This is a genomic window from Fructilactobacillus florum DSM 22689 = JCM 16035, from assembly GCF_001436645.1.
Lineage (GTDB): Bacteria > Bacillota > Bacilli > Lactobacillales > Lactobacillaceae > Fructilactobacillus > Fructilactobacillus florum.
In genome coordinates this window covers 1-57,671 of record NZ_AYZI01000008.1, presented here as the reverse complement: position 1 = coordinate 57,671, position 57,671 = coordinate 1, and the positions used below count along the sequence as shown (strand labels likewise).

Sequence of the window (57,671 nt, the reverse complement as noted above, 5' to 3'; positions counted from 1 at the left end):
ACGCCACCTTCAAACTGCGGTAGAATAGACTATAAGATGTTGTGGTCGGCTTGCATTGTCGCTAAAACAACTGGGTCACTAAAGTAAACGGCATGGAGATGACGATTGTGAAGCAGCTCATTGTTTTGACCGGCGCTGCCGGAACGGGGAAAACAACGGTTCAAGATTACCTAACGGAAACCTATGGGATTCCAGCGATTGTGACCCACACGACTAGATTGCCTCGACGAGGCGAACAAGCGGGTCGAGATTACTATTTTGAAACGCCAGCGAGTTTTGCTAAATTACATTTGTTAGAGCAAGTTCACTATGCTGGACATCAGTATGGGTCTTCGTATGAGGGGTTGCAACGAGCGTGGCAAAAGGGATCAATTTGTTCCATTGTGCTAGATACAGCGGGGGCGCAAACTTATGTAAAGGCACTGGGTCGGCAGGTGATCGTGCTGGTGTTGCAACTACCCAGTAGGACTGTCCAACAGCACCGGATGCAAGTTCGCGGTGATCAGCTGGTAGCGATTCAAAACCGTTTGGATAGTCCTGAAAATCAGCGCGACTGGACTTTTTCGTTACCTCCAAGCGGTAATTTTTATCAAATAACAAACCAAGATTGGAAGACGACGGTCAAACGTTTGGACGAAATTATGGAAAAATTAAGCTAACATTAAACTATCTTTAACGTTTCTTTGAGATAGTTAAGGCTGACGATTTTGAAGGAGATGAGCTTATGAATCGCATACCGCCCTTTTTAACTCCATTTGCGATTTTCGCGATTTCATTGGGGTTGGGAGCCACTAATGTGGTTACGAACCAGGTAACGCATACTCGGGAAGGGGCTAAAGTTACCAATCAATCGACCCCCAACAAGTCAAATGATCAGACCAATCAGACTAATGATCAACAAAATGATTTTGATGGAAATAAGAACCAACCTAAGCAGCAACCCGATGATAATCAGAACCAGCCTACCAAGCAGTCCGATAAGCAGACAGAAGACCAAAACCAGGACAATAACCAAACTACTGGGACTAACGAGAATAATAACTCACAGCAGTCTAATGATTCGGAAAATAAAAATACCGACTCATCCAAGAGTAATGATGACAACCAAACTCCAAATAACTCGCAACAATCCAATAAAACAACTAATTCGACGACCACGGGAGGTGGTAGTCAAGGAACTAGCACATCAAATCAGAAGAGTGGGGGTCAATAACCATGTTTAGTTTTCTTGATGGAATCAATTCTTGGTTATCTTACATTAACATTGAACCAAAAACGAAGTCCCGACTGTACGTTATTTTAGGCTTTTTGGGCGAGTTATATCTGATTTACATTAGTTATCGGTTTCTTACAAATGGGGTGATAGTTCGCGGCAGTTTGTTTTTGTTAGTGACCATCGTCTTAGCTTATTTTCTCTATCTTAATGCCATTTATTATTTTCTGAATCGTAATTCAAAGATTGATTTAACCCCTAAGCTCTATCAACTGCTGCATATTAACCCCAAAAGCGCTACTGATACGCCACCAACGCAGTATCGTAATATTCCTGCGAACGGTTTATTCGATGATCGCGAGACCATGCCAGCAACGCTAGTTAGTAATCCCGCCCAACAAGCATTTATAAACCAGTTGGCAATTGCGCTTGAAAATGAACAATTGCTTCAGAAAAATTATGGGGGGACAACTGATCGAGAGTTAACTCGGCAGCTGAAACATGGCACTACCAAAACAGTTTCGGCGATTGGAAAAGGGGTTTTGATTCCCTATTTTTCATTGGAAAATCAACCAGACGGTTACCAGGTCCGAGCTGGGATCAACGCTGCGCAGGCCGATGTGATCGGTAAAATTGAAACGGTGGGTTTGCAATCGGTTACGCAATTAGATCGGCAACGAGGCAAGTTATATTTAGCGGGAGCTTATTTAACCGGTGGTAAATATAAGATGCTGGGTCGCAACGGTTTGATGGAAAATAACGATGATTATCATGTGGAGCTCCAGGTAGCATATCAACAGCCAAGTTCTTCGCCAATGAAATAGTTTGATCAGAGTAGCTAGTTAACCTAACTTATTAGGCGCTAGCTACTTTTTTTGGTTGGGCTACGGCTCTTTTTTTACTATAATTAAACCAAGTAACCAATATAAAATCAGTAGCCGAGCGTAGCTCAGGAGGATGACGAATGACCACCAAGTGTGTTTTAGGAGTAGATTTAGGAACAAGTGCCGTAAAGGTCTCTGCAGTAACGCGAGCCGGAACCATTCTAGCCCAGCAATCGTTTGACTATCCACTAAATCAACCGCAACCAGGTTATAGTGAGCAGAACCCCAATGACTGGGTGATGTCCACGACCGTTGCGATTGTTCGTTTAATTCTTGATGATCAAATCCGTCCTGAAGATATCGAAGGGATTAGTTATTCTGGTCAAATGCACGGTTTGGTGCTTTTGGATAAGCAATACCAAGTGCTGCGACCCGCTATTTTGTGGAATGATACTCGAACCACCAAACAGTGTGCCGAAATTGATCAGCTGTTAGGCGATCAATTTGTTAAGATTACAGGAAATCGTCCCCTTGAAGGGTTTACGTTACCCAAGTTAATGTGGGTTAAAGAAAATGAACCGGAAATTTGGAAGCAAGCAGAACTCTTTTTGACGCCAAAGGATTATGTTCGGTATCGAATGACGGGAACGTTGGGGATTGATTATTCGGATGCAACCGGGACGACGCTGCTCGACTTGCATACTAACCAATGGAGTGATGTTATTTGTGATGCCTGTGGTATCTCCAAGCGGATTTTGCCACCATTGGTACTGTCGGGAGAAAAAGTTGGCACAATTACTGCTCAGTACGCAGAATTTTCGGGACTTTCACAACAGACGGTCGTTTTTGCAGGTGGAGCTGATAATGCTTGTGGAGCTTTAGGAGCCGGCATCTTGACCCCGAATAAGGTTCTTTCCAGCATTGGAACATCGGGAGTAATTTTAAAATATGAAGCACAACCAAATGACGAGTATCAGGGACAAGTCCAGTTGGAGGACCACGTGATCCCGAATGCATATTATTCGATGGGCGTTACCTTGGCAGCCGGATACTCATTGAGTTGGTATCATCGAACCTTTTGCGAGGATCAATCCTTTGATGAGATGATTGAGACAGCGGCTCAAGCACCGAAAGGAGCTCATGGGTTGTTGTTCACGCCTTACATTGTTGGGGAACGAGCACCGTATGCAGATGCCAACATTCGGGGAAGCTTCATTGGTGTCGATGCTCGCCAGCAACGCGCAGACTTTACCCGTGCGGTGATTGAAGGCATTACTTTTAGTTTTCGGGATCTGTTAAATATCTATCGTAGCCAGCAATCAGATTTTGATACGGTGGTTGCCATTGGTGGCGGTGCCAAAAGTGATTTCTGGCTGCAACTGCAAGCAGATATTTTTAATACCCCGGTCACTAAGCTCGCAAATGAACAAGGCCCCGGTTTAGGAGCAGCGATGTTAGCTGCGGTTGGTCTCGGTTGGTTCCCTGATTTTCAAGCTTGTGCTGAGGTGTTTGTAACCACGCAGCGAGTTTATCAACCTAATCCACTCAACGTGGCTAAATATGATGAACTATATCAGAGCTATCAAGCAATCTATCCAGCGACAAAAGATATTTCACGGGCACTACAACGGTTTCAAGCCTAATTAAGATTGCAAACAAAAAGTCACGCTCACTGGCAGTTACCAGTGGGCGTGACTTTTATTTTGGTTAATTTAATTTAGCAATTTCACTTCGAATCCGATTACTTTCAGATCGGTGCGGGCTAGCTGTTGAAAAAATGATCCGATCATTAAGCTGTAGAGTCGTATCGCCCGTGGGCTGGACAATTTTGCCTTTGCGAAAAATCCGATTGATCGTAATTTGATCGATAAATGGGAGCTGACGCAGGGGAATTCCAATGTAGTTTTGGTTCTTCAGCGTAACTTCATGGATTACCGTTTCGTTTGATTTAATCATGTTAAAGGTCGAAGGAACTTCAATCAGTTCGCGCAGCATGGCAATACTAATCGAGAAGGTGTTATAAACCTCGACGCCAAGACTGGTTAATTCCTTTTCATGTGAATTCTTAACATTACGATCTTCAAAGCGAGCAATTACCCGTTTCACGCCGTAACGTTTAGCTGCTTTAGCTAGTTGGTAGTTTTTTTCAGCATCAAGATAAGCAAAAAGTGCAATATCACAATCAAAATAGCCGTGGGCACTCAAGTAATCAGCATCGAGCGTTGGTAATAAGCTGACGTTGGCTTCACTATTAAAGGATTCATAGCTTTGGGGATTGGCGGTGTAAACCATGACATCATACCAGCTACGACTTAGTTGTTGATCTAAGGGAATCGTTACGATGTTTACGCCAAAAATATTGAGTTTGATGTTGTGATAGATATCCTTGGCAGGGTTGAAAAAGTGATTGAAGGTTAGGGGACCCACAACACAAGTAATAATCGCTGCCAACAAAAAATCACCGGATTGTTGGGGAGTGATTACCTTGAGTTCTGCTGCCACGTTTAGGATGGCTAGCACCATTGTAATGGTGGCCATGGGAAGGGCGGTTCCGGCTAAAGCGTTTTTACGATTAAATCGCAGGCGTAGAATGGGATACAACATTAGTTTAGCAATGAGATAGCCGGCTAGAATCAATGGAATCAACAGGAGCGTACTTGGTGTGCTGAGTAACTGGCGGAGATTAAGTCCGACACCACTCATAATGAAGAAAATGGGGATAAAGAATCCATAACCAATCGAATCTAATTTTTCACGTGTGCTCTCAGATGGCTGGAGTAATTTATAAACCATTCCCCCAACAAAGGCTCCAAGAACGGCTTCAGAACCGACACTTACCGCGATAAGTGACAGGAGGGCAATCATGAAAAAGGCGAGGCGAACGTCGACTTGAGTGGTGGATTTGTTGATTTGGTCGAGATGTTTGAAGAAATTGCGAAACCGGTACAAGAGTAAGCCGGCAACTGCAAAGACAATTAGGGTCAGCCACAGTGATTTGGAATTGGTACCAAATAAAGAAGCATAGATGGTCAGACCAATAATAGGAACAATTTCTCCTAACGCCGATATCAGCAAAATTATTTGACCAAAACTGGTTCCAAGCGTGTCTCTTTCTTTTAGTGCGGAGATAACTACCCCAAGAGAAACCGTCATAAAGAGAATGGCGGCGAGCCAAAGATCGTTAAACAGTCCGGTTAATTTCATGATGAAGCCTAGCAGTAGGGAGAGAACCATAATTGAGAAATAACCAGCTCCCGCAAGTTTGAGGGGAGAGTATTTGGAAGCAGCGGCTCGTTGTTTTTGTTCAAGTTGGGAAGGATTTTTGGACCCGGGTCGAAAAATGCCGAAGTCAATTTCTAAGCCACTCAAAAATAGTAAAACAATCACGCCAATTCCAGAGAGTGCTTTTAAAATCCCATCATTTTGAATTAGATTTAATAAACTAGGACCCAAAGCAATTCCAACCAAAATTTCAACGACAGAGGTTGGGAGGGCTGAAATCTGAAAACGGTTTAATAATAGCGGTGTAATTAGGGCTGCCAATAAGATGATAACGATTGATAACTGTTGCATATAAGCCTCCTCTAGGTGCATAACGGTTGTTATCATAACCGTTTTTTCGGGGTTTGTCGATGGAACGCAGTCGTTATTACTAAAAAAACAAGCGCTGCTTTTCGCAGTGCTTGTTTTTTGTTTAATGGAAAGTTATAGCTGGACTTCTTTATCAGAAGCGCCAGTTGTCAGAATTGATAGATTGGCATCTAAAGCATATTGAACCATATTTTTAACAGCCACTTTTGTGTAAAAAGCCACGTGGGGCGTCACTAATACATTATCTCGTTGCATAAGATTTTTTAAGCGATCATCAGGAATTGCGTCAAAGTTAGCAAATTTAGTATTGAAAATGCCAACCTCGTCCTCGTAAACATCCAGAGCGGCACCACTAACCTGACCACTGTCAAGTCCACGGATCAGAGCATCCGTATCAATGAGGCTCCCGCGGGCAGCGTTAATAATCTTGATCCCGGGTTTCATCTTGGCAATGGCTTCGTCGTTAATGAGATGATCATTTGCAGCTAAGGCAGGTGCGTGTAACGTCAAGATATCAGATTGAGCAAACAACTCGTCAGGGGTCTCAACATAGATTCCCGCCTTTTGTAGTTCAGCATTAGGATAAGGATCGTAGGCGATGACCCGCGCCCCAAATCCTTGAACAATCTGGACAACGGTCCGTCCAATCCGACCGGTGGCGTAAATTCCCACCGTTTGCTGATTCATTTCTTCAGCAATGTCTGGTGCCCACGTTAAGTCTCCTTGGCGTTGTTTACTTTCAAATCGTTTGGAATGACGTAAGAGACGCATCATATCAGTAACAGCTAGCTCAGCGATGGCAGCTGGTGAGTAGGCTGGGACATTTGTTACCCGTAAATGATTTCGTTTAACGGCTTGTCGATCGATATTATCGACCCCCACGTTTCGCAATGATAGAACTTTGACTCCGTTGCTAGCAAGTCGGTCGAGAACCGCTGCTGTATATGGCTTTTGTTGATAAGCAACGACCCCATCATAACCGGCAGTTTTAGCGACACTGGTTTCATCTAAAAGTTCCGTTTCTTTAGCAACTGATACTTCTGGATGACGGGTGGCCCATTCTTCTAGATAAGGTGTTTCATCGTCTCTGATTCCGTAAGCAATGATTTTCATAATAAACTCCCCCTTCAAAACTAATTATACCATTTTAAAAATAAATCTTTTTCGGCATTTTTGAAAATGATAGCACTGTTATCCTGGCTGTTTGATTTGTAACCAGGTAAGCCATCCGGGATAAAAAAATTGGTAGAGTCCCCGACAGAGCGCCTTGGTTTCTGCTTCCTGATAGTTATGTTTGAGGATGTCACAGACAGTTGCAAAAAAAGCAAAGACTCGGAAGTGGAGTTCTTGGTAATTGAACTGAAATTCAAAGGAAATCACGTGCTGTTGCTGCATAACATTGATCAGTTCAATAAATTGTTGGGTGAAGTACCGGGTGGTCAGTTCGGCTAAATCACTGTACTGGGAACCGGCTGCATCAAATAAGAGTAATGCTCGTTTTTGTGGGTGGGCATAGATGATTGTAATCAGAGGGTCAAGATTCAACAAATACTCCTGCCAGATTTGACCGATCTTGACTTTGTTAATAGCGGCAAGTCCCTGCTGAAGCTGCTGCTTGTAGCTGTTAGTAAGGGCTGTGAACAGTGGGCTCAGGATAATTTTCAGGAGTTCGTTTTTGGATTGAAAATGCTGATAAAAGGCTCCAGTGGTGCGATTTGCCTTGCGACAAATTTCGCGAATAGTGGCATTGTCAAAGCCCTTTGTTAAAAAAACCGTCGTGGCGGCTTCAAGTAGGACCTGTTTGGTGGCTAGTTGCTCATGATGATTAGTGATAAGCGACTCCTTTCAAAGAAATAGTTGTCAAGAGTTACATAACAGTGTTATGCTTTGATAGTTGAATTCAACGCTGGTTTAATACTTTCGACAATTTTAAGTTAGCACGGATTAGGAGGAAACGCAATGAAACAAACACGACGCTGGGTTTTGATCGGGACACTTTTACTCATTCCCCTGTTATTAGCTGGTTGTAAAAAAAAGCAACCAGCTAGTAGCCAGCACCACCAATTAAAAGTGGTTGCTTCGACGAATGTTTATGCCCAATTAGCACAAGGAGTATTGGGTCAGGAGGGAAAAGCGACGGCCATCGTGCAAGGAACGACTGATCCTCACGATTTTGAACCAGGAACCCAAACGGCGCATACGGTTGAACAGGCCGATCTGTTGATTTGGAATGGGATTGGTTACGATGATTGGATGGCGAAGCTTGCTCAAAAACAGCCCCAAGTGGTGGCAGCCCATGTTTTAGATCGCCACGATGGTGAGAACGAGCACTTGTTTTTTGATCCAAGAATGCCACGAAAAATGATTACACAGATTGAACAGCAGGCGCGCAATTTGCGTCCCAAACAACAAAAGCAGTTTCAAAAGAATGCAGCGGCTCAACAAAAGAAGTATGCTGCGGTGACGAACCTAGCTGACCAAGCGCGGACTAATCTGGCTACTAAGCAGCTGAATCAGAAAGTGGCAGTGAGTGAGCCGGTATTTAATGACGCTTTAAAATATATGGGTTATCAAGTCGCAAATGCTAGTTTTGCGAACGCAATCGATAAAGAAGTCGATCCGAGTCCTAAAGCAGTGCGTGATTTGCGTGCGTCGTTGGAAAAACGGGAGGTCGCGTTTTTTGTAGACAATACTCAAAATGATAGTAAAGTGGTTCGCCAAATGGGATCTCTAGCGAAAAAGCACCAGGTTCCGGTGATCAAAATTACGGAGACCGTGCCCCCAAAGCAAACTTATGCTGATTGGATGACGGGAATTTACCAACAAGTTTTGGCGGTGCAAAAACAGGAACAAGGCTAATTGATCAAAGACTTCGCAGGACTGCGAAGTCTTTTTTTTTAATTAATTGTTGACTGTTGGTAAATTGTTGTGGGTAATTCTTGTATAATAGCGATAGAAATTAAATCAGTAAGCTTCAAACGAAGTAGGATGGAAAGGATTTAAATCATGGAAAACAATGCGATTCAAGTCAACTCAGAAATTGGACGCTTACAATCGGTGTTATTACATCGACCAGGGCAAGAGGTTGAGAACATTACACCACAGACTATGGAGCGCATGCTTTTTGATGATGTTCCTTACCAAAAGATTGCGGCCGCAGAACATGATTATTTTGCACAGACTCTCCGCAAACACGGGGTTGAGACGGTTTATGTTGAGCAATTATTGGAAGATATTTTTCAAGATGAGCAGGTTTTAGATGCATTTCTAACCGATTATTTGCGAGAACATTATTATACTGGGGCAGCAGCGCATGATTTGATGACTTACTTTCATACTTTGGCACCGGCAGATCTGGTGGCGACGATTTATGCAGGCGTCCGGCGCAACCAAGTAAGTTTTAAGCGGCCTTCTTTACATGATGTGGCTGGTTCCGACGCTGCCAATCCCTTTATCCTTGACCCACTTCCGAATGCCTACTTTACAAGAGATCCTCAGGCAATGATGGGAACTGGTTTGACGATTAATCGCATGAGTTTTGCTGCTCGGCAACCAGAATCTTTGATTTCACAATACATTATTCAATATCATCCCCGGTTTGCTGGAAAAGTCGATCTCTGGCAGGGACGGACGGGCGATGCTCGCCTAGAGGGGGGCGATGAGTTAGTGTTGAGTGATCATGTTTTAGCCATTGGAGTCTCACAAAGAACCTCAACGCGGTCAATTGAAAAGTTAGCGCGAGAATTATTTACGAATCCTCATTCACACTTTGACCGAGTGGTAGCCGTTGAAATTCCGCATAATCATGCCATGATGCATCTTGATACGGTTTTTACAATGGTAAATTATGATCAATTTACCGTCTATCCAGGAATCATGAATGAGGCAGGTGAGCTGAACATTAATATTTTGGAACCAGGAGCACATGGAGAATTGCGGCTGTTGCATCGAACTGACCTGGCGGCGACGTTGAAAGAAGTGTTGGATTTGTCAGAAATTGATGTGATGGAAACCGGAAATGGTGATCCAGTAGTGGCAGCACGAGAACAATGGAACGATGGTTCTAACAATTTAGCGATTGCCCCTGGAGAAGTAATTACGTACGATCGCAATCACGTTTCAGTGGAATTGATGCGGCAGCATGGACTCCAAGTGTATGAAATTCACTCATCAGAATTATCAAGAGGACGTGGCGGAGCGCGGTGCATGTCACAACCGATTCGCCGAGCTCCGCTAGCAAACTAACAGGAGACAAATTGATGACAGTGCTAAATGAATTAAAAGGTTTGCAGGGTCGCTCTTTTTTAAAGGAAGTGGATTTTACACCCGCTCAACTGGAAGCTTTAATTGAATTTGCTAGCCAGTTGAAGCAAGAAAAGCAACAACACGGAAAGGTGCCTCAATACCTGCATGATAAGTCGCTGATTTTACTGTTTCAAAAAACTTCCACTAGAACGCGGTTATCATTTGAACTTGGTGGCGCTGAAATGGGGGCCCACGTGGCTTACATCGATCCAACCTCCAGCCAGTTTGGAACGAAGGAATCGATTGAAGACAGTGGTCGAGTTTTTGGTGAATTGGCAGACGGGATCGAGTATCGCGGGTTTGCCCAGCAAGATTTAGAAACGTTGGCCACTGCCGCCCAAGTTCCGGTTTGGAACGGTTTGTCAAACGAGTGGCATCCAACGCAGATGATCGCTGATTTTTTGACGATTAAGGAAAATTTTGGGCATTTGCGTGGAATTAATCTGGCTTACGTTGGTGACGGGCGGAATAATGTGGCGAACTCGTTGTTGGTAACTGGTTCGATGCTGGGGGTTAACGTTCACATCGTCGCGCCTCCCGCATTGCAGCCGAGCGCGGCTGTGCAGCAACAAGCACAGACATGGGCGCAACAAAGCGGAGCCCGACCACTAGTAACCGCAGATATTGAGCAAGGGGTGCGAGCAGCCAACGTCATCTACACTGATGTGTGGGTTTCCATGGGTGAACATAATTGGCAAGCACGGATTGATTTGTTGCGTCCCTATCAGGTTAACGTGGCCTTACTTGAAAAAACCAAGACACCCGCTGACCAGTTGATCTTCATGCATTGTTTGCCGGCTTTTCATGATGGCAATACGACTACGGCTGCCCAGGTTGCCAGTCAATGTCATGGTTTAGATGGTCCGGCTTTGGAGGTTACCGATACGGTTTTTCGTAGTAAGTACGCCCGGCAGTTTCAAGAAGCGGGCAACCGGAAACCGGCAATTATGGCGATCATGGCGGCAACGCTCGGCGATTTAACCTTATTTTGAACCGAAGCGCTTATTTGGGAAGGATTTTTAACTAATGAATAGAAAAGGCGGCGTTTCTTTGGTGGGACTAATCATGTTAGTGATTAGTTCGAGCATTGGCGCTGGGATTTACAACGCTAGTCAGCAATTGGCAGCGGTTGCTACGCCGGGGCCAGCATTATTAGCCTGGTTGATTGTCGGGATTGGAATCTTGGGATTAGCCCTCAGCTTAAAGTCATTGAGTGAAACCCATCCAGAACTAACGGGAATTTCTGACTATGCCAAAGCAGGATTTGGTAATTTTGCGGGCTTCTTATCTGGTTGGGGTTACTGGCTGTCAGCTTGGATTGGAAACATTGCCTTTGCTACGATGATGATGTCAGCTCTCGGCTACTTTTTGCCGGTATTTAAATCAGGGAATTCTGGACCAGCCATCATTACCGCATCGATTATTTCATGGCTATTGACCTGGCTGGTAGTTAACGGGGTTGAAAATGCGGCTTTTATTAATTCCATTGTGACGATCGTAAAGTTAGTTCCCTTGGTGGCTTTCATTCTTTTGGGGCTCGTTACCTTTAATGCCGGTATTTTCACTGCTCATTTTTGGCAAAATTTTAGCAGCAATTTTACCTATTCGGTCGCCACCCCCAGTGGGATTTTCGAGCAAATTAAGCACTGTATTATGATCATGATGTGGATTTTCATTGGAATTGAGGGTGCTACGATGATGGCTAATCGTGCGCGCCGTCGCACGGATGCTAGTCGAGCAACTATTATTGGGTTTATCTCCTTATTGATTTTGAACGTGGTCATTTCGATGTTACCGTATGGATATCTGACGCAAGCCCAATTGGCACACGTTGGCAATCCAGCCCTAACCTATGTGGTGGAGCAAATGCTTGGTCCTGTGGGTGGAGCGTTTGTCAGCATTTCTCTGATTTTGACAGTAATGGGAACGTGGCTATCTTGGACGCTATTACCGGTGGAGGCAACCAGTCAGATGGCCAACGAACACCTTTTGCCCCAGTGGTTTGGTCGTTTAAATCGGCATAGAGCGCCCGCTAATTCCCTGTGGTTAACCCAAGTGTTACTACAGTTGTTTTTAGTCTCGCTCCTTTTTACTAATCAAGCTTACCAAGTGGCGATTTCCTTTTGTACGGCTGCCATTGTAGTTTGTTACGCCTTGGTCGGAGCTTACCAAATCAAAGTTGGCTGGGCCCAACATTCGCTGAAGCTCATGGCTCCCGGAATAGTGGCACTGGGATTTGAAGTGCTTGGGATTATCTTTGCCGGGCTCCAGTACCTCTGGCTGTGTTCAATTGCATATGTCTTGGGTTTTGTCTTTTATTGGTGGGCAGCTCATGAGCAACATCGGCAGCTGACAAGCTTTGAATGGTTAGTTATGATAATCATTACACTAGCGGCGTTACTGGCAATGGTGGCATTAGTAATCGGAAGAATTGTGCTAAATTAATAAAAAAAGTTTAAGAAAATAACACCGGGTATGCAAACAATTCCAAAGGTGTTATTATTATTCTTGTAAATGTGAATGTTTTAACAAGTGAAATTTTATTTTGAAACTAGCTTTAGGAGGAACGATAATGGTAAAAGCAGCAGTTGTGCGGGAAAATTCAGATGGATATGTGGACATCAAGGATGTCTCGTTACGACCAATCAAGCCCTATGAAGCCCTTGTGAAGGTTGAATATTGTGGTCTTTGTCACACCGATTTGCACGTGGCTGCCGGTGATTTTGGGGCAGTTCCTGGTCGAATTATCGGTCATGAAGGGGTTGGTAAGGTGACCCAGATTGGTGAGGAAGTTACAAATCTAAAGGTTGGCGATCGCGTTTCAATTGCATGGTTTTACTCTGCAGATGGAACTTGTAAATATTGTGTTACCGGTAATGAAACCCTGTGTCGGCAGGTTAAAAATGCTGGCTTTAGCGTGGATGGGGCGATGGCGGAAGCCTGCATTGTTGATGCTAAGTACGCGGTAAAAGTTCCCGCAGAGCTGGATCCCGTTCAGGCAACGTCACTTACTTGTGCAGGCGTGACAACTTATAAAGCGCTCAAGGAAGGACACACTAAACCAGGTGACTGGGTTGAAATTGTTGGCGCCGGTGGTCTAGGCAATTTGGCAGTTCAACTAGCCAAAAATGTGTTTAAGGCCCGAGTAGTGGTAACGGATGGTGACCCAGAAAAACTGGCTGCTGCCAAGAAACATGGGGCTGATGTTCTCATTAATCGCCATGATGATGATGCAACTGAGCAGTTGCTTGCCCAGACAAATGGGGGCGTTCAAGTGGCTGTGGTCACTGCAGTTAGTTCACAGGCATTTACAAATGCCGTAAAAGCCTTGGCTCCAGCGGGAACTCTGGTGGCGGTAGCCTTACCCAAGGGGGAAATGGGGCTTAATATTACCAGTGCGGTTCTTGATGGAATCAAAGTAGCGGGTTCGCTAGTCGGGACGCGCGAAGATTTACGTGAAACCTTTTTATTTGGCGCCGAGCACGCCGTGGAACCGATCGTTCGAACGGATAAATTGGAGCATATTAATCAGGTAATTGACAAGATGAAGGCTGGTAAAATTGTTGGACGGGTCGTCTTCGACTTTACGCATTAATCTTTGCGGAGCGGTCAGGAACCGCTTTTATTTTTAACACATATGTGAATTGTTGAACAAAATCTATTTAAAGGAGCTACACTATGAAACGTGAAACTCAAACTAATCAGGTCGCACAAACGATCGATGAACTAGTTAAAAAATCACAGGCAGCGTTGGATACAATGAGTCAATTTGATCAAGCGAAGGTTGACAAAATCACTCAAGCCATGGTTATGGCAGGGGTGGATGCCCATCAAATGCTTGGTCAGTTGGCATATGAAGAAACTGGCCGCGGAGTTGCAGAAGATAAGGCTATCAAAAATTTGTTTGCAACAGAAGAAATTTGGCATAGTATTCGCAATGATAAAACCGTGGGCGTAATCAATGATAATCCTGAGGAAGATTATCAGCAGGTCGCTGAACCACTGGGAGTGATTGCTGGAATCACGCCGGTTACTAATCCAACTTCGACGACCCTCTTTAAGGCAATTATTGCCATGAAAACCAGAAACACCATTATTTTTTCGTTTCATCCGCAAGCTTTGCAGTCGTCAATCAAGGCAGCAAAAATTGTTCGTGATGCAGCAGTGGCAGCTGGAGCACCTGCAGATGCCATTCAGTGGATTACTAAACCCAGCCGGGAAGCAACGAATTATCTGATCAATCATCCCCACGTCGCTTGTACCTTGGCGACCGGGGGACCAGGATTGGTGAAGGCCGCTTACTCGACGGGGAAACCAGCCTTAGGAGTCGGTCCTGGAAATGGTCCGGTGTATATTGAAAAAACCGCTAACATTTTGCGAGCAGTTAATGATTTGGTTTTGTCAAAAACCTTTGATAATGGAATGATCTGTGCCACTGAGAACAGTGCGGTAATTGATCAGCAGATTTATTCGGCAGTTAAAGCCGAATTAGAAAAAAATCGAGTTTATTTTGTTCCGCAGGCTGAACAACAGCAACTAACGGAAGCGATGTTTGATCCGGAGCGGCTGAGTGTCAAGGGTCCCATTGCCGGAGCCACAGCACAGCAGATTGCTGAATTAGCTAATCTCAAGATTCCCGTGGATACTCAGGTATTAGCGGTTGAAATGACTGGTATTGGACCAGATTATCCGATGTCTGGAGAAAAGTTGTCACCAGTGATTTCGGTTTATACGGCAACTGATCAAAACGATGCCATTGCGAAAGTAGAAAAGTTATTGGAATACGGTGGTTTAGGGCATACCGCTGCTATTCAGACTAGCGATGATGAGCTGGCCACCAAATTTGGGGTAGCAGTCAAAGCTTCGCGAGTAATCGTGAACTCGCCCTCGGGGTTAGGAGGTATCGGAAATCTTTACAATAATATGACTCCGTCACTAACCCTTGGGACTGGTTCATGGGGCGAAAATTCGATTTCGCATAATGTAACCGACATGGATTTGTTGAACATCAAAACAATTGCTAAGCGAAGGAATAATATGCAGTGGATTAAACTACCACGAATCTATTTTGAAAAAAACTCGGTTCGTTATCTTAAAGACATGCCTAATATCACTAAAGCGTTTATTGTTACCAGTCCTTCAATGGTTAAGTATCATTATGTTGACAAGGTTTTAGATGAACTAAATGCCCGGCAAAATCAGGTTCAGTACTACATTTTTGATGATATTCACGGCGAACCTAACCTAGAAATGGTACAGGCCGGGGTTACGCAAATGCAGGCCTTTCAGCCGGACACGATCATTGCGCTTGGAGGTGGGTCACCACTTGATGCGGCTAAAATGATGTGGTTGATCTATGAACAACCAGACACCGATTTCTTTGGCGCCCGCCAAAAATTTCTTGATATCAGAAAACGGGTTTATCGGTTTGAAAAACCGCGTAAATCGCAGATGGTTGCTATTCCTAGTACTTCGGGAACCGGATCAGAAGTTACGCCGTTTTCGGTTATTACTGACGAGCAACACCATGTCAAATACCCATTAGCTGATTATGCATTGACACCAGATGTTGCCATTGTCGATCCACAATTTGTAATGAGTGTACCGCAGGGCACCGTCGCGGCTTCGGGACTCGATGCCCTAACTCATGCCATTGAATCCTATGTTTCAACGATGGCTTCTGACTATACTAGACCGTTGTCGTTACAAGCCATCAAACTGATTTTTGACAATTTAACGGCTGCCTACCATGGGGATCAACATGCCCGTGCTGAAATGCATACGGCGTCAACAATTGCTGGGATGGCATTTGCCAATGCCTTTTTGGGAATCACCCATTCGATTGCCCATAAAATTGGCGGAGAATTTGGGATTACCCATGGAATTGCGATTGCCATCACGTTGCCGCACGTAATTCGCTACAATTTTAAACAACCAAAGAAAATTGCAACTTGGCCTAAATATGAATCGTTTCGAGCAGATCAAGATTACGCCATGATTGCTCGCTATCTAGGGTTACCGGGGCAAACTAATGAAGAATTAAAAGAAGCGCTTGTGCATCGCTTTATCGAATTGGCACATTCAGTTGGGGTAACGCTGAGTCTTGAGGCGCAGGGAGTTAACGAAGCAGAGCTTGAAAAACGCTCCCAACGACTGGCAGAACTAGCGTATGGTGATCAATGTACAACGGCAAATCCGAAAGAGCCATTGATCGAAGACTTGCGACAAATAATTCAAGCTGAATATCATGGTACGGGTGTCGAGTCATCCGCTGATAATGCCGATTAATTGTCATTGCGCCTGATGATTGATTGTGTTACATTTAACTTAATTAAATTATAGGAGGTTTTACCATGAAAAATTTATTACTAGGTTTTAGCTTAGCTGCCAATGTTATCTTAGGATACGCGCTCGTGAAAGATTCTGACGGGATTGACTATTTAGTTGACAAACTGGACGGTTTGGGTGATCAGTTCAAAGGTAAAGCTGAACAGGTTGAAGGGACGCTGAAGGATGATCCAGCTCAGAAACTAGCTGGTGATTTCGATGAAGAAAAAGGAAATGTCAAAGATAAGATTAATGATATTAAATCCGATTTAACTGACTAAGATCAATAAGTCACTTTGTTAAATAAGATCTTTAAATTAAAAATTAAAGCGCTAATCATAGGATGATTAGCGCTTTTTTATGATTTTTTGTTAACCGTGGTTGGTAAATTTAATATTAAGGTTCTAATTATTTCGTGATTAGGCCTTTTTGGTTTGAACTCGAAAGACATAGAGGACGATGCTTCTAAATCTAAAGAAAATTCGCTGACCAAAGTGAATAATTAATCATTAGTAATGATTCTGCAATGTGAACAAGCTTGTGACCTGTAATCTAAGGAACCAGCCCAACAAACAAGGCCAGCGGAACTGCTTTAAGTTTTTTCCTGTAAAGTAAGCTGAATTTTATCAAGTAAGAAAGCTGTTAAAATAACAACAAGTATGGTTAGCAGTAGGGAAGTTATTATTGTAGTAATATCAGGGATTCGATATATAATCGATCGCAAAGCACGTAACTGGTAGGTCATTGGATTTATATTTGCTAGTATTTTTAGATATAGGGGTTCATGACCGTCAAGATAAAAAGAAGGGGCAGTAAATGCGATGGGGGTGAATACTAATTGAATGAAGATATCCCGTTGTTGATAATTTTTAAACAGGCAACTACAAATTATTCCCAAGGAACTCCAAAATAACAACATTATAATTCCCACCAAGATGGCTATCGGGAATAAGACTACCAATCCCTTTATCTTAAATACGATTAACAATAAATAAAGGATCAAACATTGATATAAATAACCAAATATTGGGAAAACACTCATCCCTAAAATATATTGAAATGGTCTAACCCCATTCATAAATTTAATGGCCATTAATCCAAATTGTTTGTCCACAGTGCTTCGATAAACAGCTTGCGACATCTGAGTTGTCATAATTAAACCGACTACACCAATAGAAGCGTATGATGCATATGAAATAATTATGCCATGGTAATTAAAATTATTAGTCGTTGAATTTAATCCCATAACCAGAAATGCAAAAAAAAGGATTGGTTGCATCGTCATTGAAATTAATCCACCAAGATTAGAGAAGAAAGCATTAATTTCATTGTACATAACAATAAATGCTCCCCTAAAACCAATGGATTGTTTTCTAAAATTTAATGGATCCATCGCTTACTTCTCCAAACTCATATCTAGATAAATATCGCGTAGACTTTTTTGCTGCATACTAATATAATCAATAACTTCATTATTTTTTTCAGCTACATTCATAAATTTTTCAAATTCACTAAAGTTAATAATTAGGTTACCATTGTCAGATTCTTTAAAAGTACTAACTGATTGTTTAACCACCTGACTAAAATTACCAGACTTAGGTGTGATTTCTACCAACTTATTGCGAGCACCTTTTTGAATAAACTCGCTCATTAACCCATTAAATTTTACTTTATTATTTCCAATTAAAACGATTTTATCAGCATATTCTTCAACAATTGTTAGGTCATGACTTGAAATTATTACGATTGATCCTGCAATCGATTTTGTTTTTAAAAATTTAAATAGTTTTTCCGATGAATAAACATCTAACCCCGTAGTTGGTTCATCTAATATAAAGACGTCGGGATTTTTAGCCAACTCTCTTGCAATCTGCACTCTTTGCTGTTGACCTCCGGAAATATGATCCATTGGTCGATTCCTTAAATCATAAATCTGCATTTGTTTCATAGCACTAATACTTAATTTATGGCTTTTTTTAAGGGTTTTTCCGGATAGGAGCGGTCCAAGAATAACGTTGTTTTTAACACTAGTAAACCAATCAATTAGTGGTACTTGAGGACAAAACCCTACTTTATTAAAATTTGGCTGATTTAAATCATTTGTAACCTTAAATTCAATTTTTCCAGATAGGGGTGGTAAAACTCCAACAATGGAATTTATAAGAGTAGATTTTCCAGCGCCATTAGGACCAACAATTGCTGTGATTGTTCCAGGTAAAAAATCAATATTGATATCATTTAAAACGATATGTTTTTCATCATGACCATAACCCAAGTTTGCTTTTTTTAGCTTAATAAAATTTTCATTCATCGAAACATCTCCTAAATAAATTACTATACCATAATTATAATAAATAAAGGAGATGATAAATATGACGAATGGATTTTAAAAATAATTGGTAGTTTACAATACGCTCTCTAAATACAATTTAAAAGCTTTTGAAAAGAATGCTTTACTTGCTAAAGAGGCTGAAGGTCTAAATAAATTAGCAAGGTTTAAGGGTAATAGCAACCGACAATGAACAGGATCCAGTTTTCCATGATTTATAAACATGGTAACCCTGTGAAAATTTTTATCGATAAAAGAGCAGTCGAAAGACTGCTCTTTTGGGTTGGGTCTTAAGCTATCCGGGTTGGTTACAAACCAGTGTAGTAGTAGCCAGCCAATTTCCTGTTACTTGAGGGTGTCGCTGCTTTGAGTACATCGAAAGTGCGGTCATACAGATCAAAATTAAAATAAATGCGGTAATCAATAGAATTGTTCTTAGTTTATGCACATGGGCACCTCCCTAGTCATATTCTAGCAGTTACACTAGGTTTTGTCTGTTTGACTAGATTTTTATAAATTGATAAGATTACCGCTATACTTATTTTACGAAAATCATTAGTTTGTTAAAGAAAGGTGATGGAAATGGTGGCAAAACAGCAGCAGGACTTAAAGCGCGGTTTAACCTCGCGACACGTACAAATGATTGCAATTGGAGGGGCGATCGGAACCGGACTTTTTTTGGGTTCTGGGACGGCGATTAAATCAGCTGGTCCGGCGCTGATTGTGGCTTATCTGATTACCGGGATCTTCTCATACTTAATGATGCGGGCAGTCGGAGAATTACTCTTGTCAGATCTGCACTTACATTCTTTTATTGATTTTGTGCGCGAATACTTAGGTGATCGCTGGGAATTTGCGATTGGTTGGGCGTACTGGCTGAGCTGGGCTAGTTTGGCAATGGCCGATTTAACGGCTTCTGGGATCTATCTCCGTTTCTGGTTTCCAGCACTTCCGCAGTGGGTAACACCGCTGATTGTTGTGGCAATTTTAGTGACTTTTAACTTGATCAACGTGGCGTGGTTTGGTGAGCTCGAGTCGGCCTTTTCTAGTATTAAGATTTTTGCAATTTTGGCGCTAATTGTAGCGGGAGTCTGGATGATTGCTGTCGGTTTTCATACCCAAGGGAATACCGCTTCATTGACTAATTTAGTGAGTCACGGGGGCTTTTTTGCGACCGGCGTTTGGGGATTCATTCTGGCCTTTCCCATGGTGATTTTTGCCTTTACGGGGATTGAAATGGTCGGATTAACGGCCGGAGAAACCCGAGATCCACAAACTGACATTCCCAAAGCAATTAATTCGGTTCCCGTTCGAATTCTACTTTTTTACGTCGGGTCAATGATTGTAATCATGTCGGTCTATCCATGGAATGAAATTAATCCCAATCAGTCGCCGTTTGTTCAAATTTTTTCGGGATTGGGGATTAAATTTGCAGCTAATTTGATTAATTTTGTGGTTTTAACGGCAGCATTGTCGGCAGCTAATTCGGCGATCTTTTCCACGTCGCGGACGTTGTATATTTTAGGCCGTAACGGTCAGGCTCCCAAAGTATTTAGCAAATTATCGCGTGCCAACGTTCCATACGTGGGTATTTTGGTTTCTTCTGTGGTCTTTTTGGGCATTGTCTTATTAAACTACTTTTTCCCTAGCAAGATTTTTGTGTTAATTACGGGAGTCGCAACAATTAGTTTTATTTTTGTGTGGTTGATTATTATGTTGACCCACATTAAATTTAAACAAGCGACGGTCGGACAACCGGCAACGTTTGCAATGCCTTGGTTTCCAATTACCAGTTATGTCACCATTGCCTTCTACGTGGCAATCTTAATCGTGCTCCTCTTTGATCAAGCTACGCGGATCTCAGTAATTGCGACAGTGATTTTCTTTATGGCGTTGGTCGTTGGTTACCGATACTGGAATAAAAAGAAACAAACAGAGAAAATCAGCTAAATAATCCGAGATGGGTAAGTTAAATTTTAAATCCCAACATTAATTTAGAAAAATGCCACTCCAAAAGGGATAAAAGTGGTAAGCACTAGCTGGTTGTTGTTATAACAACGTTGATTAACCAACGGGTTGATTCACAACCAGCGTAAACCGTACTAAAACAACTGAATTCAAATTAAAAAGCATCCGTTCATGATTGAACGGATGCTTTTTAGTATGGAGAGGGTGGTTGGTAGCTGGTCATGCAATCAGCTGGTTTTAATTACCAACAAGTTAGCTCAGCGATTTGGTAAAGACAAGAAGGGGACCATTTGGACCAGAAATGACTTGACCTGTTTTTGTAAAACCAGCCTTTTGATAAAGATGTTGTGCGGCTTGGTTACGCTGATTTACCCCTAATACCAACTCAGTAATGGTCGGATAATTAGTGCTAAGATAGCCTGGCAATAAATCTAAGGTGGCTTGGGCGTATCCGTGTCTTAAAAAACGTTCGTTTGTGGAAAAGCTTTTTAATAAAATACTATGTGGATTTTCTGTGTACTTATCTTTAGTGGAGTCAGTATCGAGCATTAAAAAAGTGCAGACTTCGTTGGCATCGTTAATTAATAGCACCGGATGTTGGTTTTGATCGCGATGTGCCCTTTCAATCGCAGTAATTGGTGGAGTAGTGAATTCAGGATTGGTGATGCGATAGGCTTGAAGTTGTGAGCTGAAAGGGGCAGTATATGTCACTAATTTCATAAAATCCTCCTAGTGGGCGAATATTTAAGTAGTTTAACAGAATTTAAAATTTAAACAAGCTCACGCCCAGCTTTAGACGAGGTCGCTACGAACTAAAAAGCCCTCGCTCCTTAATTGTTCTAAGGATTGAGGACTTAGCATTAGTTATGGTGCTTGCGCATCACTTTAAAGTAATAGACGGGACAGCCAACTGCCACGATGCTGAGCGATACGATGACACCGATCGGATCAGATAAAATCTCTGAGCCAATCACAAACAACGACCCAGCAATTGCTAATAGGGGAGTAAGTGGGAATAACGGAACCGAGAAGACCCGTGGCTGGTTTGGATTTCGGCGTCGCAAGAGAAAGAGCCCTACAAACGCCATGACATAGAAACAATAGATGGTGAAAATGCAAAGTTCTGAGATGCGGTCCGGATTAGTCAAAACAATCATGAGCCCAGCAATCACGATGACCGCAATGATTGAAAAAATTGGGGTGCGCGTTTTGCGGTTGAGATAGGCCAACTTTTTCGACCATGGAAGCTGATCCTGTTTGGCCATTGCATACATAATGCGGGGGAAAGTCATAATTTTACCATTCATACAACCAATAATAGAGATGATAATCCCAATACTAAGGATTTTACCACCGATTTGCCCGAAGTCTTTTTGCGCAATGTAAGGAATGGCAGCCGTTCCTAGGTCGTGAACTTTTTGGGCACCGATACTTTTTAATACCCCATAAGAAACCAAAAGGTAGATTCCCATGACAGTTAAGATTCCAAGCGTAATGGCTCGTGGCAACATTTTTCTGGGATTTTTAATTTCTCCGCCAAGGTTGGCAACTAAAATCCAACCATCGAAAGCAAATAAAGTGGCGAGCATTGCCACCCCAAAGCCCCCGGCCGTGGTCTGAAGCCCCTGGATACTGCTAGAAAAGGCATCTGCGCGACCAAAAAAGAGACCAAAAATGATGAGGGCGGCAACGGGAACTAGTTTACAAATCGTGGTGATGATGGCAAATGCCCCCCCATAACGATTAGGGAACATATTGAGGATACCTACCAGACAAACAGATCCAAGTGCAATTGGCAGGTGCCAGATGGGAGCAGTATTGAAAAAATCACCCACTAGGACGGCTAGATAAGAACCAAGGGCGGCAATCATGGCTGGTCCATAGACAATGATCTGCATCCAGCCAGAGAGAAAGCCCCAAAACTGGTTGTAGATTTGTTCCATGTACGCATAGAGTCCTCCGGTACTTGGATTTTGCGAAGCAATTTCTGCAATCGTAAGCCCAGCAGCTAGGGTTAGTAACCCACCAGCAAGCCATGCCAATAAGGCAGCTTTGGCGGAACCAGCTTCATTAATAACCGCAGCTTGGCGGACAAAGATTCCAACTCCAATAATAGTTCCAATCACTAGTGACAATGCTGACCACAGTCCAAGGGAACGATTTAGTTCAACCTGTTCTGAATTTTCTGGTGATTTCATGATAATTCCTCCTAAATAAAAAAGTCCCTGACAAATTACTGCCAGGGACGCAAGCGCGCGGTTCCACCCAAATTCTTTGGAAAAGTTTCAAAGCACCTTGATAGCTAATTATGACTAAAGAAAGTTAATCCCGATAAAAAATTTAAAAAGTCCCTGACAAATCAATGTCAGGGACGCGAGTGCGCGGTTCCACCCAGTTTCTTCCAGCTGCAGTCTGGAAGCACTTTTATCGGTATTAAGCTAAACCCTGAAGCGGCTAACTAAGCAACAACATCTGAATTACAGAATACATCAGACTCTCTTTGAAGCAACGCTTAGATTTCTTCTTCAAGTAGTAATTGTATTCTAATCACTTTAAATTGAAATGTCAAACGTTAATTTTAATTATTGGTTAAATATTTTTGGTAACGACCTACTGCTGCCTGGGGGAGTCGGACGGTTAGAACTGTTCCAGCTTCAGTGTAGTCCGTTTGTTGGACGGCGAATTGACGGTTGAGGGATTCAACGACGGCTCCATCAGCAAACGGAATGGTAAATGATTTAACCACTTCGTCGGCAAATAATTGAGTGATGATGGTCTCCACCAAGAGATCGATAGAATGCTCATCTTTAGCGGAAATGATGATCTCATGCCCCGTCCGAATGGGGTAAGCAGCCCCAGCGAGATCGGCTTTATTAAAGACGGTAATCATAGGAAGTTCTGGGACGCCAATTTCTTGCAGTGTGGCATTCGTAGTTTCCATCATCAGGGCTTGATTAGGATCTGAATAATCAACGACTTGGAGGAGCAGGTCTGCTTGAGCTGCTTCTGAAAGAGTGCTTTGAAAAGCGGCGACCAGTTGGTGCGGTAGTTTACTAACAAACCCAACTGTGTCACTGAGCAAGCAACTACGGTGTCCAGGAAGCTCTAACTTACGAACGCTAGTATCTAAAGTCGCAAATAACATATTTTTAACAAAGACTTGTTTGTCTTCATTTTCGCCAAAACGTTGCACGAGTTGATTCATGATGGTTGATTTACCAGCATTAGTATAACCAACTAACGCGACGGTTTTGAGATGACTTTCGGCGCGGCGCTTTCGTTGAGTGGCGTGGGATTGTTCGCTCTCCTTGAGTTCATGGCGAACGTGGTTAATCTGATGTTCGATCGTTCGCCGGTTTAATTCTAATTTTGTTTCTCCGGTACCCCGGTTGGCGAGCCCGCCCCCAGCCGATTGCTGGTCAAGGTGTTGACTGGCTCCGGTTCGCAGACGTGGTAACTGGTATTTTAATTTAGCCAACTCTACTTGTAATTTTGCTTCCCGAGTGTGAGCCCTGGTAGCGAAGATTTCCAAGATCAGTCCTGTTCGATCCATAACAGTTGCATTAGTAGCTTTTTCAAGGTTGCGAATCTGACTAGGACTGAGTTCGTCGTTAGCGATAATGGTGCTGGCGTTGGTGGTAACTACTAGTTGAGCCACTTCTTCGACTTTCCCCTTGCCAAAGTAGGTTGCCGCTTCTGGATGGGGAAGTTTTTGCGTTACCTTACCCACGGTTTTTAAATGATTAGCGGTGGTAAGCTGCTCCAGTTCTTCCATTGAATAATTAAAATCGGCTTGATCCAGATTAAGTCCGATAATAATCGTATTGATATTTTGTTCCAAGGAGGCTCCCTTCTAGTCAGTCGGCAAGCTGCTCTGGTTATACCAAGCAACTTGGTACTGACGGTCAGTAACAGTGATTTTTGTGAGACTACCGTTGCGAATGGGAGCGGTAATATCATGATCGCTATATTTGCTAACAAGGCTACGAATTAAAGTTCCATGTGAGGCTACCAGAATGTTACTATTAGCCGGTGCGTGTTCACTAATGTGATCAAGGATTGGTTGTAAGCGATCCCAGAATTGTTGATCAGTTTCTGCGTCACCATAAGGGTCTGCTGCTGCAATCATGTCACGGGTTTTTTCAATTGAAAATTGACGAATTAGTTCGCCATAGGTTACCGCATTATGCGGACCACCGATGATGTTCCAAGTTTGACCGGCATCATTGCCTTCAAAGAAACCAAAATTTTCTTCTCTTAGTGCGGCTTGGGGTTCAGCCACAGTGATGGATGATACTTGATTGGCTGCTAGAATCAAGTTAGCGGTGTGTTGAGCTCTGATGGTATCACTGCTAAAAGCTTGGGTAAAATTGATTTGAGCAAGTTCTAGCCCAGCTTGATTTGCATCCGCGATTCCCTGGGAGGTTAAATCGGAATCGGCCCACCCTTGGAGGCGATGATATCGATTTAACTGGGTTTGTCCGTGTCGGACGAAATAGAGATTGGTAGTTGCCACTGCGATAATCCTCCTGGAGATAAACTAGTTTGATTCTATCATACTACGTCTCTGTCCTGGAAAGGTCGTTATTGCGAGTTATTTATGGTAAAATTACTAGTCAAGTTTAGTTATTGGGAGGGAAGCTACATAATGGATCAGAGAACCGCGAATCAATACAAAATAGAACAAAAACGGCTTGATTTTGTCAGAGGACAATTGGCAGTTGCCCAAGAACAGCTTGGTGATACGATTAAAAAGTCTAAGGCAAAACAAAAAGACCTTGAAAGTAACTTTTATGATGATGTGCGGGTAAAAACCAGTACTTATGAAGGTCAGATGGAAACGGGAGTATCAGTTCGCCAACAGCAACAGTTACTGACCCAGCATCAAAACCGTTGGCAGACCGCCACTCGGGATTTGAAGACCTTGCAACGACTGGAACAAAATGCCTATTTTGCTAGGGTTGACTTAACCGAGGGGAAGGATGCTGCTCTAGAAAAGATCTACATCGGGTTAGCTTCGTTTGCCGCATTGGATAATTCAGATAATTATTTAATCTATGATTGGCGCGCTCCCATTTGTAGTGTTTACTACGATAGCGGAATGGGCACGATGACTTATGAAGCCCCGATGGGGTCGCGAAAGGTTAACGTGCAACTCAAACGAGAATTGCAGGTAGTTGGTTCTCAGGTCAAACTGGTCTTTGATACTGAAGAAGCGGTGGGAGATCGCGTGCTCCTTGAGAACCTACAACAACAATCAAACCCAAAGATGAAGAGCATTGTTGCTACCATTCAGCAGGAACAAAACACGATTATTCGGGATACGAAGTCGGATCTCTTAATTGTTCAAGGAGCGGCGGGCTCTGGAAAAACAGCAGCGGTGCTTCAGCGGGTTGCTTTCTTATTGTATCGTTATCGAGGCAATTTAACGCCCGGTCAGCTAATCCTATTTTCACCTAATCAACTGTTCAACGACTACATTAGCCAGGTTCTCCCAGAACTGGGGGAACAAAATATGGTGCAGATGACTTATTATCAGTTTTTAAGTCGGCGAGTTCCACGTTTGACAATCGAAACATTAGAAGCAAGATTCCTGAACAATTTGAACCCACAACGAGCAGCAGTGACAGATTTTAAGAATAGTCTCAACTTTTTTAAGTTATTGCAACAGTATGCAGAGCAGCTCAATCAAGCTGGAATGGATTTTAAAAATATTCTCTTCCGGGGTCAGGTTTTGATCAGTAAGGAGCAAATTACAGAAATTTATTATCAGTTTAACCAAAACTATAACCTGCACAATCGGCTGGAAGCCACCAAATCAGAGCTATTAAAAATTGTTAATCGCCACATTCAAAGTGAGATGAAGAAGCGGTGGGTTGATGAAAAAATTCAAAACTTTTCACGCGAAGAAATCGAGCAGCTCACTGCCACGGCGCAAACCCCCTTACAAACAGAGCAGCAACAGTATCAATTTTTAGCCCGAAAACTGGTACGAGAGACTTTTCAAAAGGTCCGTAATCAGATTAAACGCAACCGGTTCTTCAATATTAATCAGCAATTCATTGATTTTTTGCAGGCGGTGCCAAAACTAGTTTCTCTCGCAACGGTGGGGTTAGATGCGCCTAGGTGGCAGCAAGCTGTAACGACAACGGTTCGCGATTTTAAAGCTGGTAAGATTAGTTTGAGTGATGTTTCCATTTATTTGGCGCTGTTTGATTTAGCCCTTGGAAAACATCCAGATCCTCAGATGCGGTTTCTGTTTATTGATGAGGCACAAGATTATACCGGGTTCCAGTTAGCCTATTTACAATGGAATTTTCCACGGGCTAAGTTTACGCTTTTGGGTGACCTCAATCAGGCTATTTTTACGCATGAAAGTGCCCCTGCCTGGAGCCGAGAATTGAGCCAACTTTTTGATCCCGCCACCACTCGAATGATCAACCTGCAAAAATCATATCGTTCTACCACAGAAATTACCAACTTTAGCAAACAATTACTAACAACGGGAGCGACGATCGAATCGTTTGCTCGTCGCGGACCCCTTCCCGTTATCCAGCAAGTTAAATCGGCGACAGCGGCCTACCAATTTTTGGCTGATGAGTTACAAACTAAGTCACAGGGGACCACAGCAATTATCACTAAGACACTTGAGGAAGCGCACGTGGTCCGTGATCAGCTTGAAGCTTGCGGGCAAACCGTCCGACTGATTCAAACGGAAAATCAACGACTGACGCGGGGGGTACTGGTAATTCCAGCTTACCTCGCTAAGGGATTAGAATTTGATCAGGTTATGTTATGGAACGTATCGCAAGAAAACTATCCTAACCAGAGCACTAATGAACTAGTCTATACGATGTGCACGCGAGCCATGCACCAACTGACCATTATCTCTGTAGGGACTCCAGCGCCCGCTTTTTCCCAAGTTAATCCAGATGATTATCAGCTAGTAAGGGAGTAATTGATGCAAAATTTTAATAGTTACACTAAACAAAAATGGAATAGTTTGTATCCAGCAGATATTAATCCGATTAGTAGTGAGCAGTTAGATCGCTTAAAAGCTTTTAACGACCAGATCGATGTGACTGATGTGCAACAGGTCTACTTACCGTTGGTATACTTACTAAATTTAACGGTTAATAGTCAACGTCAAGCAGAGATTACGCGTGCTGAGTTTTTGCAGGAACAACCACTCCATATCCCTTTTATTGTGGGAATTTCTGGGAGCGTGGCGGTTGGAAAATCAACAACGGCACGCTTATTGCAGTATCTCTGTGAGACGCTGTTACCAAATCGGAAAACCCAGTCACTAACTACTGATGGATTTTTGTACCCCAATCAAGTCTTGAAACAGCGCGGCTTGCTTGCTAGTAAAGGCTTTCCAGCTAGTTATGATATGCCCGCGTTAATCGAATTTTTAAAGCAGGTTAAAAGTGGCGCTCAGCAGGTGCAGGCCCCGGTTTATTCTCATCAAAGTTATGACATCATTCCTGATCAGCACGTGACAATTAATAATCCAGATATTTTGATTTTGGAAGGGATTAATACGCTCCAATTACCAGCAGATCAAAATGTCTTTATTAGTGATTTTACTGATTTTTCAATTTATATTGATGCTGATACGAGCTTGATAAAACAGTGGTACTTAAATCGATTCCAACAATTACGGAAAACGGCCTTTACTGATCCGAATAACTATTTTAATCAATATGCTAAGTATGATTTAGAGACGGCTTTGATGATGGCAGTTAAGACTTGGAAAACCATCAATTTACCGAACCTAGAACGCTATATTCTTCCGACTCGTCCCCGTGCTAATTTGATTATTCATAAAGGGGAACAACATCGAATCGATCGCTTGTACCTACGTCAATACTAAATTTAGAAGGTTAAAAACGCTTGAATTGCAATTTGATTCTGGCGTTTTTTTTATAAAAAGCTAGCAGTCATTTTACTTGTATAGTTTACAAATGTAAACTATACTAAGCATTGTTGATTACAATTGTAGACGAAAAATGGGGCGGATAAATGACCGAAAAAACAGTTTCTGGAGCAGAATGGAGCGTGTTACGGATTGTGTGGACGCTAGGATCTTGTACAACCCGGGAAGTGATTGACACGTTACAAAACGAATCTGACTGGAAGGATTCGACCATTAAAACATTATTAAAACGTCTTTGCGATAAAGAATTTTTAACAACAACCAAGCAGGGACGACAGTTTACCTATCAGGCAGTGGTGAATGAGCAAACGGCGATGAATCAAACTGCTGTGACTATGTTTAGTCATTTTTGTGCTATGAAACAAGGACAAACTTTGATTGAATTAATCGAACAGGAAAAGTTGAGTCGCTCTGATTTACAAAAGATTGAAAAATTGGCGCATGTCAGAGCCATGACGGCACCGGAACAAGTCGATTGCAATTGTTTACCAGATGGAACTTGTGATTAATTTAACTAGAATGGAGTGAAAACAATGGATATGCAAAATAATCAAAATCAACCTAGTATGGGTCAGATGGACATGGATCACAGCAAGATGCAGATGGATCATGGATCGATGGATGGTAGCATGATGATGGGTGGACACATGATGCACATGGGAAATTTAAAACGACGGTTTTGGATTTCTTTGCTGCTTTCATTACCAATTCTGCTATTATCACCATTTATGGGAATAGTATTGCCGTTTCAAACTAGTTTTCCGGGCTCAGAATGGGTGGTTCTAATTTTTGCGACGCTGTTGTTCTTCTACGGTGGGCAGCCGTTTTTTGCGGGTGCTAAAGGAGAACTTCGTGGGCATGAACCGGCGATGATGACCCTGATTACGATGGGAATTAGCGTGGCATATTTATATAGTCTATATTCATTTGTTATGCAGCAGTTTGTGAATCCTCAGGGACACTATATGAATTTCTTTTGGGAATTGGCCAGCTTGATTGTCATCATGCTGTTAGGACATTGGATTGAAATGAATTCGGTGATGAACGCCGGGAATGCATTACAAAAAATGGCAGCCTTGCTCCCAGACGAAGCCCAGGTCGTTGACTCTGCTGGACAGGTGCAAACGATCAAACTTAGTGATCTGAAAGACGGTCAAATTGTCTTAGTCCAAGCTGGAGCTAAAATTCCAACCGATGGGGTCGTGATTGCTGGGGAAAGTTCGGTCAACGAATCCTTGGTCACTGGAGAAGCAAAAGTCGTCGAGAAAAAGACCACCGATCAAGTAATTGGCGGGTCAATTAATGGCGACGGAACCCTCCGAGTGAAAGTTACCGCTACTGGTGAGAATGGCTACCTAGCCCAGGTAATTAAATTGGTCCAACAAGCGCAACAAGAGAAGTCAAAGGCAGAAACTAAGGCCGCACTGGTGGCACGTTGGCTGTTCTATGCTGCTTTAGTGATTGGTATTCTAGCATTGGTGGTCTGGACACTGATTGCGGGATTTAGTTATGGCTTGGAACGAATGGTAACGGTGTTAGTAATCGCTTGTCCTCATGCTTTGGGGCTGGCGATTCCGCTTGTCGTAGCACGGAGTACCTCGATTGCTGCTCAAAATGGTTTGCTAATCAGAAATCGCGAGTCACTAGAGGCCGTGCGCCAGCTTGATTACGTCTTTATGGATAAAACGGGAACCTTGACTCAAGGAGTTTTTCAGGTCAACCAAGTTGTTGCTAATCAAAAGCTGAAGCAAACGGAGTTGTTAAAAAAGTTTGCATCTTTGGAAGCTAATTCCAGCCATCCTTTGGCAACTGGAATTTTGCGAGAAGTTCAAAATCAAGAATTGAGCTATCAACCAGCCAATCACGTTCAAACGATCCAAGGGGTTGGACTGCAAGGTGAGATCGGAAATGAAACTTATCAGATTGTGAATGCTAAGTATTTAGATCAGCACCAAATCACTTATCAGCGGGATCAGTTTAAGCAGCTGGCCGCAGCTGGAAATTCGATTAGTTATTTAATTAAAAATCGTCAAGTTTTAGGCTTAGTTGCCCAGGGTGATGTCTTACGGCCAGAAGCCACTCAACTAATCAAAACGCTACAAACAATGCACATTACACCAGTGATGCTTACGGGTGATAATGAATTAACTGCGCAACGGGTGGCAAAACAACTTGGTGGGATTGCCTATCAGTCACAATTGCTACCTGATGATAAAGAACAAATCGTCAAGAGTTATCAGCAACAGGGGCACCACGTGATGATGGTGGGTGACGGAATTAACGATGCGCCAAGCTTAACGCGTGCTGATATCGGAGTCGCCATTGGAGCCGGAACAGAAGTGGCCATCGATTCTGCCGATGTAGTCTTGGTGCACAGTAATCCAGATGATATTGTAAACTTTCTTAATCTAGCAACGGCTACCAATCGAAAGATGGTGCAAAATCTGTGGTGGGGAGCAGGCTACAATATTATTGCGATGCCACTCGCTGCTGGCGTGTTAGCCCCAATTGGAATTGTTTTGTCACCAGCAATTGGAGCCATTATCATGTCACTATCGACGGTGGTAGTTTCTATCAATGCCTTCTTGCTCCGGCTTAATAAAATTGATTAGGATAAAAAAGCATTCGCAGTTGCGAATGCTTTTTTATTTCGCTCATGGGATGTGGTGCGGTAATTGCAGGAAGTACTGACATGCGTTACCATGAAGACATTCAATTTGTGAGGTGACGACGATGGCTAATTTTAGACTACGATCCAAGGTGAAAAACAAATCTAAATATCCGTTAATGATGAGATTTTCTTTGTTATCGGTTTCACTGGTATTAGCTAGTTCCCTCTCAGTTTCTGCTGCCGTTCCAGAGTGGCAGCGGGCCTTTCCAGGTCATTCATATGCTGCAATCGAACTAATTGCCACGATGCCTTCGCTGGCAGTTATTATCTTTTTGTTACTGAGTGGTTGGATTGCCAAACAGCTCTCCCCCAAAAAGACAGTGATTTTAGGTCTAATTATCAGTGGCTTATTTGGAATTTTGCCACTAATAGTCACGAATTACTATTTGATGTTGCTCTCCCGGTTTGGTTTTGGGGTCGGGTTGGGGCTAATTAATGGACTGGCAGTTAGTCTGATTGGAACTTTTTTTGCTGGCAATGAAAAAAACATTTTGATGGGGATTCGAAGTGGTTTTGAAATGTTTGGGGATGCCGTATGTGCTTATATTGCGGGAGCATTGCTAGTTGATTACGGGTGGCACAGCTCTTTTCTAGTGTATGGGCTGGCTTTTCCCGTCGCAATTCTTTTTTATCTCTACGTTCCAGAACCAACCACCCCAACATCGACTCCAACAGCGGTTAAAAAGGAGCGTCGGCGGCGTTTAAATCCTGATGTACTTTTTTGGACAATTTTATTAGCGGTTTACCAGATTACTTACGTGGGAGCGACTGTCCGACTGGCGGAGTTCATTGAGGATAGTAAGATTGGCTCGGTGCAACAGGCGGCCATGATTATTAGTATTGCTCCCTTTTTTGGATTAATGGGCGGAATTATTTTTGGGCGAGCCTTGCAGTATTTGCGGAAATATTTGTTACCACTTGCGATTATTGCAAGCGGAGTGAGTCAGATAATTGTTTCTTTTGCCCACTCGTTTTTTACAGCAGCCTTAGGGATGTTTTTGGTGACGATGCTTGACACAATTGTGGTCTCTTATATCTTAAATATTGCGACTGAGATTTCAGAACCCCAAAATTTAAATGTTGTTACATCAATTTTATTAATCGGAAGTAACTGTGGGATTTTCCTAGCTCCTGTGGCGCTAGGAAGTGTCAACAATCTATTTAATACGAACTCTCCAGGACTATCTTTCTTAATCTCTGGCATCGGTTTGTTATTAATTGGGGGAATCGGGATTTACGATCTGCGATTTATTGGTCATCGGATTTTTCGTGATTGATGAATGACAGCTTCTGTCATTGGGAGCTGTTTTTTTTATGAATAAATTCAATGAGGAGGCGATACCCATGAAAATTAGCTGGATGAATCGAACTGATACGACCTTGGGAGTAAAGCAGTTTTTGTTGCTTAAAGGGGTAAGCCAGCGTCTCTACTCAGAAGTAAAACAACAGCCACAAGCTTTTTATCGTAATCAGCAACCGATTACGCCGGCTGCTCAAGTTGCTCCAGGTGATCAAATTACGGTAGTGTTTCCACCGGAACGCCCAGATCCCCAGTTAGCCAGTAGTTTGCATCCCTTGGAGGTCATCTATGAGGACGCACACTGGCTGGTCATTAATAAGCCGGCGGGCTTAACTTCCGTTCCCGGACCAAGTAATCGGACGGATACTGTAGTTAATCGAGTTAAAGGTCGGTTAGAGCAGGCGGGAAGTGAGAACCTTCGTCCGCATTTGGTAACCAGGTTGGATCGGTTTACCAGTGGGATCATGCTGATTGCTAAGGATCGGTTGGCAAACAACTATGCTACGCAACAGCTTGCTGACCGGACTTTGCATAAAGAATATCTAGCGATAGTCAGTGGTCGGTTGACTAACCAGCATGACGTTATTACGCTACCGCTGGGTCGTCGCCCGGGTGAAATTGCTAGAACAGTGCTTACAACTGGGCAACCGGCTCAAACTGAATATTGGGTTGAGCAACAAACAGCCACGGCCACGGTCGTCCGAGTACAGCTGCAGACTGGTCGAACCCATCAGATTCGGGCCCACTTTGCATCACTGGGGCATCCGTTGCTGGGTGATCAATTATATGGAGGTCCAATGCACGCAGGGATGGATCGGCAAGCACTACACGCCTTGCGTATAGAATGGTTTGATCCTTTTTGTCAGCAGTTGCGAAAATTTACGGCTCCGCTCCCAGATGATATGCTAAACTATCAATAGAAACTGGAGACGGGGGAATGAGATGGAGGACAAATTAGAGTTAGGGCAACCGGCATTTGCTAAGATGATGTTCACGTTAAAAACACCGGTCACTTCCAAAAATCATAAAGATTATAAATTTAACGAATATGAGCTGGTTGAGATTGCTCCGGATGTGTGGGCCATGCCAGTTTATATGCAAGCCAATGATGACTTTACGCTGTTTTTGGTTGTCACCAAGATTGCAACACAAGCAACTGTGATGGCTCTTGCCCAAGGAACCAGCACAACTGATGGACAGTTCGCTCTCGATCGGCCACTGAATACCGGGGAAGGATTAAACCGCCTGTTTCAACACGATCGGCAACGAGCAGCACAATTACTACATTTTTTTAATCTAATTTCAAAAGCAAATGAAGGCGATTGGCGCCTTGTAGCAGATGACAAAGGAGAACCAGAATAATGGCCAAAATCTACTTAGCTAGTCCCTTTTTTGATGCAGAACAGGTCACTCGGATTGAAAAAATCGAACAAGCTCTTACACAAAATCCGACAGTAACCAGTTATTTCTCGCCCCGTAAATATAAATTGCAAGGTGATTATCAAGAATTTACTAAGCCGTGGGCGCAGGCGATTTACCGCGTCGATATGGAACATTTAATGGCTGCCGATGCAGTGTTAGCGATTGTTGACTTTGTGGATGATCAAGTTGATAGCGGCACTGCTTATGAAATTGGGGCGGCTGTTCAGATGAAAAAGCCGGTGATTGTTTTTCAAGAAAAAACGGCCACGGTTAATTTGATGATTTCTGAAAGCTTACAGGCATATTTGAAAGATCCCGCAGCAGTAGCCGGGTATGATTTTGAGAAATTGCCCCGCAGTGAGTATGAAGGTCCAAGAATTTAAACCTGAAAAAGGGGACTTTAATTATGAAGGAGGATTCGCTGTCCGGGCTCCGATTTCTCGAAGTTACGGTATTGAATTCATTAATTACCATTTTGGAATTTGTCGGAGGACTACTTTCTGGTAGTCTCTCGTTGCTTTCAGATGCGGTTCATAATCTAGGTGATTCGCTCTCAATCATTTTTAGCTACGCCGCTCATTTATTGAGTCGTCGAAAACAAACGCACACTAATACTTACGGGTTTAAGCGGGCAGAAATTTTATCGGCACTGTTTAATTCGATCTTTTTGGTATTGATCTCGGTGTTTTTAATGGTGGAAGCCCTTAGCCGGATTCAGCACCCAGAAAGAGTTCACGGAGGATTAATGTTTGTCGTGGCGGTCATCAGTACCATCGCAAACTTAGGATCAACGCTCTTATTACATCGAGGCTCACAGCATAATTTAAACATGAAGGCGACCTATCTGCACCTTTTGAGTGATACATTATCATCGCTGGGGATTATTGTCGGAGCGCTTTTGATTCAACTGTATCACTGGACCATCATCGATCCATTGATTACGCTGGTGGTTTCGTTCTACATCTTATGGGAATGCTGTCCGGTAATTCGGCGCACCATTTCGATCTTGATGGAGGCGGCTCCCCGCTTGGACTATCCGGCTATTAAGCATGATCTGTTGTTAATTGACGGCGTCTACAGTGTGCACCATGTACATGCTTTAATGGTCGATGAAAACAGCATCGTCTTTTCAGCCCACGTCAATCTGCGTGACATGCCGCTAAGCTCAGTGCAACCAATCTACGATCAGATTAATCAACTATTAAAGTCGAAATATCAAATTAAACACGTAACGATTCAACCTGAAACGACTCGGGGGGCGGACGAAGCGCTCTTTTCCGATACAGATCAGGATGTTTAGTAGTACAGACGAACTTGGATAAACTTTCCGAGTTCGTCTTTTTTAATTACTGAATCAATAAGTTAGATGTTAGCATTTTCTGACGAAGCCATCGTTAGCAACCATAGAGACGTACTATGTAGCTTTTTTTATTACATAAACAGTAAAAAAGCGAATAAAAATGTCTTTACAAGGGCATAAAAGCATAATATTATGAACTTTAATAATTTTTATAAACAGTTAGAACTGCTAGTTTTGAATGGAGATATTCCATTTTATTTTCCTAAAATGATTTCAAAAGAAAATAAAGATAAAAGACTTAGATATTGAGGTAATCCGTTGATATGAAAACTATTTGGAAATTAGCAATTAATGATTTCGTTGCAGCCACTGCTTCAATGGCATTTTCGGTCTACACGATTTGGTATTTGGGAGCCGTTTTACATGACCAGAAGATGGTCGCCGTCTTTGGCTCGTTATCCATCATTAATATCTTATTAACACCGCTGGGAGGGCGTTTTGCCGATCAAGTTGCTAAGATAACGATTATTAAGTATGCGAGCATGCTCAGATGTTTATTATTTGCCCTCTTTTTTATTAGTTACTATGTAACACATCAATTGGTATTGCTGCTCATCGCACTTAATCTGCTATTAAGTATACTAGGCTCGTTTTATGGACCCGCAATTGAATCAATCGCTCCTGATTACGCCACCGATGAAAGCGAGCTGATCTACAATAACTCGTTGATAAGTATCGCAACGCAAGTAGCTACAATTGCCGGGGCAGCGTTAGGGGGAGTGTTGATCATGTTGTTTGATGTTGTTGATGCGTATGCAGTGGTCTTGGGGTTACTAATGGGATCAGCACTCTTGGTTTTGTTCATAAAAAAACCAGTAGAAGCAGCTACTGCTCCCGTTGTTGGTGCAAGTAAGCGCTCCCTTTGGGAGGATCTTAAAATAACGCTACAAATTCCAATTATTAAGCGTATTTTACCTTACGCAGCCATTGTCAATTTAAGCTTTTGGTTGTATTGGTATCTCATGCCACTGTATCTAAGTCAGCAACTGCCACAGTATCCGATTGCTTATTCGGTGCAAGATTTAATCATTGGTGTCTCAGCCTTACTGGGGGGCTTGTATCTTAGTAAACATGCGAATAAATTGATGAAGATGGCTAAAAATTATCCTAAATTGTTATTGTTGCAAGCACTCGGGCTGGGATTGTTACCGGTTAGCTTTCAGTTGATGTCCAATCAAACCATGCGCTTTGGTTTTCTCATAATCGCTTGGTTAGGTTACGGCATCTTCAGCTTTTTTGCCAATATGATTTTTGTCACTGCCATTCAACAACAAGTTCCAGGAAAAATGTTAGGGTTAGTAATGGGGATTGTCTTTGCTATTTTTGGTAGTCTAGCACCAATTGCTTCTGTAATCAGTGGCTTTTTTGCTAGACCAAGTAATGGATTGATTTTGCTGATTGCACTTCCCATGATTATCATTCCGATTATTATGAATTTTGACCATCGAATTGGCAAATCATTGGTAGCTAAATAAGCGCTGATTAATGATAATCACACTGTTGGCACGCTTGCTGGATGCATGCAGAATCCCGTTCACAGGGAAACAGACGCTTGGCAAGGTGTTCGAAAGAAATGAATATTTTAAAATTGAAGAAAAGCCACTCCATATCAATCTGTTACTCGTTGATATGGAGTGGCTTTTTTGTTTGAAACATCTATGAAACGGCGAATCGATTTGGATCACCGCAGGTCTTTTTACTGATTAAAGTGTGGCATTTGGATCTAGTTGATCCGTTTGTTCGGTGTACCAAGCATCCCAATCAGTTGTTGGATTACCATTTTCAAAGTATGCTTGTGGTAATTCCTGCATGAGCATTAAGAGGTTTTCGTGACAGTAGTCGGCGACAAAGTCGTATAAGTTGTTAGTTGCTTGATTACTGGCATCAAAAATGACGCGGTTAATATTAGCCATGACTTGCCGCTTGTCAAAGGTTGTCATAACATCCAATTCATCACTTCGCAGCTTTTGAATGTAAAAAGGTAGAAATGATTTAATTGCCTTTGCCTTGGCGGTAGTTTCCAAGTTTGAAAAAGTTGAATTATCGCTCATTGAGATCCTCCTAATTAAACAGCAGCACTATCTTCTTAATTATAGCGATTTTGCGAATGTTAGTAAATTGGTTTCTGCGCTGCCTGTTAAAACGTCCCTGACGATAGTAAAATAACGGTAATGATGTTTTTGCCCAATTAAAGGAGCTGATGTAATGAACGAACCGACTCTCTCAATTAAAGAAAAGAATTTATTGGTTCAAACCTGCCTGCTAGCTGGGAAAATTTTGATTGAAAACGGGTCGGAACTTAATCGAGTTTCCGACACGATCAAAAGAATTGCAGCCAATGCAGGCGTTCCCAATTTGCGAGCCTATGTGACAATTACGGGAATTATGATTTCAATTGATGATGACGACACCGTTGCTAAGATTGCTGAGATTGATCAGCGAGACTTTGATTTGCGTCGTATTGAAGTTGTTAACCGGCTGTCGCGCAAATTTGCTGCTCATCAAATTACTTTACATCGTTTTTATCGGATGCTACAAAAAATTCCGTACTTTGGTCGTTATTATCAATTTTGGCAACGGCTCTTGGCGGCAGCATTGCTTTCTGGGATGATTTCAGTTATCTTTACCCACGATTATGGTGACTTTTGGTTGACTTCGGTCGTAGGGATGCTTGGCTGGTTGATTTATCAGGGGGTGCGAAAACGAGTTACCGCTAGCTTCATTAGTGAATTTGTGGCAGCAACGGTGATTGGAATGGTTGCAATTATGGCAGTGCGCCTTGGACTGGGGCATAGTGCCGACAATATTATCATTGGGGCCGTGATGCCACTAGTCCCTGGAGTTCAGATTACTAATGCGGTTCGGGATCTGATCTATGGGAATCTGATTAGTGGACCAGCACGGGGCATTGAAGCATTGATTTGTGCCTGTGCGTTGGGATTTGGTGTTTCACTGGCTTTGATTTGGTTGGGGTAGTTAGGAGCAAATGAATGTATTTTATACTGGTTTTAATTGAAGTTTATATTGCCACTGTCGGGTTTGCTGTCCTGATCAATGTTTCGCCACGGGCGCTAAATCTCAGTGGATTGGTCGGAACGGCCGGTTATGTTAGTTATCTGGGTTATCAGGCGCTGATTAGTGACAATTACGTAGCTGAAAACTTGGTGGGGGCGTTTACAATTGGAATTGTGGGCATGCTAGCAGCACGGTATAAAAAAATGCCGGTGATTGTATTTAACATTCCGGCATTAGTGCCCCTTGTCCCGGGCGGGCAGGCTTATCAAGTTATGAAGTACATAGCGCTTCGCCAGCCCCACGTAGCATTTTCGTATGTGATGCAGGTGGTCATGATTGCAGGAGCCCTAGCAATGGGATTTTTGTTGGCAGAACTATTTATTCAAGCGGGAGACGTAGTGCACCGCTGGTTTTCGACTTGGCGAGCGACCAGTTATCGACGAAAGTAAATTCCGAGGATGAAACTAGCGATTAGAATGAGCAAGACAAGCGCAGTAATAACTACGTAGAGCCAGTCATGTTCGCGGTAAAATGAATAGATCGAGGCAACTACGCGAAGAACCGGAGTCAAGATTAAGATAAAAATACCTAGCATCATAATTGAATATGGTTTCTGTTCGGCTAAACCTGAAAAAAGCTCCTTAAAACTGTGCACATAGTAATTGTTTGGATAACCAAGGCCACCGTGCAGGAGAAAGGCCAGTAAACCGATCACCATGATGATGATGGCTAGTGTTACTCCCCAGCGCATGATGCGACCAATGGTCTTTTCCAATTGATTGGTTTTGGTTGCAATTGGTTTTTTGGTTGTTTTCATTTTAAATTGTCACCCCAAATCCTTTTAGAATCATCTGTAGTCCGAGATATAGTAAAATCGGAATGAAAATGATCCGAATTGATTTAGCTGAAAGGTGCTGCATGATACGAGAACCAACTGCGGCACCAACAATAATTCCAAGTGCCATTGGGACGGCGATTTGCGGGAGAATTGAACCATTTAGAAAGTAAATGGTGGCACTGGCAGCTGCAGTAACACCCATCATCAAATTACTAGTGGAACTGGATGGTTTTAATGGCATTTGCATGAAGGTGTCCATGGCAATCACTTTGAAAGCCCCCGAACCAATTCCAAGCAACCCACTGGCAATCCCAGCACCAAACATCACGCTCAAACCACCAGGTACATTGGTAACGTGATAGTCAATTTGTTTTTGAAGTTGTTTGTCGTAGTAAGATCCATCTAATTTTAGTGCGGTAGCCAAGCGATCATCATGAGCTGCTCCGGTTTCTCGACTGTGTCCCCACAACTTGCGCACCATATTGAATCCAGAAAAAAACAGTAGCAAACCAAATAGTAGGTAGAGAAACAATGGATTGATAATTCCGGTTAGGAGCGCGCCAATAATTGCTCCTAGGGAGGTAGCTAATTCTAGAAACATAGCAACGCGGAGGTTGAGGACGTTATCTTTTAAGTAAGCAATGGTTGCTCCCGAACTGGTGGCAATGACAGCTACGATACTGGCTCCGATGGCATACTTAATGTCAAGACCAAAGCCAAGGGTTAGGATGGGGGTAATAATCATGCCACCCCCAATTCCGAGGACGGCACCGAAAATCCCGACTAAGACACCGACGATTAGCATTATCAATAAGCTTAGGTACATAAAATTTTCACTCCTTATGGTAGTCATGGTTGTTATTGTACGCTTTTTTTAGGTAGTTTAAAATCGCCTGATTTTTAGTGAATGGTCGGTAACAATTAGTTTGGTATGGTATACTTTATTCAGATGTTTGCGGAGGTAAGAAAAATGATGATAAAACAAGATCCAAGTCGCCCCTATAAGTTAGTGATTGCCGCTATTATTTTTGGGGTGGTTTTGATTGGGGTGCAGATGCAGACGGGGTTTTTAAACTTTTTTGACACCTTACTGATTATGGTTGTCCAAAAGTTAAAGTTCGGATCTGCTGATACGTTGTACACCTTGGTTAGCTTTATGGCTAGTCCGAAGTTAGATGTGATTTGGATGTTGCTAATTGCATTCTTTTTGTGGGGATCGCGCTATAAGATCCCAGCGATTTTTTCGTTAGCGTTATTGGTCGGAGCTAATGCCCTGGCCTTTGTGGTCAAAACAATAGTTGCTCGTCCGCGTCCGATGTTGCATCTTAAGCAGGATACTGGTTATAGCTTTCCTAGCGGACATGTCATTGGAACTTTGATGGTGGTTAGTGTTTTATGGATTTTAGTGATCCCACGTTTAAAGAGCGGGACTAATCGCTGGCTACTTCGTTCGCTGTTGGGAATCTGGCTGGTGTTGGTAATGCTATCGCGGGTTTACTTGAATGCTCATTTTCCGACGGACGTGATTGGAGCCTTTGCCCTTGGATACGCATGGCTACAAATTTCAGAGTATCTTTACCGCTGGTTAGCACCGCAGTTGAGTCACTGGCATATTTTTCAAAATTCGAGTTATTAACTTTTAAATTTAATCTAAACAGGAACTACTTCAAACGAAGCAGTTCCTGTTTTTTGTTTTCAAATTCTGCTTGGGTAATGATTCCATCCGCTGCAAGCTGCTGATAAGCCCGAATTTCTGCTGGGATATTATTGTGCAAGTTAGTAGGCGGATTGAAGATGGCAATAAACGCACTGGTGAGCATTCCTACGAAGCCAATCCCTACCAGCATTAATAAAACAGCGACAACGCGGCCAACCGTTGAGTGGGGGCTTATGTCACCGTAGCCAACGGTTGAGGAGGTTACAATGGCCCACCAGAGAGCTTTTGCAAATGAAACATTTTCTGAAAGGGAATAGACGCCAGCAGAGATAATAAAAATCAAACCACAGAGTAATAGTAGATAGATGAAACCGGTTTGTTTTAAGAATTGAGCTGCTCGACTGCGCAGTTTTCCAAAAATCCCGACCAGTCGGAGTAAACGTGATACCTTAGCTAGTTTGGTTAGCTGTAATAAGCGGGTGAAACGAAATAGTTTGAAAAACGAAAAAATGGAATTGACAGGGATAATTGCCAATAGGTCAAAGAAATGTGATCGCAAGTAGGTTACTTTGGACCGAGCTAAGAAGAACCCTCCAAAATAATCAATGACAAAGATAACCCAGATGGTGAGATCAATCCGTTGATAGGGTTGGTGGTTGAGTTTTAACACTCCTGCAAAATCCAAGAGCACCATGAGTACTGAGACGAGGGCACACAGTACAATAAAAATGTTATAACCATTTTTGATTCGTAGTAACCGACTTTTGTCCATAGATTTAACCACCTTGAAAGTAAAATAAGCAAAGTTAGCAGCTGACTTGCTCACCGGAGTTGTTGACGCTGGGCTAGCATGTACTGTAAAAAGTGTTGGCTTGCTAATGAAAGCGTTGCATGAGGGCGGTATGCTAGTTCAATTGGATGGATAATTGGCGGATCTAGTGCAATTGGTTGGATGGGAAAGGCGTCAGAATCTACCATTAATTTTGAAATCACGCTAACGCCTAGCCCTGCTGCCACCATCGCCATCACGGTGTAATCGTCTTGGATTTGATCTTTAATTTCTGGATCAACGCCGGCGCCAGCAAAGGCTGCTAAAACTTCTTGATGGGATCCTTCGGGAATAAGGATGATGTTTTGGGAGCCGGCTTTTAATTCTGAAAGTGTAATGGTCTGCTTGGTTGCTAGCGGGTGCGCTCGCTCAACGATTGCAACGTATTGTTCGTTTTTAAGGAACTTAGTGGTAAGTCCGCTGGTATAACTTGGTTTTAAAAAGCCATAGTCCACTTTTCCGGTTCGAATATCGGTTCTGATCTCATCAAAGTCACCTTGATACAGCGTGAAATGGACGTGGGGATGTTCTGTTTCAAAGCCTTTGATGAGATCTGGAAGCCAGTACCGCGACAAACTATTAGTTGCTCCAATTCGCACCGTACCAGTTTCTAACCCATTAATCCGATTAGCTAAGACTTGGGTATCGTTATAGGTCTGTAATAAGCGTTGAAACGCAGGATAAAGTTTTGCGCCTGCGGGGGTTAAAGATACTCCACTACGGGAGCGATTCAACAGTTGTACCTGAAATTCTTGTTCGAGACTGACGATTGCTTGACTAATGGAGGACTGGGTGTAGCCTAAGGCAGCAGCTGCCTGGGTAAAGCTACCGGTCTCAATAATTTTTTGTAGTGCTAATAACCGGTTCATAGATAAGTTCTCCTAATACTTAAATTAAAAAGATTAATTTTACTTATTCAAAAGCTCCTTGTATATTAAATTTATTGCTAAACTAGTTTAACTGCAAGACCTAAAATAATTTTAACTAATGGGGAGAAAATAGTATGTCCACAAACATTTTTAAAAAAGAATCAGTTGCGCATTATCTAGCGGCTGATGCAAAACTAAAGCGAACTTTGACGGCCTGGGATTTGGTCGCACTAGGAATTGGTGCAGTGATTGGAACTGGAATCTTTATTTTGCCAGGACATGAAGCAGCACAACATGCTGGGCCAGCCGTGGCAATTGCATTTTTACTGGCAGCTTTGTTGTCAGGGGTTGTTGGGATGGCTTATGCGGAGTTTTCATCAGCAATGCCGATTGCCGGTTCGGCGTATTCTTTTGGGACAGTGGTTTATGGTGAAATCGTTGGGTGGCTCCTTGGTTGGGCGCTAGTACTTGAGTACTTTTTGGCAGTTTCTGCGGAAGCCACGGGTTTTGCTGCTTATTTCAACCAAAATTTGCTAGCGCCATTTGGAATTAAAATTCCGGTGGCATTACAGGCTGGACCTTTAGAAGGCGGGGTAATAAATCTAACCGCGGTCATCATTGTTGGTGTGATTGCAGTGATAGTTTTGCTAGGGGCAGAATTGTCAAAACGGGTCGAAAATGTGGCGGTGCTTGTTAAAATTGCAATTATTTTGATTTTTATCGGGATCGGAATTTTTTATATTAAGACCAGTAACTATGTTCCTTTTTATCCAAAACAATTTCATGGGGCACCGTTTGGAATGGGGGGCATTTCGACCGCGGCGGCAACCGTTTTCTTTGCTTTTATTGGCTTTGATGCGCTAGCAGCTAACTCTGCTGAAACCATTAATCCGAAGAAAAACGTGGTCCGTGGGATTCTCGGCACCGTTTTGATTGCAGTAGTACTGTACGTCACGTTTTCGTTAGTACTAGTGGGCATGGTGCATTATTCACAATTGAATGTGGATGATCCAGCGGCCTATGCCTTGCACGTGGTTCATTTGGATGGCTGGAACAAACTGATTACAATTGGGGCGTTGTTTGGGATTTTCACGGCAATGTTGACGATGTTCTTTGGAGGTTCACGCTTGGTTTATGCCTTGGGACGAGATGGCTTGCTACCACAGGTAATGGGAAAGGTTTCTGACAAACATCATGTTCCAACGAATGCCGTTATTTTTGCACTAATTATCCAGGCCGTATTTGCAGGGCTAGTGCCACTTGCTCAGCTGGCATCACTGATTAATGCTGGAACTTTGCTGGCATTTGCTTGCATTTCTTTTGGAATCCTTCCATTGCGACAGCGGGCTGACATTAAAAATGATGGGTTTAAAATGCCTTGGTATCCAGTCCTCCCTGTGCTGGCAGGGCTAGCCAGTATTTACTTTATTATTATGTTGCCGACTGAAACCAAGCTTTCAGTCTCGATCTGGCTGGTAATTGGAGTGGTGGTCTATTTTGGGTATGGAGTCCATCATTCCAAGCTCCAGCAACGAAGTGCTGCTTCATAATTTAACAAAAAAAACAGCGACCTTGGCAATTGCCAGTAGGCGCTGTTTTAATTTTAATTGCTAGTTGCTGGCTTATTCGATAACTTTAGCTCCAAGGCTACTTTTGAGATGGTCAAAGACGAATTGTTCGTTTTGACCGGTAAAACCAGCACTACCACCGGTATGCAGAATGATCTGATAATTGAGGTTGTAGGCGCTGATGGCTGTATGCAACAGACAAATATCGGTGGCTACCCCAACTAAATGAACAGTGCTAACCTGGCGTTCCCGCAGGCGTAGATCTAAATCAGTACCGGTGAAGGCGCTGTAGCGGGTCTTATCAATTTGCCAAATTTTACCTGGTTGCTGGTACTTTTCATACCAGGTCTGTAGACCGCCATATAAGCATCTTCCCCACGTATTTCGGACGTTGTGGGTTGGAAAAAGTTTTGATTCTGGATGATAAGGATCATCGGGTTGATGCACATCAGTTGGTAAAATCACAAACTGCTGGTTTTTACGAAACTTTTCGGCCAGTTCGAGAATTCGATTTTCACAGGCTTGGGCTGGTTTTTTTAGGGATAGAGCACCTTGGTCGGCCACGAAATCGTTCGTATAGTCAATAACTAAGAGAGCATGATTGTTCATTGGAAACTCCTTTCTGCTTTCCATTATATAATAACCTGAAACGGCTCAAAAATTAATTCCGTCTTGCAATCCGAATTTTAAAAATCTATACTAGAATAAGTTTAATTATCTTAAATAAAGAGGTGCGTTGTTCATTAGTAAATTGGGGGAGGCTGCTCAGTCGTAGAAACCAATTAAAAGGGGCCATCGCCGAAATCAAGCTATTAGCACTGGCTTGATTGGGGTTTGATTGAACAAGTCAAACACTGTCGCATGTAAATGCGGGGCGCTTTGTGGGATCGATTTACCAGACAAAGGGGCGTTACCGCAGTTTGCGACGACGTCTTTTTGTTTGCAATTATTTTTGGAGGATTTTTACATGGTAAAGACGGCACCAGAACACGTTAAACGAGGTTTGAAGTCTCGACACGTATCAATGATTGCCTTAGGAGGCTGTATTGGGACGGGGTTGTTTGTGGCCAGTGGTTCGGCGATTCACACCGCGGGGCCAGGCGGAGCGCTAGTGGCTTACATCCTGATGGGGATCATGGTTTATTTCTTAATGACCAGCCTTGGTGAAATGGCAACGAATCTCCCCGTTTCAGGTTCGTTTGCTACTTATGGAACCAAGTATGTTGATCCAGCCGTGGGGTTTGCCATGGGGTGGAATTATTGGTTTAACTGGGCGATTACAGTTGCCGTTGACATTTCGACCGTTGCCTTAGTCATGCAGTTCTGGTTCCCACATTTTCCCACGTGGATTTGGAGTGGGTTGGCATTGATCCTAATTTTTGGAATCAATGTGCTGGCAGTCTCGGCTTTTGGCGAAACTGAATTTTGGATGTCTCTGATTAAAGTGGTGACGATTTTTATCTTTTTGGGAGTTGGATTTTTAACGATTTTTGGAATTATGGGCGGACATGCGACGGGGCTAACTAATTTCACCTATCGCCAGGCTCCCTTTGTTGGTGGCGTTCCCGGCATTATTAGTGTCTTTGTGGTTGCCGGCTTTTCCTTTCAAGGAACCGAACTAGTCGGGATTACGGCCGGGGAAGCTGATGATCCTCGTCACAGTGTGCCAAAGGCAATTCATGAGGTTTTTTGGCGGATTATTTTATTTTACTTCTTAGCCATTTTTGTGATTGCAGCCATTATTCCGTACACTAGTCCCGATCTGTTAGGCTCAACGGCTAGCGATGTGTCTATCAGTCCCTTTACGATTGTTTTTAAACGGGCGGGACTAGCTGCGGCTGCAAGTGTGATGAATGCCGTTATTTTGACGTCGGTGATTTCTTCAGCCAATTCGGGGATGTATGCTTCCACGCGGATGCTATATTCAATGGCAGATGAAGGCTATGCACCGAAACGGTTTGGTCGGGTCAGTCGACGTGGGATCCCAGTGTTGGCACTGCTGGCGACTACCGTAGTCTCTTTATTAACCTTTTTAACCAGTTTTTTTGGGCCAAAACTTTATCTGTGGTTAGTGGCAGCCTCAGGCTTAACCGGCTTTATTGCGTGGTTCGGGATTGCCTTATCTCACTACCGGTTTCGCCGTGCTTTTGTTAAACAAGGACATACTTTGTCAGAACTAAAATATCACGCCCAGTGGTTCCCATTTGGGCCCATTATGTGTTTGATTCTTTGTATTGTGGTAATCTTTGGCCAGGACGTTGGGGCCTTTGCCCACGGCAACTGGTTTCAAATTGGAGTAACCTACATTAGCGTTCCGCTGGTACTGATCTTATATCTTAGTTATAAATGGATTCACCATACAAAACTAATTCCCCTTGATGACATTGATGTCTCACCGGCACAGTTAACTGATGACAACCAAAAACAATAAAAAGAAGGTGTGACGATGCTGGTTTTAGCTGGACCAATCGGAGCAGGGAAAACTTCGTTAACTACGATCCTGGCGCAGCATCTGCAGGCTCCTGCTTTTTACGAGTCTGTTGATGATAATGAAATTCTGCCGTTGTTTTATGAAAATCCACGTAAATATGCCTTTTTGTTACAAATTTATTTTTTGAATAAACGGTTAGCTAGTTTGCGAGCAGCGACCGCTAACCCGTTGAGTGTTATGGATCGATCAATCTTTGAGGACTCACTTCTTTTTCATCTCAATGCTGATCTCGGGCGGGCTACCGCAACTGAAGTGGAAACCTATGATGAACTGTTGGCAAATATGTTGGATCAAGTTGGGGAAAATGATTTTCAAAAAATTCCAGATTTGTTAATTTACGTGCGGGTCTCCTTTCAGACCATGCTAGAACACATTCAGCGGCGCGGTCGGGTGTTTGAACAACTGGACAATGATGCCAGTTTGTATGAATACTATCAAGAGTTAAACCAGCGGTACGCCAGTTGGTATGCTAACTATAAGCTGTCCCCTAAAATTCAAATTGATGGCGATCAGTTTGATTTTGTTAACAATCCAGCTGATCAAGAGGTCGTCTTGGCAACGCTTGATGCTAAAATCAAACAAATTATGGCACTTGATTAGAATCTATGCTATATTAATCATTAATTAATGCAGCATACTTTTAAGTAGGACAACAGAGAGATGGCGGTTGGTGCAAGTCATCGTCCGAAAATTCCGGTATGTAGATGCTGGCAGTTAATCCTGCCCGGTGATGCCGTTACAATTATAAATTAAGGGTCTGCGTTAGCAGGAACTTTGGGTGGTACCGCGGAAAGACTTTCGTCCCAGTGATGACGAAAGTCTTTTTGTTTAGCCAAATTTTCAGGAGGAAACTATGTTAGATCGTAAGCTTATTCGCCAAAACCCAACCTGGTTCAAGCAAAAAATGGAAACTAGAGGGATTCAGGCGACTACTATTGATGAATTGTTGCAGTTAGATCAACAGCGTCGAGAGCTAATTGTCAAAACGGAACAGCTTAAAGCGCAACGAAATGACGTCTCTGATCAGATTTCACAAAAGAAACGACGCCATGAAGCAGCCGATGATGCCATCGCACAAATGCGTGCGACTGGCCATCAGATTAAACAGTTGGATGAACAGCTAGAACAGCTTACTCAGCAACAATTAGACCTCGAAGCACATTTACCCAACATTCCTAGTGATCAGGTTCCCGTTAGTCTGACGGAAGAGGGCGCCGTGGAATTGCGGAAATCTGGGGAGCTCCCCCAATTCTCGTTTTCCCCTCGTTCTCATGATGAAATTGGAGAGCAGCTCCACATTCTAGATTTTAAACGGAGTGCCAAAGTTTCTGGGAGTCGGTTTGTTTACTATTTGGGAGCAGGCGCCTTGTTAGAACGAGCCGTTTATAATTTTTATCTAGATCAAAATCAGGCCGCAGGGTATACGGAAGTGCTCCCACCTTACATGGTCAATTCTGCTTCGATGTATGGGACAGGGCAGTTTCCTAAGTTCAAAGAAACAAAGGCCGGTTTTGAAATCAAGGACAGCGATCTAACCATGATTCCAACGGCTGAGGTTCCCCTGGTGAATTTCTATCGAGATGAGGTCATTCCGTCAGAGAAGTTACCCGTGAAATTCACGGCGCTTAGCCCTGCTTTTCGCTCGGAAGCTGGTAGTGCCGGTCGGGACACGAAGGGACTGATTCGGCTCCACCAATTTAACAAGGTCGAAATGGTGCAGTTTACAAAACCAGAAGATTCATGGGAAGCACTTGCGGAAATCACCCAACAGGCGGAAGCATCGTTACAAAAATTAGAAATCCCATATCATGTCATTACGTTAACCAGCAGTGACATGAGTTTTACGGCAGCAATGACCCACGATATCGAGGTGTGGATGCCATCGCAAAATTGCTATCGAGAAATTTCTAGTTGTTCAAATACAACTGATTTTCAAGCCCGACGAGCTCACATTCAATATCGAGATGAAGCTGGGAATTTGCAGTATGTGCATACCCTAAATGGTTCTGGCTTGGCAGTTGGACGAACTGTGGCTGCAATTTTGGAGAATTTTCAAAATGAGGATGGTAGCGTTTCGATTCCACAGGCTTTGCAACCCTATATGCACGGGATTAAAAAGCTTACTCCGCAACCACAATTTTAAATAATCATTGGTTAACAGTCGTTGGCAACGGCTGTTTTTTTAATCCCGGTTTTTGAGTAAAACACGAACATTATTTAAGTAAAGGATATTTAAGACAAAAATATTAGATAATTACGAATAATTAATCAAAAAACATTGTTATTGTTGGTTTATTCTGCTAAACTAGCATCATTACAAACACTAGGAGTTGGAGGGAGTTCAATGATGCAGAAGAAGTGGTGGAAAGTAGGTTTATTGGGAAGCGCGCTGGTTTGTTTAGCAGTTGGAATGGCAGCCTGTGGCAAGTCCAATCAGTCAACAACGGCTAACTATAAGCCCAAAAAGTTGACGGTTGAATTTAATCCATCTTCAAATGCGGGCAAGATGGAAGCACAGGCTAAGCCGATGCAAAAGATGTTAGAAAAACAGTTGCACGTGCCGGTCAAGGTGACGGTGGCGACTAGTGGAAATGCAATGGTAGAGGCGCTTGGTTCTAAAACAGCCGACATCGCGTTTCTTACTCCCACTAGTTATGTTCTAGGACACAAAAACTATGGCATTAAGGCGTTATTGCAAGCAACTCGTTATAAATATGCTGCTGGAAATGATGAGAATCTAACTGAGACGCCCAGTGATCATTACTATGGTGAGATTGTGGTTAAAAAAGGCGGAAAAGTAAAAAAATTATCTGATTTAAAAGGGAAGAAGATTGCCACGCAAGATACCACGTCAACTGCCGGCTACGTATTCCCAGCGGCCGAATTATCACAGAAGGGGATCAACATTAATCAAGATGGGATTAAGACTTTTACCGTCAAAGGTTCTGATCAGGGAGTCCTAGCAGTTTATAACGGGAATGCTGATGCCGCGTTTGTCTTTCAGGGAGCTCGTAAGATTGCCGCAAAGGATGATCCTAAGGTAATGACCGATACTACGGTGTTATATATGACCAAACCGATTCCAAACGATACGATTTCAGTACGAAATGATATGGATCCAGCTTGGAATCGTAAGATTACGACGGCATTTGAAAACATTGCTAAAACTAAAAAAGGGCACGATTTAATCTATCAAATTTATGGGCATCAAGGTTATGTGGCAGCGAAGGATAGCAATTTTGACCCCGTTCGCAAGAATTTGAAAATTGTTAATCAGCTTAGTAAATAGGAGGAATTTTGGTGACAGCAGAGACGGTATTGGAGTTTCAACATGTAAGCAAACGTTATCGAAATGGTGTTTTGGGGTTGGATGACATTAATTTTTCCGTACCTAAAGGACAGTTTGTCGCCGTGGTTGGTTTGTCTGGAGCTGGGAAGAGTACGCTCCTAAATTCGGTTAATCGGATGATTGAAATCACTAATGGATCCGTACTTGTTAATGGGCAAGATGTTACCAAGGTTCGTGGGCGAAAGCTACGGCACATGCGGCGTCAAATCGGGATGATTTTTCAAGGCTTTAATCTAGTTGAGCGGGCAACGGTGCAAAAAAATGTGTTAGCTGGTCGAACAGGCTATTATCCGACTTGGAAAACGTTACTGGGATGGTATAGTACGCAGGACCAAGCCTTGGCTGTCGAACAGTTAAAAAAAGTTAACCTTGTCCAAAAATTATACCAGCGGGCGGATCAACTTTCTGGTGGGCAGAAACAGCGGGTTGCGATTGCCCGAACCTTGATGCAGGATCCGACCCTGGTCTTAGCAGATGAACCGGTGGCCTCCCTAGATCCAAAGACTAGCACTGGCGTTATGCGCGATTTATACAACTTGAAAAAATATGAAAAAATCACGGTTTTAGTTAACCTACATTCCGTTGAGTTGGCACTCAAATATGCAGACCGAATTATTGGTCTGCGGGATGGACGAATAGTCTACGATCGGGCTGCTGACCAGAGTAACCAAGCAGAATTACAAGAAATTTATGAACACGGAAAGGAGTAGTTATGCAAGTCCCGCAACTTAGTTTTTGGAAACGCTATCACGTGCTTGGCATTAGTGTGACCCTGCTACTGGTTCTCTTGACGGTTATTTCCGCCCAGCTGACGGGCGTGGACGTGGGTGCATTTGCAAAAAATTCGCCCCAGTTTCTGGTGATCTTAAAACAGATGCAGCAACCGGATTGGAATTATCTCAGTCAAATTCAAAAGCCGTTGGCACAAACAATTCAAATGGCGGTATTGGGAACCACGCTGGGGACGATTTTGGCAGTACCATTCGCCTTCTTGGCCGCCCGAAACATCGTTAAAAATTGGTGGGGAAGGAGCTTGGTTAGATTAGGCTTGTCTTTGATTAGAACCTTACCAAACCTGTTATTGGCAGCTCTTTTTGTGGCGATTTTTGGAATTGGACCAATGACTGGCATGATTACGCTAGCAATTTTTTCCTTTGGGATGGTCTCAAAACTCTTTTATGAAATTATTGAGACCATCGATATGGGTCCGGTGTATGCGCTTCAGACGACGGGAGCTAGTTTGCTGCAAACGATTCGGATTGCCATGCTGCCACAGTTAGCTGGTCGATTTGCTAGTGATATTTTGTATGCACTAGAAATTAATGTCCGTGCGTCAACCGTGCTTGGGTATCTAGGCGCTGGCGGAATCGGACTCGATTTGCAACAGAGTTTGGATCAGTTTGCCTATCCACAAACGGCGGTTATTATTATTGCTATCTTCGTGGTCGTGTTGATAATTGATCTGATCAGCAACCTGACGAGGAGGCATTTACAATGAAGAAGTTACGGAGTAAATGGGGTCGTTGGGAATGGATGATTGGTATTGTCCTCATCATTTCATTGTACTGGTGGTCAATTCGTGGGATTCCCTTAGTTCCCATTCAAAAATCTGCTGGGCAGGTTAGTGCATCAATTTTGCATGGCATGTTTAATCCAGATTGGTCCTATATTTACAATGGTAGTGGGGAAGATTTGGTGTCCCAACTGGTCATTACCTTAGCCATCGCATTTTTGGGAACTTTTATTTCGGCCATCATTAGTGTGCCCTTTTCCTTCCTTGCTGCCCAGACCAATTCGCGGTGGTTTCATCCGCGGGCGACCATTGGTAAATTATTATTAACAGCGATTCGTGCCTTTCCCGAAGTTATCTTGGCCATCATGTTTATCAAAGCGGTTGGACCCGGTTCGTTTGCGGGAGTCCTGGCGGTTGGATTTCACTCGGTGGGAATGTTGGGGAAACTTTTTTCCGAGTCCATCGAAGCAATGGATCACCGAGCAGAGCTTGCGATTAAAGCAACTGGAGGAACGAAGTTGCAACGTTTTTGGTTGGCAACGCTTCCGGCAATCTTGCCCGCTTTTTTATCGGCAACCTTGTATCGGTTTGAGATCTCAGTCCGTTCTGCTTCCATTTTAGGAATTGTGGGCGCCGGTGGGGTGGGAACTCCGCTGATGTTTGCACTCCAAACGCGCGATTGGTCCAAAACCGGAGTGATTTTACTGGGGATCGTCTTAATGGTGATTCTGATTGACGGTTTGTCCAGTTACCTGCGACGACGCCTACATTAATTTTTGAGCAGCTCCGTGTAATTCGAAACCCAAGCAAAAAAGCCTTAATCAGTTTTGATTAGGGCTTTTTGCTTAAGTTTTTTTAGCAAGATAAGGCTTGTCATTTACACAACATTAGCAGGCAGACCGTCTGATGAAACTTAGTCAGTTTGCCAGGGTAAAATTAACCGACTGGCTTGCGGCTGCAGTTGATAGGTAATGGCTTGGTTGCCACGGATGGTCATCTGAAAGTCGGTACTAAATAAAATGACCACTAGTTTGCGCTCCGCGAGAAGATGATAGTAAGTTGGTTGTAATGGGAGTTCAACGTGATAAAACTGATTTGCAATTAAGTTTTGATCTTGATCTGCACTAATCCGGTTTTGTAAGTTTAGGTGACCACGGGCAATCAAGTGCGCTGCGCTCGGTTGCTGAGCCAGTGTAAACTCAAAAAGATTGTCGGTATACCAGCGATACCCCAGAGGCATCCCGTTGGGCATTAACTTGGTGGGCTGGGTGGTGAGTCGGTGCGCTTCGCCGTAATCAAGTAGCATGGCACTGATCAAGCCTAGAGGTTGACTACTGCTAAGGGTTAATTCCAGACGAGGAATTCCGTTAATGGTTCCTGTTTTGTGCGGGATTAAGGCGGTGACTCGTTGGTTAGCTAATCTGTCATCTGCAAGGTTCCATAGGTCAGTTTTCCAGCGCTCCGGATTTTGGCAGTAGAACTTAAAGGTAGCTGGCTCAATTTCATTGTGAAACGAAGCATGATTAAAGCTTAGTGGCAGGGACTTTTGGGGAGCGGTGAGCCAGTTCGGGCGGGTTTCCCAGGTTTCTGGAAGTAGATTATCCTGCACAATAACCGTTGGTAGTGCTTGATCAACGTGGTTATCACACTGATAGAGTTTATTGCTAAGCCACAGGTTGACGATGTCTGTGAAATCAAAGGACGGAAAGTTGTTTAGATAGACATGCTGACCTTGGTGTAAAATCAATTTTTTACTAATTGGGAGGTCTTTGAGACCAGCCCACAAGGCTGCTGGATTTTTAAGTTTAACATTTTCGTCATTCAACCCGTGGACTAACAGGACATCACATTTAATTTGTTGCAAGTGGTTACGATAATTGCGATCATCCCAAAACTGGTTATAACTACCGCTAGTTCGGTCTTGTCCTTGCTGCAAGTCAGCGAGTTCTTGCTCGAACGCCGTTTGTACTTTTAGATAATCCCCCGGTCGTTGACGTCTGGAAAAAGTTTCAGCAGCGAGCACATCACAATCCTCACCTTGAAACCCACCAGGCGCAACCACCAGCCCATTTTCACGATAATAGTCGTACCAAGAAGAAATCGCCGCCTCTGGAATAATCGTTTTGAGACCAGGAACCCCAGTCGTTGCCGCCGCAATTGCTAACGTCCCTAGATAGGAGCGACCGGTCATGGCAACGTTGCCATTGCACCAGTCTGCCGCCACCGCTTGCTTACGATTTTTGCTAACAAAGGCTGGTCGGTCACCGTGTAGCCATTCAATGACGGCAATCGTAGCGTTTGTTTGGGCAGGATCACCACAGGTTTGGAGACCGTCAGAATCGATGGTACCAATTCCGGCGGCATAAATGCTGGCAAATCCCCGCGGAAGCAGGTAGTCGTTGAGCGTATATCCCGGATGTGGTGGTGGGCATTGAAGTGTTTGACTGGTGGCAGGCTCGGTTACGGGGGACTTCGCTTTTCGTGGCAGCGGTTGGAAAGGTTGGTGGTGATGTTGAGCCGGTTGTTTTCTAGTCAGGGGCACGTCAACTTGATGTGTGAGCTGTTCGCCATAGCGATCGTTAGTTCCTTGATCATAGGGTGAGGCGGTATAGACGGCAGGAACTGGTACCGAACTGGTTGGACGGGTGATTTCAACCCGAATTAAATCCAGCAAACCATCGCCATCAGTATCAACATCAGTCGGTACGTACACTAGTTCATGATGAAAGGCATTTGTTTGAAAGGTTGCCTGGGCCTTACCATTGAAAAAGAGCTGCTGATTCTGTCGAAAATGTGGTTGCGTGAAATATCCTTGGCTGGCTAGGTGATCTAAATAGGTGAGGCCAAAACGGGTATGGGTAGTTAGCAACTGGTACCAAGCCCTTGCGACGTCTGTTTCGGTTGTTACCATTTCAATTGGGGCTAAACCAAGATTTTTACGACTAGTTTGGGGGTGGTTGGGATCAAAATCATCCCACGGTAAAAATCCCAGTAATTGCAGGCTAAGTAAAGCAAAGATGGTTGGTGTAAGGGGCGCTTTGCTCGCCAAAAAGGACGCCATTGTCTGGGTTGGAGTAGCTAACAACTGCGCTTCTTGCTCTTGGAGGGATCCAGTTTGCTGTTGTTGCCAATAGACTTTTTCTAAGTAGGCAGCTAGCCGCTGCTTGGCACCGATCGTGTTGGTTTTGAAGCCGACACGTTCTAATTCGATTAGTTGGGTGTGATAATCAGTTGTGATAGTAGCAAATTGATTAATTTTCATGCCAAAACTCCTTTATAATTTAGTTAATTGTACCCTTATTCCCGGTTTTTGTGAGGAATTAGTGTAAAATAAGCTATGTTTGTTTGGATTCTGAAAGTAATTGGAGCGAGAGTATGACACCAGATTTAATGAAAAAAATCAAGCCCTCCGTTAAAGCGGCGCGGCTTTCTGATATCTATCAATTTAGCGAGAAAATTGCGGACATTCCTGGGTTGATCAATCTTACCTTAGGCGAGCCTGATTTCCCCACGCCACGCCACGTCAAGGATGCGGCAATTGCGGCGATTAATGCTGATCAGAGTCACTACACAGCGACGCGCGGTCTTTTGGAGACCCGTACGGCGGCGGCTCAGTTTTTGCGTAATAAATATCAACTTGATTATGATCCAACGACCCAAGTGGTGATCACTAATGGAGTAACCGAAGCGATGTACGTGGCGCTAGAGACGTTTGTAAATCCACAAGATGAAATCTTGATGCCGACGCCAGCTTTTCCGGTCTATGACTCATTATTAGAGTTAAACGAAGCTCGCTTGGTGGAAATCAACACGGCCAACGATCAGTTCCAACTAACGCCGGCCCGTTTGCAAACAGAGTTGGCGGCGCATCCAAAGGCTAAGGCAATTATTTTGAATTTCCCTGCGAATCCGACGGGAGTTAGTTATTGTCGCAAACAGGTGCAGGAGTTGGCGGCAGTTTTAGCAAAAACCGATCTATTGGTAATCAGTGACGAGATTTATAGTGAATTGACTTATGACCAAACGCATACCTCGATTGCTGAGTTTATCCCAGCGCAAACCTTGTTATTTAATGGATTGTCAAAATCGCACGCTATGACCGGGTGGCGGATTGGGGTTGTTGCTGGTCCTGCAGATATTATGACGGAAATTGCTAAAGTGCATGAATTGATTTCGACTTCGGTTATGACCGCTGCTCAAATTGCGGCTGCAGCTGCTTTTCGCGATGGTGAAGACGATGCAGCCCAGATGCGGGTTGAGTACGAGCGTCGGAGAGACTATTTGCACATGGCTTTAAATGACCTCGGCTTTGCTAATCAACTGCCGCAGGGGGCCTTTTATTTATTTGCAAAAATTCCGCAACAGTTCAATCAAAATAGTTATGAGTTTTGTCTGGAGGTAGCGCGAAAAGCGCGAGTTGGCTTGATTCCGGGGAGTAGTTTTGGCGCCGGTGGCGAAGGCTATGTCCGCATCAGCTATGCTACCAGTCAAGCTAAGCTTGAGGAAGCAGTCGCCCGCTTGAAATCCTATGTTAACGGTTAAGGACTAGGCAAAAACGACAGGATTGAAAATTAAATAGCTAAATAAAAGCACCTTCAACAACTAGTCGACTAAGTCGACCTAATTAGCGAAGGTGCTTTTTTATTTATAAAATTAAGCAGAGCAGCTTGGGCAAAAGTGGCTTATTCTAAGCCTGTTTCTTCCATTCCCTTGTGAGCAGTTGCTAGCAAGGTCTTAGCAGAAGCAGCCATTTTAGCTTGTTCTTCAGCACTTAATGGGATTTCTAAGACATCGGCAATTCCGCTGGCGTTGATGACGGCAGGGGTCCCAATGTAGATATCATTTAACCCATATTGACCTGTTAAAGGAGCACCAACGGGCAAAACGGTATTTTCATCGCGTAAAATCGCACGCGAGATCCGCATGAGAGAAGTTCCAACCCCATAGAAGGTTGCCCCTTTCATATTGATGATTTGGTAAGCTTTATTTCTGGTTTCATCTTCAATCTGTAGAAGATCTTCCTTGGTTAAGCCCCGTTTGGCGGCAAAATCAACTAATGGAACGTTACCGACCGTAGCTTCGTCGATATTGGCAAACTCAGAATCTCCATGTTCACCTAAAATATAGGCATCCACACTAGCTGGATTAAGGCCTAATTTTTTGGCAACTCCGACGCGGAAGCGACCAGTGTCAAGCGAGGTCCCAGAACCAATCACTTTTTCTTTGGGGAAACCAGATAACTTTTGAGTGGCGTAGGTTAAAATGTCAACGGGATTAGCAGCAACAAGGAAAATCCCATTAAATCCGGATGCGACAACTGGTTTTACAATTGAAGCAAGAATCTTAAGGTTCCGGTTCACCAAATCTAATCGTGTTTCACCGGGTTTTTGCGGAGTACCAGCAGTAATGACCACCAGGTCGGCATCCTTGCAGTCAGGATAATCGCCAGCGTAGATGTTTTTAGGGAAGGTGTATGGAGTGGCATCCTCTAAATCGAGTGCATCACCCTCGGTACGTTCTTTATTGATGTCGATGATGACAAATTCTTCACCGATCCCTTGCTGAGTCATGGCAAAGGCGTATGAAGAACCCACAGCGCCGTCCCCAACTAGTACAACTTTTTGATGTGTTTCAGCCAAAATAATCATCCTTTCACGACTTAGTTAAATTTACTACGACCTAATTGTAACATTTATTCGAAGCAGCTTTCAGATTCCCAGCAATTTGTATAATTAATTCTTAAGCCCAGTGGGAGGGGAGCTGCTAATCGAAAAGATCTGCCATCGATATTAAAGCGATTATATAATGAAGTAATCGTTTAAGGAGTCCTGATAATCAATTTTTTGATGTTATCTGCCAATAAAAATCAAGATTTTAGTTGACGTCCAATTAGTATGATGATATTATTAAATAGTTGTCAAAACGGCTTTTGTTTTGTTCGCATTCGGAAGATTAGCTCAGCTGGGAGAGCATCTGCCCTACAAGCAGAGGGTCACAGGTTCGAACCCTGTATCTTCCATTTGAGCCGTTAGCTCAGTCGGTAGAGCATCTGACTTTTAATCAGAGGGTCGGCAGTTCGAACCTGCCACGGCTCATTGCACCATAGATTTGCGGACGTGGCGGAATTGGCAGACGCGCTAGATTTAGGTTCTAGTGTCTTCGTGACGTGGGGGTTCGAGTCCCTTCGTCCGCATTATATTTTGCCGACTTAGCTCAGATGGCTAGAGCGCGTCACTAGTAATGATGAGGTCGGAGGTTCGAGTCCTCTAGTCGGCATTATGCGGAAGTAGTTC

Annotated in this window: 53 protein-coding genes, 4 tRNA genes, 1 pseudogene and 1 riboswitch (1 of these 59 running past the window's edge); of the genes and pseudogenes, 39 read left to right on the top strand and 19 right to left on the bottom strand. The window is 43.3% G+C overall.

The window, feature by feature from the left end:
- The 5 genes from FC87_RS05320 to xylB all read left to right on the top strand — a co-directional run.
- Positions 1–28 carry the end of a cation:proton antiporter gene (locus tag FC87_RS05320; protein ID WP_056961821.1) on the top strand. 1,121 nt of this gene lie to the left of the window's left edge, so the window shows 28 of its 1,149 coding nt (coding positions 1,122–1,149); the start codon falls outside the window, past its left edge; the stop codon is at positions 26–28.
- Positions 29–98: 70 nt separating this feature from the next.
- On the top strand, positions 99–659 hold the full coding sequence (locus FC87_RS05315; protein ID WP_054690259.1) for a nucleoside/nucleotide kinase family protein: 561 nt from the start codon (positions 99–101) through the stop codon (positions 657–659).
- A gap of 65 nt (positions 660–724) precedes the next feature.
- The gene (locus FC87_RS05310; protein WP_054690124.1) at positions 725–1,213 is read left to right on the top strand and encodes a hypothetical protein; all 489 of its coding nucleotides are present in this window, start codon (positions 725–727) and stop codon (positions 1,211–1,213) included.
- A 2-nt stretch (positions 1,214–1,215) separates the two neighbouring features.
- Positions 1,216–2,037, top strand: a complete 822-nt coding sequence (locus tag FC87_RS05305; RefSeq protein WP_035421459.1) for a DUF6681 family protein — start codon at positions 1,216–1,218, stop codon at positions 2,035–2,037.
- Positions 2,038–2,177: 140 nt separating this feature from the next.
- Entirely contained in the window at positions 2,178–3,680 is a 1,503-nt protein-coding gene (gene xylB / locus FC87_RS05300; protein ID WP_054690127.1) for a xylulokinase, read from the top strand.
- A gap of 64 nt (positions 3,681–3,744) precedes the next feature.
- On the opposite strand, the gene FC87_RS05295 is transcribed toward xylB, so the two are convergent.
- The 4 genes and pseudogenes from FC87_RS05295 to FC87_RS07195 all read right to left on the bottom strand — a co-directional run.
- Positions 3,745–5,610 carry a cation:proton antiporter family protein gene (locus tag FC87_RS05295; RefSeq protein WP_056961819.1) on the bottom strand — a complete coding sequence of 622 codons (1,866 nt, stop codon included), beginning with the start codon at positions 5,608–5,610 and terminating at the stop codon, positions 3,745–3,747.
- A 132-nt stretch (positions 5,611–5,742) separates the two neighbouring features.
- Positions 5,743–6,741, bottom strand: coding sequence for a D-2-hydroxyacid dehydrogenase (locus tag FC87_RS05290; protein WP_054690130.1), 999 nt, complete (start codon positions 6,739–6,741; stop codon positions 5,743–5,745).
- 78 nt (positions 6,742–6,819) lie between these two features.
- On the bottom strand, positions 6,820–7,173 hold the full coding sequence (locus FC87_RS07135; protein ID WP_054690133.1) for a hypothetical protein: 354 nt from the start codon (positions 7,171–7,173) through the stop codon (positions 6,820–6,822).
- 126 nt (positions 7,174–7,299) lie between these two features.
- Positions 7,300–7,461: pseudogene (locus FC87_RS07195) on the bottom strand (TetR family transcriptional regulator); the annotation flags it as partial.
- Positions 7,462–7,587: 126 nt separating this feature from the next.
- On the opposite strand from FC87_RS07195, the gene FC87_RS05275 reads away from it, so the two are divergent.
- From FC87_RS05275 to FC87_RS05245, 7 genes are all read left to right on the top strand, one after another.
- Complete coding sequence (locus tag FC87_RS05275; RefSeq protein WP_056961817.1) at positions 7,588–8,487, top strand: metal ABC transporter solute-binding protein, Zn/Mn family; 900 nt, start codon at positions 7,588–7,590, stop codon at positions 8,485–8,487.
- A gap of 147 nt (positions 8,488–8,634) precedes the next feature.
- Positions 8,635–9,873, top strand: a complete 1,239-nt coding sequence (locus FC87_RS05270) for an arginine deiminase (protein WP_054690147.1) — start codon at positions 8,635–8,637, stop codon at positions 9,871–9,873.
- A gap of 14 nt (positions 9,874–9,887) precedes the next feature.
- Positions 9,888–10,925: an ornithine carbamoyltransferase gene (gene argF / locus FC87_RS05265; RefSeq protein WP_056961814.1), complete on the top strand. Its 1,038-nt coding sequence runs from the start codon at positions 9,888–9,890 to the stop codon at positions 10,923–10,925.
- 34 nt (positions 10,926–10,959) lie between these two features.
- Positions 10,960–12,378, top strand: coding sequence for a basic amino acid/polyamine antiporter (locus FC87_RS05260; RefSeq protein WP_054690151.1), 1,419 nt, complete (start codon positions 10,960–10,962; stop codon positions 12,376–12,378).
- A 127-nt stretch (positions 12,379–12,505) separates the two neighbouring features.
- On the top strand, positions 12,506–13,528 hold the full coding sequence (gene adhP, locus FC87_RS05255; RefSeq protein WP_056961812.1) for an alcohol dehydrogenase AdhP: 1,023 nt from the start codon (positions 12,506–12,508) through the stop codon (positions 13,526–13,528).
- An 83-nt stretch (positions 13,529–13,611) separates the two neighbouring features.
- Complete coding sequence (adhE, locus tag FC87_RS05250) at positions 13,612–16,221, top strand: bifunctional acetaldehyde-CoA/alcohol dehydrogenase (RefSeq protein ID WP_056961809.1); 2,610 nt, start codon at positions 13,612–13,614, stop codon at positions 16,219–16,221.
- A gap of 65 nt (positions 16,222–16,286) precedes the next feature.
- Complete coding sequence (locus tag FC87_RS05245) at positions 16,287–16,541, top strand: CsbD family protein (protein ID WP_009166878.1); 255 nt, start codon at positions 16,287–16,289, stop codon at positions 16,539–16,541.
- 311 nt (positions 16,542–16,852) lie between these two features.
- Here FC87_RS05245 and FC87_RS05240 read toward each other — a convergent pair whose 3' ends face one another.
- The 3 genes from FC87_RS05240 to FC87_RS06945 form a co-directional block, all read right to left on the bottom strand.
- The gene (locus tag FC87_RS05240; RefSeq protein ID WP_056961807.1) at positions 16,853–17,653 is read right to left on the bottom strand and encodes an ABC transporter permease; all 801 of its coding nucleotides are present in this window, start codon (positions 17,651–17,653) and stop codon (positions 16,853–16,855) included.
- A gap of 3 nt (positions 17,654–17,656) precedes the next feature.
- A complete protein-coding gene (locus FC87_RS05235) occupies positions 17,657–18,571 on the bottom strand; it encodes a metal ABC transporter ATP-binding protein (protein ID WP_082619223.1) in 915 nt (304 codons plus the stop codon).
- Positions 18,572–18,884: 313 nt separating this feature from the next.
- Entirely contained in the window at positions 18,885–19,037 is a 153-nt protein-coding gene (locus FC87_RS06945) for a hypothetical protein (protein ID WP_156656537.1), read from the bottom strand.
- 134 nt (positions 19,038–19,171) lie between these two features.
- Between FC87_RS06945 and FC87_RS05230 the strand changes: the two genes are divergently transcribed.
- Positions 19,172–20,539: an amino acid permease gene (locus FC87_RS05230; RefSeq protein ID WP_009166874.1), complete on the top strand. Its 1,368-nt coding sequence runs from the start codon at positions 19,172–19,174 to the stop codon at positions 20,537–20,539.
- A gap of 270 nt (positions 20,540–20,809) precedes the next feature.
- Here FC87_RS05230 and FC87_RS05225 read toward each other — a convergent pair whose 3' ends face one another.
- From FC87_RS05225 to FC87_RS05210, 4 genes are all read right to left on the bottom strand, one after another.
- Positions 20,810–21,277 carry a GNAT family N-acetyltransferase gene (locus FC87_RS05225; RefSeq protein WP_056961805.1) on the bottom strand — a complete coding sequence of 156 codons (468 nt, stop codon included), beginning with the start codon at positions 21,275–21,277 and terminating at the stop codon, positions 20,810–20,812.
- A gap of 140 nt (positions 21,278–21,417) precedes the next feature.
- Positions 21,418–22,755, bottom strand: a complete 1,338-nt coding sequence (locus FC87_RS05220) for an APC family permease (protein ID WP_056961803.1) — start codon at positions 22,753–22,755, stop codon at positions 21,418–21,420.
- A 380-nt stretch (positions 22,756–23,135) separates the two neighbouring features.
- A complete protein-coding gene (gene hflX / locus FC87_RS05215; RefSeq protein ID WP_054690162.1) occupies positions 23,136–24,398 on the bottom strand; it encodes a GTPase HflX in 1,263 nt (420 codons plus the stop codon).
- Between the two features lie 12 nt (positions 24,399–24,410).
- Positions 24,411–25,073: a histidine phosphatase family protein gene (locus FC87_RS05210; protein WP_056961801.1), complete on the bottom strand. Its 663-nt coding sequence runs from the start codon at positions 25,071–25,073 to the stop codon at positions 24,411–24,413.
- Positions 25,074–25,205: 132 nt separating this feature from the next.
- Here FC87_RS05210 and helD point away from each other — a divergent pair, with 132 nt between their 5' ends.
- From helD to FC87_RS05160, 10 genes are all read left to right on the top strand, one after another.
- Positions 25,206–27,515, top strand: coding sequence for an RNA polymerase recycling motor HelD (gene helD, locus FC87_RS05205; protein ID WP_056961799.1), 2,310 nt, complete (start codon positions 25,206–25,208; stop codon positions 27,513–27,515).
- Positions 27,516–27,518: 3 nt separating this feature from the next.
- The gene (gene coaA / locus FC87_RS05200) at positions 27,519–28,433 is read left to right on the top strand and encodes a type I pantothenate kinase (RefSeq protein ID WP_054690165.1); all 915 of its coding nucleotides are present in this window, start codon (positions 27,519–27,521) and stop codon (positions 28,431–28,433) included.
- A gap of 149 nt (positions 28,434–28,582) precedes the next feature.
- A complete protein-coding gene (locus FC87_RS05195) occupies positions 28,583–29,005 on the top strand; it encodes a CopY/TcrY family copper transport repressor (protein ID WP_056961797.1) in 423 nt (140 codons plus the stop codon).
- Between the two features lie 24 nt (positions 29,006–29,029).
- Complete coding sequence (locus FC87_RS05190) at positions 29,030–31,108, top strand: heavy metal translocating P-type ATPase (RefSeq protein ID WP_056961795.1); 2,079 nt, start codon at positions 29,030–29,032, stop codon at positions 31,106–31,108.
- A gap of 121 nt (positions 31,109–31,229) precedes the next feature.
- Positions 31,230–32,444 carry an MFS transporter gene (locus FC87_RS05185; protein WP_235804436.1) on the top strand — a complete coding sequence of 405 codons (1,215 nt, stop codon included), beginning with the start codon at positions 31,230–31,232 and terminating at the stop codon, positions 32,442–32,444.
- 67 nt (positions 32,445–32,511) lie between these two features.
- Positions 32,512–33,387, top strand: a complete 876-nt coding sequence (locus FC87_RS05180; protein ID WP_054690169.1) for an RluA family pseudouridine synthase — start codon at positions 32,512–32,514, stop codon at positions 33,385–33,387.
- A 22-nt stretch (positions 33,388–33,409) separates the two neighbouring features.
- On the top strand, positions 33,410–33,829 hold the full coding sequence (locus FC87_RS05175) for a hypothetical protein (protein WP_056961793.1): 420 nt from the start codon (positions 33,410–33,412) through the stop codon (positions 33,827–33,829).
- Positions 33,829–34,272 carry a nucleoside 2-deoxyribosyltransferase gene (locus tag FC87_RS05170; protein ID WP_056961792.1) on the top strand — a complete coding sequence of 148 codons (444 nt, stop codon included), beginning with the start codon at positions 33,829–33,831 and terminating at the stop codon, positions 34,270–34,272. Before FC87_RS05175 ends, FC87_RS05170 begins: the two co-directional genes overlap by 1 nt.
- Positions 34,273–34,295: 23 nt before the next feature.
- Positions 34,296–35,189, top strand: coding sequence for a cation diffusion facilitator family transporter (locus FC87_RS05165; protein WP_054690170.1), 894 nt, complete (start codon positions 34,296–34,298; stop codon positions 35,187–35,189).
- A gap of 323 nt (positions 35,190–35,512) precedes the next feature.
- Positions 35,513–36,724 carry an MFS transporter gene (locus FC87_RS05160; protein WP_056961790.1) on the top strand — a complete coding sequence of 404 codons (1,212 nt, stop codon included), beginning with the start codon at positions 35,513–35,515 and terminating at the stop codon, positions 36,722–36,724.
- Between the two features lie 228 nt (positions 36,725–36,952).
- Here FC87_RS05160 and FC87_RS05155 read toward each other — a convergent pair whose 3' ends face one another.
- Positions 36,953–37,300: a hypothetical protein gene (locus tag FC87_RS05155; RefSeq protein ID WP_054690181.1), complete on the bottom strand. Its 348-nt coding sequence runs from the start codon at positions 37,298–37,300 to the stop codon at positions 36,953–36,955.
- A 154-nt stretch (positions 37,301–37,454) separates the two neighbouring features.
- Between FC87_RS05155 and FC87_RS05150 the strand changes: the two genes are divergently transcribed.
- The gene (locus FC87_RS05150; RefSeq protein WP_009166857.1) at positions 37,455–38,225 is read left to right on the top strand and encodes a threonine/serine exporter family protein; all 771 of its coding nucleotides are present in this window, start codon (positions 37,455–37,457) and stop codon (positions 38,223–38,225) included.
- A 14-nt stretch (positions 38,226–38,239) separates the two neighbouring features.
- On the top strand, positions 38,240–38,713 hold the full coding sequence (locus FC87_RS05145; RefSeq protein ID WP_056961788.1) for a threonine/serine exporter family protein: 474 nt from the start codon (positions 38,240–38,242) through the stop codon (positions 38,711–38,713).
- Here FC87_RS05145 and FC87_RS05140 read toward each other — a convergent pair.
- Both FC87_RS05140 and FC87_RS05135 read right to left on the bottom strand, forming a co-directional pair.
- Complete coding sequence (locus FC87_RS05140) at positions 38,698–39,081, bottom strand: DUF1634 domain-containing protein (RefSeq protein WP_056961786.1); 384 nt, start codon at positions 39,079–39,081, stop codon at positions 38,698–38,700. The two genes, FC87_RS05145 and FC87_RS05140, sit on opposite strands and share 16 nt — an antisense overlap.
- Before the next feature lies 1 nt (position 39,082).
- Positions 39,083–39,928, bottom strand: coding sequence for a sulfite exporter TauE/SafE family protein (locus FC87_RS05135; protein WP_009166854.1), 846 nt, complete (start codon positions 39,926–39,928; stop codon positions 39,083–39,085).
- A gap of 144 nt (positions 39,929–40,072) precedes the next feature.
- Here FC87_RS05135 and FC87_RS05130 point away from each other — a divergent pair, with 144 nt between their 5' ends.
- Complete coding sequence (locus FC87_RS05130) at positions 40,073–40,738, top strand: phosphatase PAP2 family protein (protein WP_056961784.1); 666 nt, start codon at positions 40,073–40,075, stop codon at positions 40,736–40,738.
- 25 nt (positions 40,739–40,763) lie between these two features.
- Here FC87_RS05130 and FC87_RS05125 read toward each other — a convergent pair whose 3' ends face one another.
- Positions 40,764–41,531, bottom strand: coding sequence for an ion channel (locus FC87_RS05125; RefSeq protein WP_056961782.1), 768 nt, complete (start codon positions 41,529–41,531; stop codon positions 40,764–40,766).
- A 50-nt stretch (positions 41,532–41,581) separates the two neighbouring features.
- On the bottom strand, positions 41,582–42,457 hold the full coding sequence (locus tag FC87_RS05120) for a LysR family transcriptional regulator (protein WP_009166851.1): 876 nt from the start codon (positions 42,455–42,457) through the stop codon (positions 41,582–41,584).
- 134 nt (positions 42,458–42,591) lie between these two features.
- On the opposite strand from FC87_RS05120, the gene FC87_RS05115 reads away from it, so the two are divergent.
- Positions 42,592–44,007 (top strand): APC family permease, encoded by a 1,416-nt coding sequence (locus FC87_RS05115; RefSeq protein ID WP_009166850.1) that lies wholly within the window; start codon positions 42,592–42,594, stop codon positions 44,005–44,007.
- A 72-nt stretch (positions 44,008–44,079) separates the two neighbouring features.
- On the opposite strand, the gene FC87_RS05110 is transcribed toward FC87_RS05115, so the two are convergent.
- Positions 44,080–44,634 (bottom strand): cysteine hydrolase family protein, encoded by a 555-nt coding sequence (locus FC87_RS05110; RefSeq protein ID WP_009166849.1) that lies wholly within the window; start codon positions 44,632–44,634, stop codon positions 44,080–44,082.
- Between the two features lie 109 nt (positions 44,635–44,743).
- A riboswitch (Lysine riboswitch) is annotated at positions 44,744–44,913 on the top strand.
- A 79-nt stretch (positions 44,914–44,992) separates the two neighbouring features.
- Between FC87_RS05110 and FC87_RS05105 the strand changes: the two genes are divergently transcribed.
- The 7 genes from FC87_RS05105 to phnE (FC87_RS05075) all read left to right on the top strand — a co-directional run bounded on the left by FC87_RS05105 (position 44,993) and on the right by phnE (FC87_RS05075) (position 52,151).
- The gene (locus FC87_RS05105; protein WP_009166848.1) at positions 44,993–46,456 is read left to right on the top strand and encodes an amino acid permease; all 1,464 of its coding nucleotides are present in this window, start codon (positions 44,993–44,995) and stop codon (positions 46,454–46,456) included.
- A gap of 15 nt (positions 46,457–46,471) precedes the next feature.
- Positions 46,472–47,116, top strand: coding sequence for a deoxynucleoside kinase (locus FC87_RS05100; RefSeq protein WP_056961780.1), 645 nt, complete (start codon positions 46,472–46,474; stop codon positions 47,114–47,116).
- Positions 47,117–47,369: 253 nt separating this feature from the next.
- Positions 47,370–48,659: a serine--tRNA ligase gene (gene serS, locus FC87_RS05095; RefSeq protein ID WP_035421478.1), complete on the top strand. Its 1,290-nt coding sequence runs from the start codon at positions 47,370–47,372 to the stop codon at positions 48,657–48,659.
- Positions 48,660–48,863: 204 nt separating this feature from the next.
- A complete protein-coding gene (locus FC87_RS05090; protein WP_081716719.1) occupies positions 48,864–49,805 on the top strand; it encodes a phosphate/phosphite/phosphonate ABC transporter substrate-binding protein in 942 nt (313 codons plus the stop codon).
- Positions 49,806–49,810: 5 nt separating this feature from the next.
- Entirely contained in the window at positions 49,811–50,575 is a 765-nt protein-coding gene (phnC, locus tag FC87_RS05085; RefSeq protein ID WP_035421480.1) for a phosphonate ABC transporter ATP-binding protein, read from the top strand.
- Positions 50,576–50,577: 2 nt separating this feature from the next.
- Positions 50,578–51,363 (top strand): phosphonate ABC transporter, permease protein PhnE, encoded by a 786-nt coding sequence (gene phnE / locus FC87_RS05080; protein WP_056961778.1) that lies wholly within the window; start codon positions 50,578–50,580, stop codon positions 51,361–51,363.
- On the top strand, positions 51,360–52,151 hold the full coding sequence (phnE, locus tag FC87_RS05075) for a phosphonate ABC transporter, permease protein PhnE (protein ID WP_009166842.1): 792 nt from the start codon (positions 51,360–51,362) through the stop codon (positions 52,149–52,151). Before phnE (FC87_RS05080) ends, phnE (FC87_RS05075) begins: the two co-directional genes overlap by 4 nt.
- A 140-nt stretch (positions 52,152–52,291) precedes the next feature.
- On the opposite strand, the gene FC87_RS05070 is transcribed toward phnE (FC87_RS05075), so the two are convergent.
- Positions 52,292–54,640: a Xaa-Pro dipeptidyl-peptidase gene (locus tag FC87_RS05070; RefSeq protein ID WP_056961776.1), complete on the bottom strand. Its 2,349-nt coding sequence runs from the start codon at positions 54,638–54,640 to the stop codon at positions 52,292–52,294.
- 113 nt (positions 54,641–54,753) lie between these two features.
- On the opposite strand from FC87_RS05070, the gene FC87_RS05065 reads away from it, so the two are divergent.
- Positions 54,754–55,920 carry an aminotransferase class I/II-fold pyridoxal phosphate-dependent enzyme gene (locus FC87_RS05065; protein ID WP_056961774.1) on the top strand — a complete coding sequence of 389 codons (1,167 nt, stop codon included), beginning with the start codon at positions 54,754–54,756 and terminating at the stop codon, positions 55,918–55,920.
- A gap of 140 nt (positions 55,921–56,060) precedes the next feature.
- On the opposite strand, the gene FC87_RS05060 is transcribed toward FC87_RS05065, so the two are convergent.
- Positions 56,061–57,026 (bottom strand): L-lactate dehydrogenase, encoded by a 966-nt coding sequence (locus tag FC87_RS05060; RefSeq protein ID WP_054690196.1) that lies wholly within the window; start codon positions 57,024–57,026, stop codon positions 56,061–56,063.
- Between the two features lie 298 nt (positions 57,027–57,324).
- On the opposite strand from FC87_RS05060, the gene FC87_RS05055 reads away from it, so the two are divergent.
- From FC87_RS05055 to FC87_RS05040, 4 genes are all read left to right on the top strand, one after another.
- A tRNA-Val gene (locus FC87_RS05055) sits at positions 57,325–57,397 on the top strand.
- Between the two features lie 3 nt (positions 57,398–57,400).
- Positions 57,401–57,473 (top strand) — tRNA-Lys (locus FC87_RS05050).
- Positions 57,474–57,488: 15 nt separating this feature from the next.
- Positions 57,489–57,571 (top strand) — tRNA-Leu (locus tag FC87_RS05045).
- Positions 57,572–57,580: 9 nt separating this feature from the next.
- A tRNA-Thr gene (locus FC87_RS05040) sits at positions 57,581–57,654 on the top strand.
- Positions 57,655–57,671 lie beyond the last annotated feature (17 nt).

Coding starts and splice junctions, on each gene's coding strand:
- FC87_RS05295 (WP_056961819.1), bottom strand. CDS start 5,610: ATGCAACAGTTATCAATCGTTATCATCTTATTGGCAGCCCTAATTACA.
- FC87_RS05195 (WP_056961797.1), top strand. CDS start 28,583: ATGACCGAAAAAACAGTTTCTGGAGCAGAATGGAGCGTGTTACGGATT.
- FC87_RS05290 (WP_054690130.1), bottom strand. CDS start 6,741: ATGAAAATCATTGCTTACGGAATCAGAGACGATGAAACACCTTATCTA.
- FC87_RS05230 (WP_009166874.1), top strand. CDS start 19,172: ATGGTGGCAAAACAGCAGCAGGACTTAAAGCGCGGTTTAACCTCGCGA.
- FC87_RS05160 (WP_056961790.1), top strand. CDS start 35,513: ATGAAAACTATTTGGAAATTAGCAATTAATGATTTCGTTGCAGCCACT.
- FC87_RS05270 (WP_054690147.1), top strand. CDS start 8,635: ATGGAAAACAATGCGATTCAAGTCAACTCAGAAATTGGACGCTTACAA.
- FC87_RS05175 (WP_056961793.1), top strand. CDS start 33,410: ATGGAGGACAAATTAGAGTTAGGGCAACCGGCATTTGCTAAGATGATG.
- FC87_RS05310 (WP_054690124.1), top strand. CDS start 725: ATGAATCGCATACCGCCCTTTTTAACTCCATTTGCGATTTTCGCGATT.
- FC87_RS05190 (WP_056961795.1), top strand. CDS start 29,030: ATGGATATGCAAAATAATCAAAATCAACCTAGTATGGGTCAGATGGAC.
- FC87_RS05115 (WP_009166850.1), top strand. CDS start 42,592: ATGTCCACAAACATTTTTAAAAAAGAATCAGTTGCGCATTATCTAGCG.
- FC87_RS05275 (WP_056961817.1), top strand. CDS start 7,588: ATGAAACAAACACGACGCTGGGTTTTGATCGGGACACTTTTACTCATT.
- adhP (WP_056961812.1), top strand. CDS start 12,506: ATGGTAAAAGCAGCAGTTGTGCGGGAAAATTCAGATGGATATGTGGAC.
- FC87_RS05220 (WP_056961803.1), bottom strand. CDS start 22,755: ATGAAATCACCAGAAAATTCAGAACAGGTTGAACTAAATCGTTCCCTT.
- FC87_RS05165 (WP_054690170.1), top strand. CDS start 34,296: ATGAAGGAGGATTCGCTGTCCGGGCTCCGATTTCTCGAAGTTACGGTA.
- FC87_RS05140 (WP_056961786.1), bottom strand. CDS start 39,081: ATGAAAACAACCAAAAAACCAATTGCAACCAAAACCAATCAATTGGAA.
- coaA (WP_054690165.1), top strand. CDS start 27,519: ATGCAAAATTTTAATAGTTACACTAAACAAAAATGGAATAGTTTGTAT.
- FC87_RS05260 (WP_054690151.1), top strand. CDS start 10,960: ATGAATAGAAAAGGCGGCGTTTCTTTGGTGGGACTAATCATGTTAGTG.
- FC87_RS05130 (WP_056961784.1), top strand. CDS start 40,073: ATGATGATAAAACAAGATCCAAGTCGCCCCTATAAGTTAGTGATTGCC.
- adhE (WP_056961809.1), top strand. CDS start 13,612: ATGAAACGTGAAACTCAAACTAATCAGGTCGCACAAACGATCGATGAA.
- FC87_RS05315 (WP_054690259.1), top strand. CDS start 99: ATGACGATTGTGAAGCAGCTCATTGTTTTGACCGGCGCTGCCGGAACG.
- phnE (WP_009166842.1), top strand. CDS start 51,360: ATGAAGAAGTTACGGAGTAAATGGGGTCGTTGGGAATGGATGATTGGT.
- FC87_RS05105 (WP_009166848.1), top strand. CDS start 44,993: ATGGTAAAGACGGCACCAGAACACGTTAAACGAGGTTTGAAGTCTCGA.
- FC87_RS05110 (WP_009166849.1), bottom strand. CDS start 44,634: ATGAACAATCATGCTCTCTTAGTTATTGACTATACGAACGATTTCGTG.
- FC87_RS05185 (WP_235804436.1), top strand. CDS start 31,230: ATGGCTAATTTTAGACTACGATCCAAGGTGAAAAACAAATCTAAATAT.
- FC87_RS05070 (WP_056961776.1), bottom strand. CDS start 54,640: ATGAAAATTAATCAATTTGCTACTATCACAACTGATTATCACACCCAA.
- FC87_RS05180 (WP_054690169.1), top strand. CDS start 32,512: ATGAAAATTAGCTGGATGAATCGAACTGATACGACCTTGGGAGTAAAG.
- FC87_RS05305 (WP_035421459.1), top strand. CDS start 1,216: ATGTTTAGTTTTCTTGATGGAATCAATTCTTGGTTATCTTACATTAAC.
- FC87_RS05145 (WP_056961788.1), top strand. CDS start 38,240: ATGTATTTTATACTGGTTTTAATTGAAGTTTATATTGCCACTGTCGGG.
- FC87_RS05125 (WP_056961782.1), bottom strand. CDS start 41,531: ATGGACAAAAGTCGGTTACTACGAATCAAAAATGGTTATAACATTTTT.
- xylB (WP_054690127.1), top strand. CDS start 2,178: ATGACCACCAAGTGTGTTTTAGGAGTAGATTTAGGAACAAGTGCCGTA.
- argF (WP_056961814.1), top strand. CDS start 9,888: ATGACAGTGCTAAATGAATTAAAAGGTTTGCAGGGTCGCTCTTTTTTA.
- FC87_RS05100 (WP_056961780.1), top strand. CDS start 46,472: ATGCTGGTTTTAGCTGGACCAATCGGAGCAGGGAAAACTTCGTTAACT.
- FC87_RS05090 (WP_081716719.1), top strand. CDS start 48,864: ATGCAGAAGAAGTGGTGGAAAGTAGGTTTATTGGGAAGCGCGCTGGTT.
- FC87_RS05120 (WP_009166851.1), bottom strand. CDS start 42,457: ATGAACCGGTTATTAGCACTACAAAAAATTATTGAGACCGGTAGCTTT.
- helD (WP_056961799.1), top strand. CDS start 25,206: ATGGATCAGAGAACCGCGAATCAATACAAAATAGAACAAAAACGGCTT.
- FC87_RS05240 (WP_056961807.1), bottom strand. CDS start 17,653: ATGGATCCATTAAATTTTAGAAAACAATCCATTGGTTTTAGGGGAGCA.
- FC87_RS05225 (WP_056961805.1), bottom strand. CDS start 21,277: ATGAAATTAGTGACATATACTGCCCCTTTCAGCTCACAACTTCAAGCC.
- FC87_RS05155 (WP_054690181.1), bottom strand. CDS start 37,300: ATGAGCGATAATTCAACTTTTTCAAACTTGGAAACTACCGCCAAGGCA.
- serS (WP_035421478.1), top strand. CDS start 47,370: ATGTTAGATCGTAAGCTTATTCGCCAAAACCCAACCTGGTTCAAGCAA.
- FC87_RS05150 (WP_009166857.1), top strand. CDS start 37,455: ATGAACGAACCGACTCTCTCAATTAAAGAAAAGAATTTATTGGTTCAA.
- FC87_RS05065 (WP_056961774.1), top strand. CDS start 54,754: ATGACACCAGATTTAATGAAAAAAATCAAGCCCTCCGTTAAAGCGGCG.
- FC87_RS05170 (WP_056961792.1), top strand. CDS start 33,829: ATGGCCAAAATCTACTTAGCTAGTCCCTTTTTTGATGCAGAACAGGTC.
- FC87_RS05060 (WP_054690196.1), bottom strand. CDS start 57,026: ATGATTATTTTGGCTGAAACACATCAAAAAGTTGTACTAGTTGGGGAC.
- FC87_RS05245 (WP_009166878.1), top strand. CDS start 16,287: ATGAAAAATTTATTACTAGGTTTTAGCTTAGCTGCCAATGTTATCTTA.
- phnE (WP_056961778.1), top strand. CDS start 50,578: ATGCAAGTCCCGCAACTTAGTTTTTGGAAACGCTATCACGTGCTTGGC.
- FC87_RS05235 (WP_082619223.1), bottom strand. CDS start 18,571: ATGAATGAAAATTTTATTAAGCTAAAAAAAGCAAACTTGGGTTATGGT.
- FC87_RS05135 (WP_009166854.1), bottom strand. CDS start 39,928: ATGTACCTAAGCTTATTGATAATGCTAATCGTCGGTGTCTTAGTCGGG.